Raw genomic sequence first — 57,671 nt, 5'->3', positions numbered from 1 at the left:
CCATCTTTAACAATCTCTTTAAAAGTTTGAATCCAAACTTGTAAATGGTCAGTCCAAGGATCTGCACCTAACCCTTTAAAATGTTTATGTTCATGTTTCAAAACAGCAGTTGCAGAATAATAGTCACTATTCCCAATTCCCATTTTACCATTATACTCCTCATAAAAATCAGGATTAACAACGATAGAGCGGGGGGTTCCATTTCTAAAAAGTTCAATATAACAACCAATACCGTCCGGGTTTAAGGTTTTTTCTATTTTAAGTTTCTGTGCTGGCGAACTCGAATTCAAATCATCGGGAAAAACATTTCTGCGCTATCGTTGTGTCGATATACTAAAAGCTAATTTGGGAAGCAACTTTCTTAAAAACAAAAAAACAGACAAATTGCCTGTTTTTTCATAAACTTGTTTTATTCTCTTTGCGGGCACAGATTGCAAATCTGCGCTATCGTTGCGTTGATATATCCGAGCGATCGGGAGTTTGGTGTCGTAGATGTAATTGTTTGGGTTTGATGTGTTGAGATTTGACATAGTTTGTATAATTATTTATTATCTGCGTAATATTTTCAGCAATATTAGGTAATATTATACAACAAGTCAAGTATTATTTTATTTTTTTATTACAATAAATGATTACTTTTGCAGAACATCATACGATTAAGCCTTGTTTTTATTATATACTATGAAGTTTGGAGAAAAAATAACACAATTAAAAAAAGCTAAAAATCTTTCACAAATAGCCCTTGCAGAAGCAACTGGTATTTCAAGAGATGCGATTTCTAAATACGAACGTGGTGATGCTGTACCATCTGTAGAATATGCTAAACGTATTGCAGATGTTTTAGGTGTTTCTTTAGATTATTTGGCAGGAGAGGAAGACAAGGAAGAAGTTTTAGATAATGAAGCCGTAAAACGAATTAAAGAAATTCAAAAATTACCACTTTCTGAAAAAGAAAAAATATACTCCGTAATAGATGCCTTAATACGTGACCATAAAACTAAAAAAGCTTATTCTTCTTAATTATAAAAAGGATATAAGTAATATTTGTTAAAGTTTAAATAAATAAATTATGATTAAAAATCACATTACATTTCTGTTTATTATAGGTATATTAAATTTTTCTTTTGCCCAAAAAAATAATGAGATTGCATACATTAAAGCACACGACAGCATAAACAGAAAAGCTATTTTAAATATTGAAAATTCTTTACTTGTCAACACTAACACCTTGAATGTTAGTAAAACATTAATAATTGGTCCAAATTTTTGGGAAACAATAATTAAGAATGGACTTAATAGTAAGTTAACTGGTATAAATGTCAATTTTCATATACCAATAAGAAGAAAAATAATAGTAAAACAGGGAAGAGCATTTAAAAACTCCGAGGAGCATAATGATATTTGGAAATTTATTTGCCTAAATAACCAAAGTCACAAATTAAGAAAACCTAATAAAAAAGAATTAAATTATTACTGGTCAATAATATCTTATGATATTGAAGAGCCTATTTATGTAATAGAGTTTGACACATCAACTTATATTATAGATTTAGATGCTAATGGATGTGTGTTTTTTATAGAAAAAATATAATTATTTATCACAACATTCTTTTCGCAATTTTCTAGTAAATTTAGTTGCATATAGTGTGTATTCATTTCCGCTTTTAATAAGTTCTCCTTCTGCAATAAAATCATAACAAATTAGACACTCTTTTATACCAAAAGAAATATCTACCTCTTTATTATCTTTAAAGTATATTATTTTTATAGTTTTCCCTTTTAGATAAATATGATTATCATTTTTAACACTCAAAACAGACTTGACCTTATATTGGGCAGTGCAATCACCACAGGCATTCATTTGATAATTACAAAGAACTTGTACAACACCTTTCGATGATGTACAAGCTTGATTTAACAATACTAATAATATAGTAAAGATTAAAATAGTTTTGTTTTTTAAAAACATTATAGTTTAGTTTTTGAAGTGTATTCAGAAGATTCATAATCACTACCTTCTGCTTTCTTTTTATCTAAATAATGATTTATGACCTTTGCTTTTATTCTGCCTTTTATATTTGTGGTAAACAACACCTCACCATTATGATAAACAACCCTAGAACCGTGTCTATAATCTTGTTGTTTATTGGTTGTCTTTTCTCCATTAATTTTTGGATTAGCTTTTGTATTGTGTCCTATCACTACAGCTCTTTCTTTACCTCCTGCAAACAGCGCTTCAGAAATATTAGTTGCTATATTGTCAACAGCCAAAGTAGAACCCGCAGTATTACAACCGTGTATTTCTATTTTTGCATTGTCTGCAAATTTAGACACATTGATTGAATTTACAGTTCTTGTGTCATCTCCACCTCCCCAGCTTTGAACTGCTTTAACTGTTTTTGAGGCATATAAATTATTAGATTCTGTATCATCTTTAGGAATATCCCCAGCAGTCGAACCAGGTTTATTAGTTTCACCATTTTTCACCATATAAAGAGCATATTGTGAACCGTGAGTAAAAAAATCTATAGATTGTATAGAGCCATCTTTTTGATCATTAATCTTATCAACAACATATTTACCAGATTCAGCAAAATACATACTTGATTTCAGTCCATCTCCACCATAATCACTATTTACATTATGTGCAGCAAAATAAAACGAAGAATTATCCCCCGCCGTTCTAGCTCCACCATAAAATAATAACCTAACAGATGGTTTTGGTCCCTTTCCTTGACTATCCAAAAGATAAATAGGACTATTTGCAGCATAACAATATGGGCTCATAAAAGGATAAAGACTAAAATCAGGATCTTTTGTAAAAAATCTTCCTACTCTAGGGTCTAACATCCTCGCTCCAAAATCATAACTATTTCCTTCGCCTTTCAACTCATCGTCCTTTTCCTTTCCATTAAATCCGTAACGATAATCTTCAGACTTCCCATGTCGCGAAGGTACTAGCATTCCAAAAGGATAATAATCACTATAACTAAGAACTTCAGGATTAAAATACGCTAAAGCACCAGAAGACAACGATGGTATTTTCTTATCTGAAATTACCGAAAGTACATTTCCTAAATGGTTGGAAAGTTCGTATTGTTTATCTCCTGTCAAATTTACATAATTATTTAACACTATTGGTCGTGTTGCCGGATAAACAGTATTCGAATAATCAAGATAGTCCGGTATACCTTCATTATCGGTATCAAGCGTAACCCCGGTATTTGGATTTCCGTCTCCATCAGGGTTAGCTCCTTCTTCCCAGGTAGCATAACCATCGCCATCGTCATCAAAGTCCAAATAATTAGGTATGGCATCTTCCCTCATATTAGGATTCGGATTATTTTCGACCGGAGCATCTGTATTTAATGTAGTACCGGTATTAGGATTTCCGTCGCCATCAGGATTAGCTCCTTCATACATCGTAAGCACACCATCACCATCGTCATCATTGTCTAAATAATCAGGTACTAAATCTACAACCCATTTTCCGTATCTATCTGTGAAATGATCCGTATTAAGGGTGTTACCTGTATTGGGGTTTAAGTCGCCATCGGGATTAACGCCTTCATATTTAGTATAAACTCCGTCACCATCATCGTCTTTATCCAAATAATCATAAATTCCATCCTGATCTGTATCCCGACCGATTCCCTGTGCATTTGTTCCTTCATATTTTGTTGCAACTTCATCGCCATCATCATCAATATCGAGATAGTTAGGAATGCCATCGCCATCTGTATTTAATGATGTATTTACAATAGTAAAAGGTGTGAATTGATTTCTTATCACATTTGGCCCTTCCTTTATAGTAAGTACACCGTCGCCATCATCGTCGCTATCCTGATAATTAGGAATACCATCGCCATCTGTATCATCATTAGCAAGATCATTATCCTGATTTACATCTTCATTCATATCATAAATTCCATCGCCATCAGAATCGGTCTGACAAAGTCCTGAAAGTGACCTAACCACTGCTGGGGATACCGTCATAGCTGTTCCGGAAGCAGATACAGGTGCATTATCAGTAATGGTATTGCTGGTAGCATCATTAAAAGAAAATGATTGTACTGAAACGGGAGCCTCATACGGACTCATTGTATAATCAAAATAACACAGATCAAATGAAAGTGCATTTTTTGAATTGATTACTCCTCCCAATTTGTTTTGATTAATAATAGGATACGTAGTTGAAGAAGCAACCCAATCCGAATTAGTAATCGGCTGAGATTCATTATTAACCAAATAACTAAATACTTTGTCTTTAAAATTAGCATTAAAATTCAAATCAATCCCTTTGGAATATTCTGCCGCTGTTTTATAACCAGAAACAACGCTAAATTCTTTCAACGGATTAGTAGCTGTTCTTTGAGATAAATCTAACCTGGTTTGAAATCCTGAAGCTGTTTTATTTAATGTAATTAAAGCCTGATTTGTAATTTCCTGATTTGAGGTTACAGATCTATTAACTCTAAAACCATATATATAGCTATTATTGTTTACAAAAGTACATTTTAAGGTCGCTAATTGAGAAAGCCCAGATGCTGCCGTATACGTAGTCCAGACCCCCGAAGTATTATAATACCCTAAAGTTACTACTCCATTAACCCTGGCTATTTTCAAATTTATCCGATTAGTATTCGTTACAGACTGACTGTATAAAGTTGTTGCTGTACTACCTATAACACGTTCTAATTTATTTGTATGAGCTGTTGATGAAGTCCTTGTCATTGTAACTTTAAATCCATAAAAAACACCTCCAATAGTCATACCTACTGTATTTGATTTTGTAGCACTTTCATAAGGTACCTGATATTCTACAAAACCATTTTGGTTCTGGTTTAAAACTGTACCAAAATCAATAGTTTGGTTATTACAACCAGATCCTGATTTTGCATATAAATCTACTCCTTCTACTCCTGTCTGAATCACATTTATACAAGTTGTTCCGGCTGAAGTTGGTATTTGATAATTGGTATCAGCTGTAACTGGTGCCAAAGCTTTATATTCTAATTGTCCAATTGCATAAGTTCCATTCGCAATAGAAGTATCATTCAGCTTAAATTTTGTTTGCAAAGCAATGTTCATTTCGTTTGGCTTTGATAATAGAGTAGCACTATTAACCATTGGCCAAGTAGCAGTAGTACCTGAATTAAGATATAACGAATAATCACGAACAACTGATACAGGACCCGTAATTACTGATTGTGCCTGAACTTGCTGCATTTCACTTGATAAATCAGCTGTTGCTGTTTCCGTAACAGCCATTTTACTTGTACTTATTTTCTGAGTAGTCGCATTTGAAGATCGTTCGTATTGGTATATTGGCAAATTGGCTTCCTCCAGTCCTAATCGGCTGCTGCCAAAAAGATGGTGTTCTTTCAGGACATATTCAGACTCGTTGCTGTTGGCCTGTACCGGTGTAATTCGGGCTGTAAAGGTACTTCCCTGAGCTGCCGTGAAATTTTTAAGCGTGATGGAATTCCCCGCTTCCAGAGTTAAATTCCCGTTTTTACCCACACTGGAATTACTGCCATCACTAGTAGCATAAATGTTGTTAATAGCACGTTTTACTGCTACAGCATTAATGTTGTAGTTGTTAAGGTTCAGGTCGTTTTGCAGCGTTCCTTCTTTAGCTTTGTATTTTTCTTCATACACGCCCAGTACATTGCCTTGTGCATCACGGGTGTAATGGGTACGGGTTACATCAAGTCCGCGTTGTACACGTTTGGCTATTCGATTGCCCAGTCCATCGTATTCAAAGTCAATAGTAATTCCTATTTTACTATTCGTCACTTTTTTGACTTTGCCATCTACACGCCAATCAATAATCAGACCTTCATTTTTGTCCTCTATCAATTGCCCTATAGCATCGTAAATATAATTGTGAGTATCAGGATTAGATTCATTATAAGCCGCTTTTTCATTTAGATTCTGCTTGATATCAATACCTGTTTCGGTAAATATATCATTGGCAATATCAAAAACATTGGTTAGTTTGTTGGTCCCTGACTTATATTTATAGGTAAAGTTGTCCATCTCCGGATTTTTCAAAGTTGGGGTTCTTGAGTTTGGATAAACACCGGGTGCCGTATTTCTCATCGTTAGCAAATTCCCGTTTCTATCGTAAGAATAGCTGGACTCATAACTTTTGGAAGCCTCCATTGTCAAAGCATCAAAAGCCTGAGAAGTCATCGATTTGATACGATTAAGCTGATCGTAACTGTAATTGTTCTTTTGAATAGCAAGCAGCTGATCGCCTCCTTTGCGAATAGCTGTTGTCATTTGCTTAATATTCCCGTTGTATAAATCCTGAAGGGTAGCTCCCGTTGCGTTACGGCTTACCATTAAAGGTTTAAATGCATCAGTATCTGTATCGCCGTAAATAGCATTGTAATCGTGGTCATAATAGCTTAATGAATAACCAAAAGCATCTTTGGTTTTGGTCGTTCCATTGAGTGAGCCGTCCTGCCCCAAATCATTAGTACTATTTGCTAAGTTTTCGCCATTTACTGTTTTAAGCCATCCCTGCAAAGTATAGGCGTAATCGATTCCCTGCACTTTTTTGTCTCCTAATTCTACTCTGGCTAATGGTCCGTGTGGATAATACTGATAACTGGCATCTTTTTCCCAAAGTACCCCATTGGCAGAGGTTTCTACATTTACAATGCGGTTATCAGCATCATAGTTGTAGCGGTGTATAAACTGATCCGGTCTGTTTGGCTGGAATTTAACCGTGTTGACATTACCGCTAATTAAATCGTAATCGTAAACAATACGTTTTAAGTGCGCCTCGCAATCGTTTAGTTGTCCTGTAGCAGCGTTAATAACCGTTTCCTGACAATTTTCATCTTTTAAAGCGGTATAATAATTCACAATTTCCTTTACATTTCCATGAACATCATAGTTGTAAAGAATAGCATTGTCAAAAACTAACGGATTGCTGTAATTTTCGTGATAAAAAATACCGGTTACCCTATTGCGGTTGTTGTAAGCAGGATTGAAGCCCGGTGTTGTATTGGTTGTAAATAAATAAGAAGCTAGTACATCTGTTTCTACCTCCGGGTCTTCATCATAAATCGTTCTGGTAACCTGATTTTTAGGTAAATTAGAATCAAAGCTGTCTACTATTCCGTATGGTTCATCATTTTCATCCGGATGAGGACTGCGCACTAATCTTCCTTCAGGAGATATGCTATAACTTACAGACTGGGATGGGTTATTTGTATTCACTACAGAACTTTCTATTTCCCCGGCCTCCTTGATCCTGCCCAAGCTATCATAATTGGTGTAGCTCATTTTAGCAATACCAGAAGTTAGCTGTTTATTATTTTGAGAAGCGATAATCCTGCCCAGTTGATCATAAGCAAAACGGGTTACGCCACCATCAGGAGTACTCTGCCAGACCAATTGGTTTAATGAATTGTAACCATACTGCGTTTTGAGTTTATGCCCAGGTAGTAAATTTCCATTCTCACTCATAGCCGGGTTAAGTGGATCTGCTGCCGCTTTGTGAGCTTCAATGAGGGCATTCTTAGTTGTAATCTCTGCCGGTGAAAAGCGTTTTACTCCTTCCGGGGGAACGGTCTGGGTAAGATTTCCTGCCTGATCGTAATAATAAAGAGTGTATTGGTATTCCTGATCATAGTACGTCATGTCAAGAGTCTCAACGACATCAGACATCGCTTTTTTGATATAAGATGCTATAAATTCTTTACGCTTCTCCTGTAGCCAATTATTAAAGTTGTCTGCTGAGAAAGCTTCTGCAATATTTTTAACCAGTTTTTCACAAGTAGATTCTGTTTCTTCCGGTAAAGCAGGGGAAACAGATGAGCTTAATGCTGCCGGAGGGCAAACTTTGCCTGTATTGTCTGGTCTAAAAACAGTTTCTACCCATTCATTCCAGTTGAGTATATCAGGATTTGCCTCATTGTTTACTACTTTATTTTCGTCATAATATTTTTTGTATTGGTCTATTACGGCATTGATTCCGTTAAAACCATAATGCAAATACGTATCTCCAAATTCTGCAAGCGTTCTGAAACGGATGTCATAAAGCTTTTTTACCTGTAATTTTTCAAGATAATACAAATAACTATCTGAAATGTATTGGTAGTTGTTACTGCAAAAATTATCAAGGGTAGATTGTGCTACTGTATAGTCTTCTATAAGTCCCCCCATTTTACTTAAAAATGCTGCTTTTTTACTATCGCAGGCTACCGGAATTACGGTTTGCGGGATACAGGTGGAGCAGGATTCTGTTGAGGAAGCGGAAGCCATACGAGCGGTAGTACCGTTTGCATTTGTAACTGTAATTACTCCGGAAGCATCTATAGCATACATTGTAGAATCATCTGTTGACGAAGAGGCTGATTTTCTTGATGTTGATGATGAAGATGAAGGGTATGAACTTATAAAATTACAAAAACCACGATCTGCTCCAGCTCCATATTCATTCGTAGCTGCAAAATTATTCAGATGAATAGTTTTAATTATTTCTTGTTCATTTAAGTCGGTAAAACTTATTTTTGCTTCAAAATTTCCAATTACATCTATTTGGTTTATAGTTTTTGTATATGATGGTAACTCTATAACCATAAAACCGTTAAAAGAATTTTGATCGTTATAAAATGTCAATTGTAGTTGATTACCTGCATTATAGCCATATATACTATATTTAGTCAACTGAATAGGAGTGTTCAGAGAATTTGGATCAATACTTATTTCATATTCTCTTCTTCCTTTGAAATGTTCAACTAAACTTGATTCGTTAATAAAACGCATCATTACAGGATTATCCGCACTATTTAAAATTGTATTATTAGTATATCCAGTAGTAATTATTTGATTTAAAACATCTTTCAAATTAGTTTCATATATCACTTCCGACTCAGTATTACCTGTACAAGCACTAACGGCAACATACGGAAGAGGAGCCAGGAAATCACAAAAATCTACTGCTAATGAATAACAAGACATATCATTTACCACAATATAATTACTAACAGCAACATCAACGCATTTTATACTTTTTGAATCATAATTAGTATTAACAATTTTATTTGCTACAATATCAATTTTATTAAAAAAAGTAGATTTTTCATATGTACCATCAGCAGCAGTTAAATAATGTACTCTTAATCTAAAGTGTCCCTGGTCTTCTTGATTTTCATTGTAAAAAGATACAGAAATTGAATCATCAACATCTTTTGTTAATCGAAATTTATACAGTTTTACATTACCCTTAGCCATACAGCTTGCTGACTGATCCCTGTCTTTCAGGACCTGAAAATGTTCTGTTAAATGTGCATTGGCAATCAAATTAGCCATATGAGGATAATCACTACAAATTCTATATGGAGTTAGTAAATTCCCATACTCATCATAAGAAGCCGGATCAGACAAAATCTGATTAATCACATTTTTTACTCCAATTTCAAATGCAATTTCATCAGCAGTGTTAGCACATACACTAACATTTGGAGCTGGCGAACAAGTAGGTAAATTTTGACAGATATCCCCAATACCATCTTTATTAATATCCAATTGGTCTGTATTAGCAGTAGTAGGACAATTGTCCAAATCATCTAATACGCCATCATGATCGCTGTCGTTTGCCCACGGGTTTTGTATAGGACAGCAGTTAAAGTTGAGTACTGGGGTATAAAAATCACCTCCTACTGACACCTTTTTCCCTGCTGCAATTGTACCACCGGAAAGTGTAAAGCTAAAACTGTCTGAATCCTTAAAGTTTACAGCGTCAAAATTAGAAAAATTTAAGCCTTTTAGTCCTGATGCATTGTCCGGATAAGAAGTCCAGATTCTTGAAATCTCTACCGTACTTCCTGCCACTGTTTTCTCTAAAATAAACCCGGTAGCCACTCCTTCTGACTCACTTCTCCAGGTAGTCGAGGCATCTTGTCCAAAATATTCTGCTAAATAGGAGCTTGTATAGCCAGGGTAGCTGCTCAAATTTACTGCGGTAGTGCTAAAAAGTGTTCCTTTCTTTTTAAGTTCATTCAATAAGCCCTGAAATGCTTTTTCAAACTTCGCCCTTTTATTACATCCTATTCCCTGATCGTTACTTGCTGCATTAGGATCCAGAGCTTCTCCAACAGTTGCCCCAATACCACATTCGCCTATTGGTGCACAAGTTTCTCCGTTTAGCACAATCTCATTCAAAACAGCATCATTGCCAACAGCCCCTATTTGAGCAACTATTGAGTATCTGAATTTTTTTGTGGAAGGTTTTGAGCTTGAAACATCATAATATACCTGCTTTAGATTTTTTATATTCCAGGCAGAACCATAATTTGCCCAGGTGTACCCCCCCGTAACAGGAAGTTCGATTGTTATGGGACAAGTGTCAAATCCTCCTCCTGTTGTTGGATAAAAATTCATGTTCAGCGTATTTCCGGAGAATGTTGTCTTTATATTCAGCGGTTTTAATCCGGCAGTAAATAATTCTGCTACGGTCAGGCTTCCGGTAGCAACCATGAGTTTTTCCATCAATGCCTTGGTCAGGTATTGTCTGTTAAACGAAACATTATTCAAAGACGTTGGGGAAGGATAAGTAATTTTATCTTTGAAAAACCCATTTAAAAGCATTTCTAAATCTAATAATAGAGGACAGTTTCCTGTTTGTGCATAATATTCAAAGTGTGCTGATTTGACTAAATTATCTGACGCAACCTGAGGATCAATACTCGAATTGTATCCAAAATCGGCCGGAAGGTAGTTTTTTTGTTTGGTCTGATATAAACTTGCACTGCTGCTTTCGCATAAAGAACCTGTAGTGGTGGTATTGCTCTGAATGTATGTCGCAAGTGTACTTTTTTGAGGAAAATTATCGGTCAAAACATCGGTTATTCTCGCAGATCCTTCTCCAGTACCGATACAGCCATTATATGTTTTTGCTTTCATTGCATATATATTCATAAATATATGCTTGATTTTATTTTTTAATCCAATGTAAAGCGCTTTGTAAGCATTCCATACTTCATTTTTTTGAACAGGGTCACTCAACGTTACATTGGTCAGATTACATTCAGAAAAAGAGTTGCATAACACGCCCTGCAATGCAGCCTGATACATAGTCAAGTTATTGTTGTTCTGTCCGATATAACTGCTGTTTATAGCCTGATACATGATGCTTCCGGAACCTACTCTCATATTGTAAAGGGCAGTGTCCTCAAAAGGTGATGCTAATTGAACCTGCTGAAAATAAGGATCCTTAGAATAAATTTGTAATTTCCCCAAATTTCCTGCACTATCGAAATCAATAAGTCCCTTAGTATTCGCTTCAGCATAGGTCGTAATATTCATCAAATAAGAATCATAGCCATCAGAAGATAAAGGGGTTTCAGGAATTCCTGAGATATTGAAATTATTTGTTCTTTTGCATATCTCACGAGTGTATTCTAAATACTTATATTCCGGATGATAAGGCAATAAGGATTGTGCCCAGCTGTCGTCCCAGTTTGCTATAAAATCCTTTACATTGGATAAATTCTCGGGTTTAACCTGCCAAATATCACTACCATCAGGATTTTGAACAGTACTAAAACTACCGTCAGCATTTTTAACAGTCTTAAGTACCGGATTAACATCAACTCTGGGATTACACAAGAATGGCGTTTTAGTCCTATCAATTACTTCAACGGTAATAAATGACTCAACTCCCTCAATTGTGTATGGCGTTATTGGGTGCTTCCAGTCATTTTGTGTGGTATCACCATTATAAAAAAGACCTCCATTTGAATTAAAGATACTTAACTTATCAAAATTGGGGTTAGGAACCGGATTGCCATTTGCATCTAATGTTTCAACTCCATTTTCATCAGTTATATTGGCATTTGTCGCCCCATATTGTCCATTGGGCCTCAAATCGGATACCAGTAAATTTTCATTCATTTGACAAGCTGTCTCAAATTCTATGGATGTGGGATTACATATTGTCGCGCATTCTTTATTCAGCAAATCCCATTCTCTAACAAAACGTGTCTTTAAACCATTTACATCTGAAGGCTGTATTAAGTTACCTTCTAAATCTGTATAATCATCATTTAATAATGCATTTATCGTACTTCCTGTTTCTGATACGGTAACTTTACTGTTTTGCTCGTCTACTTTACCATATAGATTGTCAAAAGCTTTTTGAACATAAGATACTTTAGTTCCTATACTCGTCATACAAGTCTCACAAGTTGTATTACAATCATAAGCTAACTGAGCATTAGGTGCCAATCCAAATGTTGGATCTGCCGGATCAATATAACATCCGGATCCTGGTGTTTTCAGTTTTTTTATGTAATGATCCGCATAGTCATTTAATGCTTTTTCATTTACTTTTATTTCTTTTCTCAGACTGTAACTACCTGTATCTAAAGTCGCTTTTGGCTTTACAGCCGGCAGAACGGCAGGGATGTTTGTACCCGAGAAACTAGTTGTTCCAACTGTTGCAGCAATAGGCGCAACTAATTTTTCAATACCGCAATTATCTTTCAGGCTTAATTTAACATCATACACAAAAGGATATAAGCCTGTTGAGCAATAAAAAGGAGAAAACGAACTTGTCTGATTTAAACTATATTCAAACTCATATGCTGACCCGTTGTTTGACACTTCTATTGATTTAGAAAGAGCCAGCACATCATTATTCAAAGGATATTTTCCTGTAGCTTGTAAAATGTTATTATCCTTTGTTGTATCTGTGTCGGCAGGTGTAATTTTATTGAGTAAATCTGCTGTAGTACTACCATGACCATTTTCTGTGGTATCTGTATTTTCTTCAAGTAAACCACTCAGGTTGACTGGAGATTTTCCGGATAATGCAGTCGCTATAGTACGGCCTTGTGGATCTAAATAGCTTACTGATACCTGCTTGTTAGGATCGATAACCATATTTTTTTTGTAATGAGAAGCTTCCCCGACACTATAGCCAAACAATCTATGCAATTCTGGTGCTGTAGGTGTTGTATATAAATATTTCATTTCATGGCCTGTGCCTAACTGATGCTCCGGCCCTACTCCTCCCTTTCTGGATACTCTGCCTGTATTATCAGGTGTGTATTCTATTTGTGAAAAGGGATATAATTTCGCATCCGGTACATACGCCTGATTGGTTCTCAATGAAAAATCGGCGAATCCCGATGGAGAATAGTACCTGCTCGATCCTGAATTTTCGGACATTCCGGAAATAGTACTGACACAATTTCCTTCGTCAAGATCAAAATCTTTGAAAGAATACAATTTGTTTTGATTGTTTAAATTGTAATTTTTAAAATAATGAATAGTAGCGTCTTTATTTGGTGCAGGCAATATTTCAACAGCCGGTCTTCCCTGCGCATCATAAATAACCTCTCCTACAATGGTCGTATTATCCGTATTTATTTTGGTTACTGTCTGGCGATTTCTTAGGGAACCGTCAAAATAACTTACGACTTCTTTTTTCTTTCCGTCTTCGGCATAGCTCGCCTGAAATTGCCAGTTTTTACCTGCTTCATGCTCAGAAACGACACTTTGATGCGGCCAGTCGGCTATAGTCGTTTTTAAACTTGTTCCTGAACTCCAGTTACCATAGTATTTTACAGACTCTGTGTTTCTGCTTATGCCCCGCACCCTGTATATCAAATACCCGTTACCGTAGATAAGAGGTATTTCAAAAGTATTTTTAGAGGTTATGATGCGTGTATTATTCAATTCAAAATCACGCTCTGAAAACGGAATTTGATCCCCAGGTAAAGGTGTCGTTATATTTTCATTACTATAATTATCAATCCAAGTCCATTCTAATTCATATTCTAAAGCACCCGGTAAACTTTCCCAATTTAAGCTAATTGAACTTGCTGGAGCATTAATTGCGCCTATCGGATTAAGCAATTGTTCTGAAACTGTATAATATCTCCTTGCTTTGAAACCCATATTAACAAAGGCATTATTGGGAACTATACTAACATTATTTGTATTCAGTGCTGAATAGGAAAGCAACTGTACCTTAATACCAAATCTGTTTTCAATTTTTAAATAGCTTAAATCATGAAAGTTTGTACCTCCGCTGTTAGCCGGATTAGGATTGTAGTTTACTGTCAATTCTTTATCAAAAGAAGTATCATCAGTACCATCCTGCTTTACAGGAGTAATTCTAAATGTAGCTTTCAATGTATAAGTCACATAAGGTGCCAGATTGTTATCAATATTTAATGATAAGTAGCAATAAGTACCTAAGTTATTTTGATTTGGAAAACTAGCCTCTGAATCAAAAACAGAAACGGGAGCAGTACCAAAAGCAGTAATCGCTGTGGGCGTAAAATTAGTATACTCTTTTTCCTGTACTTGCGCACTGAGAATCATTGTAAAAAACAATAACCCAATTAAACTTATTTTTTTACTTAACACATTCAATGATAGCTTCATATTATAATGATAACGTGATTAACTTATATGTTTTAAACCCGCAAAAGGCTTGTTTGTATATCCTGATAATTAAATATTTGATTTTAAAAGAATTATAGATTTAACTATTCTCAATTAATGCTAAAATCAAAACCGATTTATTCACTCTTCACACTATTACTTCGTGTCTCTTGTATGGTATAAACTCCTTTTTCGGTTTCCTTTTTTATTCTTACAAGTCCTCCTTCTAAGTCGTACTCATAAAACGTCGCATAATTATTCTCATCCAATTCCGCCATGAGTTTCTGAGTATCTTCATCATAAACAAAACTTTTTAAATTTCCGTTGTAAGGGAAAAATCGAATATCATCAAAATAACAATCTGCTGTAGTGCTGGTACAATTCAGTTTTATTTCCATCTTTGGATTATTTTGAGGGTTTGTTACCGGAATGGTTACAATGCCTACAATACGCTGCCAGCCATCGATGATTGCTCCTGAAGCTTTGAAAGTTTCGGAATAGAATGGAGCGGCATTATTATTATTAAAAGCAATTGTTATATTGCTTTCGGTATACGTGGTTTGTTGCTTAACGACATTTTCTTTAACCCAGCCCGAAACGATATACTTACCCGGCTCTGGTATAAAAGAACTGTTTGATTGAGCAAACAGTATGTTGCCAATTATCAAAAATAAAAACAGTATATTTTTTTTCATTTTCTTGTTTTTTTAATAACAAACTTTATGGTAGCAAATTTTACTTTTCATCTAAATCACTCTCATATTATTTTCTACTTTTAGATTTTCAAATAAATAAAATTCAGATTTCGTTTACTATAATCCTGTGTGATTAAAATATAATTCATCTGAAAATATTCCATTTGGAGAGCCATAATAATCATCATAATAAGCTATTCTAAATTTATAAGAAGGGCTAAAACTACAATTGTCTGTAATTATTTCTTCAGATACAAAACCGGATTCATTTGTATAAAAAGTTTCATATATATTCCAATTGTTGTTTACATAATATTCTAAATAAAGATATTTACCGGGAACTCCTGTTCCATATGGTCCTTTTGACATCCAAAAAGAAAAGGCCAAACGATATTTTAAACATGGTGATGAAGCAAAACTATAAGATTCTGCCCAATCAAAATATAAAAAATAATCAACAGGAACCTCTACTTTAACAGGACACTTTGCTTCTTCAATTGTTTGTACTGTAGGATGCAAATTTCGAGACATAATACTGGAAGTTCCCTTAGCTACTTTCAAGCTGTTTTTTCCTGTATGCGATTGGTTAGAAACAATGTTTAGTTTATCATTTGCAAAACCAAAATGTTTATTTGTCGTTTCGGTTTTTTTCTCTTCAAAACCTTCAAAACCTATTTGCTGGTATTTCGAGTTGGAGGCTACTGCCATAGGCAATTTGTAGGCATAACCATATTGTGCAGCACTATAGCGATTCAAAGCATCTTTGTTCTCCAATTCAGCACCGTAAGGACTGTATTTGGTCACGCTGCTGGCATAAGTCCAATTGGCATCGTTAACCCTCCAAACCGGAATACCGGAGCTGCGATCAAGTCTGTAAAAAGAATTGAAACTAGTAAAGAAGCCTTCGTTTCTGGAGTTATTGTATTGCCCGTTTGCACTATTTCTTCCTGTTAAATAAGCATAGGATTTTTCAGCCCTCCAGTTTCCTTTAATATTCCAGAGATACGGGTTTACTTTAACATCATTAGGATATTTTACATCACCAGTTGACAAAATCCAATTTTGGGAGCTATTGAAATTATACTCCGGATAATAAGGAAGATTCGATTCTGTCTGTGTATTCCAGTAATCCTTATAAACCACTGCACTGGCATTAACAATCCTTGGATTAAAACTTGATCTGGCGTCGAATTGAAAGGAATCCTGGTCTAGTTTTCCATTCTTTATTGGGTTAATCATAGAAGTAATCGATGCCATACTCGCTGATTGCATATTTTTATATCCCGAACGTACAATTTTGAAATTAAAAGTTGTCAAATCTTCGCACTTGTTGATATAAACACCGTTTCTATCCATTAGCAATACACCTGATTTATCCGTATTGAAACCAACAACCCATAATTTGTATTGTCGGGGTAAATTTTGCCCGAATATTTCTGAAGACTGCACAATTCCGGCATCATCCGTTACCTGAAGCTCGTCTCCCAGATGAAATATTGTTGATACATCTCCAGTGTAATTATTTAATCTAAAGTAAGGATTACCTGTAGGATTAGAAGAGGTACTAGGTGCTGTTACAGGAGCATTAGCGATCAATGTACCTTCAATACCAATATTTTGAGAGGCTAATCCCATACCATCATACATCCAGTAAGCCGGGAAGTTGAAAGAATAGTAATGGTCGCCATACTCATTAACAGTCTCAGTCAGGAGAACTTCTCCCGAGCTTGCATCCCATGCGAGGTTTTTTGTAGAAACTGTGGCTCCTAAATCAGTTGCTATTTTTTCAACTAATAGGGCCGTTTTATGAACATGCTTTGTGGTAACCGCTGTACGAAGTTCATTAATATTTGTAGAGGATTCCGGAAATACAGTGGGTATAAATATTGGTATTGGTGCTGGGAACATAGGAATCAACATTCCTGCAACATTGGCTTTAAAACCGGAAGTTTCTGTTTTAGCAAAACTTCGATTAAAATCATTTATTAAATCGTAATCTACACCGATTATTCTTTTGGAAACATTTCCTTTCTCGTCTACAGTCGTAATATTATTGTCTATATTTTTTTGTTCATCAGTATTATACTTGTATTCTACAGAGGAAACAATTTCGTTGGCTTCATTATAGATTTCCTCAAAATTTACTTTACCATTCATATCATTGGTTTCAATAGAATAGCCTTGTGTCATTGTCAGGAGATTTCTAACATCAATATTTCCCCCCCTTACAACATTCTTCAACAAATCCTTAATAATGCTAGTTGGCGTTATTCCGTTGATCATTTTCAAATCGGTATACAATACTTTTGTTGGGAAATCATAACTGGTATAATGTTTCGTTACCACGCTTCCTGTAGCGTGTTTTTTTACTATAATAGCAGTTCCTGCATCATTTTTTCTATCCAGATTTCTTACCGTAACTCTTGCATAAGTTACTTTTGATGCCGGGAAGAAATTGGCTCCAAAGGGTTTTTCTACATAATTGCTTTCCATAGGAGCAGCAACGGTCTCCGCATAATTTCCTTTGGCATTATAAAAAGGCTCTACAAAAGGATTTTCTGCACACATATTAGGTTCAAAAGTCGCTACACCACTAGATTTACCTTCAGTATCATTATAAGAATAGGTCTGACCGTATTCCATATCATTTAAATTTGTTCCTGAAGTTCCCTCGAGCATTTTAGTCCAGTTGTCGCTTAATTTAATAGATTTTACACGAAGTCCTCCGCCAAGCTTGTGTCCATCCGAATTTTCTAATCGAATCCAGGATTTTTCAGGTTTAAAAATTCTGGCACGTCCTTTATCCTGTAAAAAACCATCAGGTCCGTCAAATAGTTCTTTAATGATACTTAAACTTCCTTTCAGGTTTTTCACTATAGAACTAAAATCTGTAGCTGCAGGGTCGTCATTTATACCGCATGTTAATCTATTTAAAAACATACGACCGAAACCCCATCCGGCTTTGGCAATTGGGTTTGCTTTATTACCATTTCCTTTATCTTTTGATAAAAGTTCTAGAGGAATAGAAGCTATTGTACCATTTAATTTTGAACTGTATTTAACATCAATTTCAGTAACATTACCAATTTTGAAATAGCCCGAGACATAGTCATAGTGTTGAGTATTATCAGACATATTCAGCATGAATTTAAACTGAATGACTTTGTTTAAATTCTCACTTAAGTATTTGTCAAGAAATTCTTGTTTTGTAAGTCCGCTATCTGAATTGTTTAATTTTACATACAAGAATCTTTTATGAGAACTTCCATTATACAATATATTTTTACCATTCATATCTTCATCTACGGAAAGTACTTGATCTCCAGCCCCTATAACCTTATACATTTGCATGGCTTTTTTATCTTGGACATAACGGTAATCATCGCTCTCCGTTTCAATCATGATTTTCCCGCCAGATGGCAGCTGAACTGATTTTAGGTTCCATGAAGCGGTATTAATATCTGCCTGATTTTTAGTCGGATCGGTAACTACTTTTGCTTTATTCTGATCAACAAAAGGAAATTCGGTATTCGATAAAGGAGTATTTATATAACCGCTGTTAGCTGGATTTTTTTTATAATTTCCCCAAATATCAAAACCTTTCATATCATAACCAGGATTATATGAACCGGGAACATCAGGATAAGGCTTTTCACTTGTTTTAGGCAGATTTTCATACTCCGCATCATTTTCCCCATAATCAAAGACATAAGGAGTATATTTTCCCATATTAGAACCTCTGTAAGTGAAATATACTTTTTTCAAAGTAAGCTTACCGTGATAATTACTCAATTCATTATCGCTAAGATTAGAAGTTTTGTCATTATTGGGAATGCCTTTACAAAGACTATAGCTGTATATAAAATGAGCCGTTTTAATTGGTTTTATTACACTACTTGCAGAAGGATCAAAAATTTCACCTGATGCGTTAGTAACTTCCGGTCTTGAATACAGTCTGATTGCTTTTATTTTTTTCATTCTTCCTGTACCTGCCCCCCCATTTTCGCCGGCAACACCAATGGCATCTTTTCTGTTTTCAAGATCAAAGAACGCTACATGAGTTTTGGTTACTATTCTGGTAAGATATTTAAGTTCTTTTTGTCCATACAAATAATTTCCCTTCTGATCATCTTTTTTTGAAATAAGTCCTTCGTTATAGGTTGCCTTATTTTCTTCAAATGGGACTCTCCATTGATAATTTGGCACCGTAGTATATTCAAACTTGGTAAAAGTCCCTAAATCGTTTAGTGTAGGTCCATTATCATCAATATCCTGATAATCTGATGATAAAACGGTAGATAATAAATAACTGTGGGCATAGGGAGGAGTTTTTACTCTGTTTACATACTCATCGCTGGTATTCGTTCCGTTTCCATAAAGAGATCCATTGTATTCTACAAGGCCATTGGTATTATTACCATTTTGTTTCGAAACATCAAAAGTCGCTTCTATTTTATTCATATTGTAAGCTGTTTCGCCATACACGTAAGTATTGCCATCTGCCTGCAGCACTTTAATTCCTGCTGTATGATGCGGTTCAGCATGACCATTTTTTATGATAAACTCATCTCGTAATGCTTCTGATTTCGTGATTTTCTGAACGACCTGACTGCGTAAAAATCTTTTGGTTCTTTTTATTTCCCTGTCACCATATTTTCCACCATCAAATGAATAAGCACTGGTGTAGGTATTTTTTTTATTCCCATCAATATCGACTCTTAACGCTTTTGTCTCATACATTCTATTCTTATAAATAGTTTCGGGATCTACAACAGTAGCTCCAACCATCTTGAATGTCACAGGCTCGTAAGTCAAATCTTTTTTGTCGGTACTTTTTTCGTTGAAATGAGCCAGCACATTATTATTTTGAAACCACCCGCCTGTTGTACTTTCAGAGGGAGCTTTCTTAAAGTCAGCACTCCCATGAACTAAATTACCCAAACCTACTTCTACTCCAAAATTTTGACTTTTCCCCAGATCTACAACCTCATCGTTATAAACACTACTCACTTTAGATCTGTAAGGCCTGAACATTCCGGAAACTCCCTGACCATCTATGCTGTAAATATCATATGTATAATTCGTTACCGGTAATGCTAATGTATGCGGAGTCACGTTCCTTTCATTTTCCCTGTTGAAATCTAAGACTCCGGATTCTGTTATTTTTTTGTATTCAGTATTTTCATAACCATATGCCTTTTCTTTTTTTTTCTTGTATTCGTCAGCAATGTTTTGGTAAGAACCGTAACCGGTAACCTGAACCTGTCCTTCTACACCAAAGACTTCACCTCCAATTGCCCCGTTAAAAGAAAAATTCTCATTTCTGAAACCGATTCTTTTGGAAGGTGTAAAACTCAGGTTGTTGAATGAAATACTACCTCCAATACTTGTTCCTCCTGTTGTTGGTTTTTCCTTACTTGTCTCATCCTCTTTATAAGATTGACTAACACTTGCAGAAACATTTAGATTTTCAATCCCTTTCCTACTATTAAATCCTAATGATATTGAACTTCCAAGTGAAGTATTAACTCCATTGAGACCACTTATTTTTGCTGAAATACCCAACCTTGGAGTTACCGTAGCACCACCGTCCAGAGAACTTGAAAAATTCATTCCTACTGATACATTGTCATTAAAATTAAAACCTAAACCATAAGAAGGCTTAAAAGATATTCCTTCGTAATTATTGGATTCTACTCCCAATCCAACCCCTAATTGCAGAGCATCAAAACCTGAATAGGCAGCATTTACCCCTACATTAATTCCAACTGTCCTATTTTGCTTTAAGTTGTTTTCATAGACCATTTCATCACCTCTGAAATCATCCGGTAAACCCCGAACCTGTCGTTCTATCTGACCTACATTTAGATTCCATCCAAGACCCACCCAGGATGCTTCCTGATCCATGGTGATACCCGAATTGTAAGCAAGATTCAACGGGTATCCGCCCACATCCATTATTGGAATGTTATAATTGAAATCCCCGCTTGCCAGATCAACCATATCCGAAGTTCCTACAGGAGTAAAAGAATTGAACTCAGGCTGTGTTGGACCGCTAGTCAAAGCATACATCTGCATCGGCTGCAGTGTTTCCAGAAGAATCATCATTGCTAAATAAATAGCAACTACTTTTTTTAATTTACTTATTTTTTTTGGCTTAATCATAAGGCTATAGGGGTAAAAGGATCTTTGAATTTAAATTTTAATGTTCCCTTTCTAAAAAGGTAATCATTATAAATTAGTTGTATTTTGTCATTGGGGTCAATACCTGAGAAGAATAGTAGTACTTTTTGAAAAGGAGCAATTTTATAATTACGCTCAAAATTAACCCCTGAGCAAGGGATTGTATCTTTCTTTGAAGTCACCACATAAAAATCATTGTTTAGTCCGAAAGACATGTACTTTACAGCAGCGGTATAATCCATACCTGTAAAATCTTTGCCTAGCAAATCTTTTTCCTCATCTTGCTGAAAAACAAATTCTATTACACGTTCTCTTTTATTTTCTTCATAAAGAGAATCAACATGCTGAAGGTTTTCAATACCCTGATCTTTTAACAAATAATATTGAATAGGAACTTCGGTAGCTGTAAAACCAATGTCATCAACCACCTGTGTATAGGAGCGGGATTTCCAGCCTATTTTTTCCAGATTAAAATAGCGATCCCTGATTTCAGAATCGTCATTTTTTTTTGATTGGGAATCTTCTTTTTTACAGGAAAACAAAACAAGAATAAAAAGAATAAAACCTAAATTAAAGACCTTCATACCTTTTATTTATATACGTAAGAAGTTCATTAGTAACATCTATTTTTTCATCTGCAAATAAAACAGTTTGTTTATTATCAGACCCAATCACTAATTTGTAATTTTTATCTCTTGAAAATTCAGTGGTATAGCTTTTAATTCTTGCCCAGATTTTTAATGACTGCTCAGAACCGAAAACCTGATTAAACTGCTCTAATTCTTCCTTACCCTGGATAAATTGCTGCATTAACTGCTTTCTTTCAGAAGCAGAAATTGAAGAAGACTGTAAATCAGAATACAATTTATCTAAAACTGATTTTCTGGAATTGAATTCTTTTTCACCTGCTCTTTTCATTTCTTTGGTCATCACAAAGCCATCAAACAGTTTTACATTATCGATATAAACAATTTGTTTATTGTATTGAAAAAAGAAAAAGAGCGTCAATACACCAATTAACAAAATATTAACTATAATCAAAAAAAATACTTTATATTTAATCACAAATAACTTATTAAATTAAAAGTGCAAAAATATATTTTTTCTAGGAAACTTCAGTCAAAACAAAAAGAAAGTTAAAAAAATAAAAACTGATATGTGATTAGATGAAAATGAAATCTTTTTATTAACAATAAAAATCAACCAAGGCATTGAATACGAAGTTTTGTTTCCGTCCTTCTTACGGTTCATGATTTTTCTTCTATGGGCTGTTCGTGAATATTAAAAAAAAATAGGGCTTAGAAGACAGCGATTTTAACAATATTGTTTTTATTTTAAATCAATCCGAAAAAATTGTTATTTTATATCATGTTTTAGGGGGAGACTCTCGCAGAATTTACAATAATAGCTGCTCAGCTTATTTTCAACAAAAAAGCTTCTACGTTTTTATTATAGAATAGTCCTATATACTGAGAATAAATGAATCACCTTACTAAACTTTATCATCACGATATTATTGATGATTTCTCTATTTATTCTTCTTCATTCAGGATTTGAAAAAAGAACTGAATTTAAAAACTCTAAATCAAGAAACAATATACATTCGCTAAATTATAATGACTCCACGTAAAGAATCCTAGAAAAAAAACTAAAAAACATGCTACTTATCCTGTTATTGTGTTAATTTTTTTTTTAATTTTATTAAAAAAAAAATTATGAAGTATTTATTCCTCATTTCATGGGTTCCGTTTTATGGACAAGTTTTGCATCATCAGATGCTTTCTTCTCAAGGAACAACTAAAAAAATAGCTGATGGTTATATAATTAGCCAGACTATTGGTCAGCAGAGTGTTATTGGTAATTCAAATAAAGATCCAGTTGTCACTCAAGGTTTTCAACAAAGTTTATGGAGTAGCTATATTGCTACCAATCAGAAAACTGAAATAACAGTTTTGACTTACCCGAATCCTTTTAGCGACCTAATTAATTTTGAATTTTCGGAACCCACTAACGAAGAAATATCCATTTATATTTTTGATGTTTCTGGTCGATTGATTCATAAACAAAAAGAAATGCTTAAGAATTCGGTTTTGACAATTCAGTTGTCCAAGTTACCACAATCTGAGTACCTGGTCAAAATCCACTCAATTTCAACGACTTACTACACTAAAATTATTAAAAAATGATAAAAAACTACTCTTTACTTATCTTATTACTGGTATCTATAAATCTTTTTTCTCAGGAAATTTATTTTAATACAGGTAAAAACTATACAAATTATAGGTATAAAAATGCCGACGGCCAGCAGAGCAACGACCTACAGATCGGAACAGGAAACTTTTATGAAGTAGGTTTTACAAAACCTTTAGGTATAAAAAAAGTTTCGTATGAATTTGGACTTTCATTTAATGAATATAATGCAATTGGCAGTAGTTCTGATAATTCATATCGTTGGGACACCCAGTATTTAGGCATTCATGGAGGCTTATCCTATTCTCTGTTAACGAACAAAAACAAGCCTAAAAAAGATTTCGATATTTTACTTGGAGCGGGTTTGAATGCTTCTACCATAGTTTATGGCAAACAGGAACTCAACGGAATTTATTATGACCTGATGAATCAAAAAGAATTTTCAGGAATACTATTACAACCCTCTGTAGGATTAGTTGCCAAGTATGCCTTCTCTTCTGTTGGATCACTGAGTCTTGGCTATAATTTTTGCCAAAGTATAAATATTACGAATAATAGCGACGAGAAATTAACATTCCGCACCAATCAGATAAAGTTAGGATTCAATTTTAACATTGATTAAGTTCATTTTGAATTGATTTATTGATATGGTTTAAAATAAAATTTCACAAAATTAAAGACTAAAAATAGTTAGTTGCCTTAGGGTGTAATAACTAACGAATAAATTTCTAAAGTATATGAAAAAAATAATTTTACTATTTATATTTTTTATAGCAGCTACAACTTTTGCTCAGACAAATGGGATAAGCTATCAGGCTATAATCTTAAATCCTAAAGGAGAACAGTTGCCGGGTGTGAACAATCCAAATAGCCCTGTTGTCAATAAAGATATATGTATGGTATTCAAATTTATTGATGAATTTTCAAATGTAGAATATCAGGAAACAGTACAAACCAAAACAGATGGCTTTGGTATGGTTAATTTAGTGATCGGTAAAGGAACGCAAACAGCAGGATATGCTTCTTCTTTTGAGTCAATTGTTTGGAATTCTTCGAAGAAAAGTTTGATTGTTGGAATTAACACCAGTGGAAATTGTACAACTTATACCGAGATTAGTAATCAAGAGTTTAGTTATACTCCATTTGCTTTTTCCGCAATCAATGCTGAAAACGTTACAGGTGTTGTTGCCATAGAAAACGGAGGTACTAATGCTACTACTCTTTTAGGAGCTAAGACAAATTTAGGTATACAGAATGTAGATAATACAACAGATTTAAATAAACCAATTAGTGTTGCAACACAAACGGCATTAAATTTAAAAGAAGATGTAGCTAATAAATCTACTGACCTAAACCTAGATGGCACTTCTGATACTAAATATCCAAGTGTAAAAGCGGTTAAAACTTATGTTGATGCTGCTACTTCATTACCTTCAAACGCTTTGAACAATGAAATAACAAGAGCAACTAATGCTGAAAACACAATTGCCACCAATTTAGCTACTGAAGTAACCAACAGAACGGCTGCCGACCTACTAAAAGAAAATGTGGCTAATAAAAGCACAAATGTTGCCACTGATGGAACTTCGGACACTAAATACCCAAGCGTAAAAGCGGTTAAAACCTATGTAGATGCAAGTGCTACATCTGCATCTACCGCTTTGGCAAATGAAGTAACAAGAGCAACCAATGCTGAAAATACAATTGCTGGCAATTTAACAACTGAAACTACTACCAGAACAGCTGCTGATGCAACTTTGACAACCAATTTAGCTACTGAAGTAACTAACAGAACAGCCGCCGACTTACTCAAAGAAGATGTGGCTAATAAAAGTACTGATGTGACTACTGATGGAAGTTCAAATATTAAATACCCTACAGTAAAAGCCGTTAAGGATTATGTAGATGCTAGTAGTGCTTCACCATCAGGTGCTGCAGGGGGTAGCTTGTTTGGAACTTATCCTAATCCAACCATTGCTTCTGGAGCAATAGGCACTACCGAAATAGCAGATGCAGCAGTTACTACAGCCAAAATTTCGGCTACCGGTACTGCCAATAATACTACTTTTTTAAGAGGAGATGGTCAGTGGGTAGCTCCATCAGGAGGTATTACTGGTTCAGGTAATGCAAATTACCATGTAAAATGGACAGCTGCTGGGTCATTAGTAAATTCAATGATACAAGACAATGGGACTTCAGTAAGTGTTAATTACCCTGTTCAAGCAAATTCTCAATTATTTGTGTACCGTCAACAACAAACAGCAAATGGAGATGGTCAGTCAACTATATATGGATATCGTGATCGTAATAGTCAAAACGTAGGAGCTAGCTATGGGCAAAATGGTAGTAATACAGGGCTTACAGGTATGTCTTTTTGGGGTGACGATTACTCTTTTGGTGTAGGGGGATGGAATTATAATGACTTTTCTCGTACAGGAGGAGTAGTTGGTGGAGAGATTTATGGTAATTATTGGGGGTCTTTAGGATATAAGGCAGCGAGTACTATTACTTATGGAGTATATGGTTCAAATGCTTATGGTTCTGGAACTGGTTTTTTTGCAAATAGTGAAATTTCAGGCTTTGGAGGAGGTTTCTTTGGTGTTATTGGTTCTGCATCTAAAGGAAGTGTGATAGGTCAATTAAATTCAGGAGAATTATTTTCGTCTTACAATTCCGGAAATGTTTATACTTTAGGTAAAAATGTAGAGCTAGTAGAAACTTCTAATAATGTTAAAACTCCTGTTTATTCCGTTACTAGTACAGAGTCCACTATTTATGCTAAAGGAAGTGCCGAATTAGTAAATGGATCAGCATATATTGCATTTAAAGATTCGTACAAAGCATTATTAGGAGAAAATCCAGAAGTTACCGTTACACCGAAAGGAAACTGCAATGGAGTATATATTTCTGCAATAGATAAAAACGGATTTACTATTAAAGAAATGAACAATGGAACGAGTACAGTTGCTGTATCCTGGATTTCTGTTGGAAATAGAGTTGATAATCGTTTGGACAAAGCAACTGAAATGGTTTCTGATCCTAATTTTGATAGAAATATACAACAAGTTTTATTCAATGATTCTAACTTAGATGGTAAAGGTATGGGCATCTGGTGGGATGGTAATAAAATTCAATTTGGTAATATGCCAGAAAGTTTAACAAAAGTAAACAGACCAAAAGAAGATTATAATTCTAACCAAAAGCCAACAGAAACCTACAAAACAGAGAAGAAAGAAGCAATCAAAAGAATTTCTGAATTTTCTAAAGCTATTTTGTTCGATACAGGAAAATCTACTATTACTTCAGAATCCTATACAATCCTGAATAATATCATAAATGTTTTAAATCAATACAGTTCTGATAATTTCATAATTGAAGGAAACACGGATAATACCGGAGAATCTAATGACAATATGAAACTTTCAAAAGATCGATCAGAAGCCGTAATGAATTATTTTATCGAAAAAGGTATCGGCAAAGACCGATTGAAATCAGTAGGTTATGGAGATACAAAACCTGTTGCAACAAATGATAACGAAGAAGGTAGAAAGATTAACAGACGAGTTGAGATTAATCTGGTAAAATAATTACATAACATTTTATATCTTTAAAGGGTTCTTTTAAAAAGAACCCTTTTTTATTTTTCAAATGAATTTATTTCGAATATTTCTAGTTTTATCTACAACCTTCTCTTTTGGACAAAAAAAGGTTGAATCTTCTATTAAGACTTTATTTAAAGAAGTCGTATACACTTTGGCAGACGATAGTTTAAAAGGTCGTTACACAGGCACATTAGAGGAAAAAAAATCATTAAACTACATAGAATTAAAAATGAAAAGTTTATCGAATAAAATTAAATTCGAACGACAAACTTTTGATATTAAACTAAAAGACACGACAATAATTTCAAACAATGGTTTTGTTTTTGTAAATAATCATTCAAGTAAAACTATCGTAATAAGCTCTCATTATGACCATATTGGTTTAGGAGGAGTACTATCTACTAAATTCATATCCAATCAAATTCATAATGGAGCCGATGATAATGCCTCTGGAGTTGCGATGACTATTGGTTTAGCTAGTGAATTAATTAAACTTAAGAAACCAAACGTAAATTATTTATTTGTATTTTATTCAGGTCATGAAATAGGATTATATGGATCAGATGCTTTTGGTTACTTCGTAAAAAAGAACACTGAGCATTTCAAAAATATAGCATGTGTCATTAATTTTGATATGATAGGACGATTAGATCCTGATCTAAAAATTTTAAAATGTATGCATTCAAAATCAGCAGATATAATTTTGAATACTGTACAAATTGAAGATTTTGGTTTGAAATTAAATTTTGGAAAGGAAGAGCAATTAAAAAAATTGGACACATTTTTTTTTTACAACCAAGGAGTTCCTTGTCTTAATTTTACAACAGGCATTCATTTGGACTATCATACTCCGACTGATGATGCAATTTATATTAATTTTGACGGTATGGTTCAAATTAAAAAATATCTCTTACAAATTATTGATTATTATAATTATGATTTACTGAAAACACCAAAGAGGTAATATTTCTTTTCTCAGATTGTATAAATTTGATAGTTATCAAATAATCCTCAATAAAATGGTCAGATACTTTTTATCTAATTTAAATATTCTGATTCATTCATTTAATGATTATGAATGTTGAGTATCATTTTCATGCTTAGATATATTGCCAGTCTTTTTATTGTAGAAAATTCCTAATTGAAATTATTTTAGATCTAGGTGGCTCTTTTTAGAAAGAAAATCATTTATTATAAAACATTTGAATTACTACCTATACAGTTTTTTATCTAACCGATGATAATTCAAACCAAAAGAATCTTTGATCAATCTAAAAAAGCTACTTTTCAATATTATACTTGAAAAGTAGCTTTTGATTCTTCAAATCATGACAGTTTTAAAAAAGCAGATCCATTATTTTGGTATAAATTTCTGTATTTTGATATACCCCTGAAAAAACATGAGCTCCTGAACCATAAGCAAAAACCGGAACAGATATGGCTGTATGATCATTTGTACTAAAACTTCCCTGAACATATCCTTTAGTTATACTGCCGTCGATTAATGATAATCCGCCCGTTTCATGATCAGCTGTTACAATTAAAAGAGTTTCAGGATTTTTATCTACAAATTCCATTGCCTGCCCCACCAATTTATCAAAATCTAGCATTTCGCGAACCACATATTCTAAATCATTTTTATGTCCGCCGTAATCAATCTGTGCCCCCTCGGCCATAATAAAAAATGGATTTTTTGTTTTAGAAAAAACTGTCGTTGCTTTCTCTAACGATTTGGTTAAAAAATCTCCTCTTCCATCTTTTATCGAAACTACTGCCGCATCGTCCAAAAGGATTATTTTATTGTTTTTAATGGTATCCAGACTACTGAATTTCTCCGAAAAAGAATATCCTTTTTCAATCAGTAATTTAGACAAATCTTTTCCGTCTTTTCGGGCTTTAAATTCTTTTATCCCACCTCCGATTAAGATATCAGAGGGATTGCTCAAAAAGTCATAAGCGATTGGCTCGCTGTAAGTTCTTTCAGGCTGATGTGCATAAAAAGCTGCCGGAGTGGCATCTGTAATATTTCCTGCAGAGATAATAGCTGTTTTAAAATTTTTCTTTGCCAGTTGTTGTGTAATTAATTCTAAGGGGGTTCCGTTTTCATCAACACTGATAAATCGGTTATTGGTTTTATTTCCCGTTGCCATTGCTGTTGCTCCTGCTGCCGAATCAGTGATATAACTATCCGATGATTTAGTGATAGAAAGTCCTTGCGTTGGGATATTGAAGACACTCAATTCTCCTTTGTTGGCTGTGTAACCGGCGTATATTTGAGCTAATCCCATTCCGTCACCAATAAGGAGAATTACATTTTTTGGTTTCTTCTTAGCGAAAGCTTGTTTGTTTTTAGGGACATATGCGGTATGGAATTCTGTGTTTTGATAAAATGTTGTTTTGAGATTATGAATAAATTGTGCTAATGCTGCAACATTATCCGTACCAATAAAATCAACTTTTAAATTCATCAAAGTCATCCATGTATTGACATTGTCCTGCGTAGACCAGAATCTGATTTTTTTATGCAGATCGCGCACCTTTTTAATTGCAGTTTGTATTTTTTGTAAGTCGGCTTGTGTCAAAACACCTTTACCATTCCATGCCGTAAGTTTTTTTAAATCCTCACTGATCATTTCAACGCGGGTCAATTCTTCAGACGAATAATTTTCGTTCAGTCTTCCGTCAAAATAAATAAACTCCGGATATGCTATCCACTGCAACGGCAATGGTCTATTTCCTGAAATAACAATTTTTATACTTTTATTGGAGATAATTTCCGGGAATGTTCTTAGCTCCTGTACGATTGCTTTTAGAGTAGCATCGGCATCAGATTTAATATCTATCATCAAAATCAAAGACTTATCATCAGGATAAACTTTACCAGACTGGTTTTTCAGTTTTAAAGAAAGTGGCTCAAGATATAAACTTTTTAGTGTGTTGTGCTGCTTAACTTCTTTTGCGGTATGAGCGACAAACAGTTCATTATTAATTAGAAAAACATCTGCTTCGATAACACCAGCCTCATTAGAATAGGCTCCGAAAAAAGGCAGTGAGCCTACATAATCATTGTGTGAATGAATATTAGAAGAATTGTATTCCTGTGCTTGAGTAAACAGGAAAAATTGGAGACAAAAAAGGGTTATTATTTTTTTCATTGAAAAATAGAAATTTGTTCATTTGCAAAGCCGTAGGTAACTTTCCTTCGGATTTTATTTTATTACTTGTCTATATAATGTTTCATTCATCTTTTTATAACAGCAGGTCTGAGAAACCTGCAGTGTAAAAAAACTAAACAAAACAACATGAAACTCACTATTAATTGATTTGACTTCGACCTGCTTTTTATATGTTACCAAATAAAAAATGAGTTTGAGTCAATAAAGTGAAACCGATTTTATTGGATGCAGTTTATTTTTTTATTTCGGTATTGTAGATCACTTCACCTTTTTCATTAATAGCCTGTACATACAAAGTGTCGGCCAGAACTGAAAATACCATAAAACCATATTCTGAAATAGCCAGTTTACTGAAAGGTAAACGATCTATTGGCGTGATTTCAGAAGCTGATCCTGAAACAAAATAACTAGTCTTACCTTCTGGCAGTAAATGCTGTAAGTCATGATCATGTCCGGCGATGTAGGCATCTACTTCGTATTTATCAAAAAGTGATTTTAATGATTTCCGTACTGCTTTAGTATCATAACTTTCCCTTCTTTTCAAAGTTGCCGTAAACAATGGGTGGTGTCCCACAACTAGTTTCCACTTCACACTTTTAGGTGCGTTTGTCAAGGTTTTAACAAGCCATTTTTTTTGTGCTGTGGTATCCTGTGAAATAACATTTTTACCGTAAACATCATTTTTATAAAATTCCGGAATTAAGGGATTGGTATCTATAAAAGCGATTAGTACCTGCTGGTTAGGATCTCCATTTATATTAAAGGTCTTGCTGTAATATCGGGCAGGCATATTCCAGCGGCGGCTTATTTTTGAATACGCAACCTGAGCATCGGGATTTCCAGCATAATCATGGTTACCTAATACCGGATACCAGTTCCAGTGCAGAGAAAAATCAGTATAAATATCCTCAAAAGAATATTTCCATTGTGGGTCAGATTCGCTTGCTACCCCTATCGGATAAAAGTTATCACCAGTAGAAATGATGAAATCACGATTAATTTCTTTAGCAGTAATACCCATTTGCCTGGCGACAGGAATTTGGTGGTCTTCACCAAATCTGCCCCAATCCCCCATCACGATAAAATTTAGCGCATCCGGGTATTTTTTGATACTGGTATCTTTTGTTTGAGCCGAAGCAAAATTTAAAGAGAGCATGCAAATAAAGCCTATTAATCTATTTTTTTGTAATACTGGTGTTTTCATTTTTTAATAATTAAAATTTGAAGGCTGCTTTAGAAAACTAGCAGCCTTCAAAATATAGAATCTAATTGGAATTAATATCCCTTATTTTGTACTAAATACCCAGGAACATTAGATGCACCATCAATTGCAACCTGAGGTATCGGGAAAAGTCTATGATTTACATTGCCATCCGTTTTTTCTGTCCAGCTATCTTCATAATGTCCAAAACGAATCTGAGTTGTTCTTCTTAAACCTTCCCAGTAAAACTCAAAACCGTATTCTCTGTATAAAATATCCAGGTTGATTGCCGGAAGCGCTGCAGGAATTGGTGCACGGGCAGTTCTTGAAGTTCTTACTGTATTCATATCAGCCAAAGCACCTGCATTATCTCCTTTTCTTAATTTAGCCTCAGCGCGCATCATAAAAATTTCAGCATATCTAAGCAGCACCATATCTACACTGCTGAAAGTATTTCCATCAGGAGAAGTATGACTGAATTGGTATTTAGACACTCTATATCCAGCAGCATGTGCACTACCTTCTTTAGTAAAATCAACTTTCAGGGTAAGATTCACATAGCCTACATTTTTGTCAGGTCCATTTCCTTTTATCTGTTTAACAGGATAAATTCTGTAACCAGCGTCGCATTTAAAAAAAGCTCCATTAGCATCTTTTCTTGGAGACCAAGGAATACCTCTCAGGATTCCTCTGTCAATTTCAAAGTCTTCTGCTTTTACACAATAGTAATGATCCTGATCGTTTAATGGTGTAAACCCGGTAAGATCTTTTAAATTTGCAGGAACCTTAGCGTTATCTTTATAAAATCTTGAATCAGCATCGGCAGGATCGACATTACCATAAGCATTTACCCATGTTTGATAAAAATCTGATGTTATAGCCGGTCCATCTGTTCCGTCTACATCTATTGATTCAGGTCTTGGAAACATAGATCCTGGTATTGACCAATATGCCCAACGATTGTGCTCATCTTTTAAAACACCACGCTGATCTATTGCAAAAATTAATTCTTTATTTGAATTATTAGCATCATCAAACAAATCAAAATATTCAGGAGACAAGCTGAATTTACCTGAGTTTATAATGTTATCTGTATATTTAATAACCTTATCCATATCAGCTGCAGCAAATGTAGGGGTACCGTAAGGATCACGGTAAACAGGAGCATTTAAATATAATCTGGAAAGAAGTCCCCAAACTGCAGCCTGAGTCATTCTGCCTGGTCCTTTATCATTATTAATAACATCAGCAACAGACAATAACTCACTTTCTATATAAGAAACTGCATCTTGCCCTCTAAGTATTTCTGAAGTACTGGCTGATGACTCTTTTTTAAATACAAGTCCCCAACTGTCTAATGTCTGCATATTTAAATAAGCTCTTAAAGCTTTCATCTCGTAAAGCGCTCCTTGCGCTTCTGTATTTCCTCCTTCTGCAAGAGGAGTCAATACTTCAATAGCAGATAAAGTTCTAGAGATATTTTTAGTAAGAGCATTCCAGGTACTTGCAACCAAGTCATTAGTTGCTGTCGTTGTATGCGCATGTACTGCTAAATATTTGCCTCCATCATACCAGTCTGTTCCTCCTCTATAAGGTAAAATACCTTCGTCACTGGCAATTAACTGCAAACCAAAATTGTTTGTGTGATACCATGTTGATTTTAATTGTCCATAAGCGGGAGCGATTGCACCGCTAATTGCTTCTGCCTGCCCGGCACCATTTAAGGATTCATCAAGCACTTTTTCTTCTAAGTCCGTACAGCTCCAGGTAAATAATAAACCAAATACAAGAGTTGCTACTATTATTTTATTTTTCATGTTTTGTTATTTTTGATTAAAATGCCGCGTTTAAGCCAAATGAAATGGTTCTGCTTTTTGGGTAACTGAAGTAATCGATTCCAAAAGACTGAATTTCGCCTACCGAAGTTCCTGTATTAATTTCAGGATCATAACCACTGTATTTTGTGATTAGAAATAAGTTTTGTCCTGTTACAGAAAAACGTATGTTATCCAATACATTATCAAGTCCAATTAATTTGGGACTCAAATTATAGCCTAGTGTTGCATTATTTAATCTTAAGAAACTGCCGTCTTCTAAATATCTGGTAGAAACGGTATTAGAATTAGTAGTTGCTTCATTTAAATATTGTGAAGCTCTGTCTGTAGTGTTAAAAGAATTGGCAAGCTGGCCTCTGTTGAATGAAGTCATGGCAACGTGATTGTAAATTTTATTGCCGCCAGTACCATTAAAATTCAATCCTAAATCAAAACTCTTATATTTAAAATTCAAATAAAAGGCATATATATAATCTGGTAATGCACTTCCTGCCACAATACGGTCATCGTCCTTAATCGTACCATCAGGGTTTGTATCTGCAAATTGGTTCAAACCATCGGTACCAATTCCTGTAAAGTCAAGCATATAAAAAGAACCTAGAGGATGTCCGTTTAACACCCCGTTTATGGTTGCCCCTGTTTGTCCACTTCCTTGCGCTGCTCCTGTTGTCAATATTTTATAAGGAGAATTTTCTACTTTATTTTCGGTAAATGATATATTTCCGCCAATGCTATAAGAGAAATCTTTGCTTTTGTCACTGCTGTAATCTAACGCAACTTCAATACCATTGTTTTTGATCTTCATATTCGGAATGTTTGTCCAATACTTTGGTGCAGGCTGAATAGGGTCTACAGGTGCTACTTCTAATATAATATTATCCGAAATTTTGTTAAAATAATCAACAGTACCTGATAACCTATTATTGAATAAACTAAAGTCTAATCCTATATTGGTTTGTGTTGAAACCTCCCACTGAAGATTTGGATTCGCTAAACGAGTATAGATTGAACCATAAGGATAATCACTTACACTTGTTGTAGATGCATCTAATGGATAAGTATCATATCCACTGTTACTTTCTGTATAACTTGTTTTGGTTTGTTTAGAAGGAACCTCCTGAACACCAGTCTGTCCCCAGCTCGCTCTTAGTTTAAGATTGTTAACTATTTCAGAGTCTTTTAAAAAATCTTCTTTCGTTATATTCCAACCCAATGCTACAGATGGAAAGTATCCATATTTGTTGTTTGATCCAAATTTAGTAGACCCATCGGCACGCATGGTTGCGGTAAGCAGATATTTGTTTTCATAGCCATAATTTACTCTTCCGAAGAAAGACTGAAGCTCATTTTCTGTAGCGGATGAAGACTTGGTTGTAAGCTCAGTTGCAGCTTCGATTTGATTTTTGGGTTCAACACCATTATTCGGAAATCCCTTAAAGTTATAATTTTTTTCATTTACCTGGACTTTCTGGTAAGAATGGCCTGCTAAAACTGTAAAAACATGAGCTTTAACATTAAAATTATAGGTTAATGTATTTTCGTATAAAATATTATTATTAGTGGTCATAATAGTATTCAAAGTACTAATAGTTGTATTAGTAGCTGAAGTATATGGCAAAACCTGAATGTCTCTTTCAGTCATAGAATAATCAACTCCAAGATTAAATTTATACGTTAATCCTTTTATGAATTCGTAAGAGGGTGCAATGTTAGCCAAAATACGATTGTTGTTCGTTTCATCAGAGTAAATTCTCTCACTGATTAAAGGATTCAAAACATCATTACTTAAATTAACATTTGGTTGTCCATCAATAGAAATCGCATCCGTAGGATTCATGGTCAGCATATTGCCTACTATAGTTCTGGTATCTGGTCGCAAATTTTCAAGTTTCGTGGCTGTCATATTAAAAGCAACATTAAACTTATCGTTTAGTGCCTTTTGATTTAAGTTCAAACGTCCCGAGTAGCGTTTTAAATCACTTTTTCTATAAATACCCTCTTGATTATCTATACCAACTGATGCTGCATACGTTGACTTATCTGTTCCTCCGCTCATCGATAAATTTACGTTTTGAGAAACCCCGGTTCTTGTTAGTTCATCCTGCCAGTCTGTATTTGCTCCGCCGTCTTTCAGGCTTCCGTTTACAGCAGCAACCTGTTTTCTAAATTCATCAGCACTAAATACATCCACTTTATTGGCCAATGTTGAAAACCCGGTAGTCATAGAAAGGTTTATTTTTGTCTGCCCTTTAGATCCTTTTTTGGTTGTAATAACAATAACTCCATTACCACCTCGCGCGCCGTAAATAGCAGCAGCAGACGCATCTTTAAGCACATCAATACTTTCAATATCCTGTGGATTGATAAAATTTAACGGATTTGAAGCAACACCATTATTGCTATTGTCTAAAGCAAATCCATCAACTACATAAAGTGGTGTTGTTCCTGAACGCAAACTTCCCACTCCACGAATAATAATATCTTGCGAAGCACCTGGTTCTCCACTTGCAGCTGTTACGTTAACCCCCGCAACTTTACCTTGAATGAGCTGTCCGGCATTGGCCACCACTCCTTTGTTAAATTCTTCGCTTTTTACAGAAGAGATCGCTCCGGTTACATCAGATCTTTTTTGAGAACCATACCCAACAACTACTACTTCGTTTAAGGTACTAACCTCCTCTGTTAAAGAAACGGTCAATTTTTGAGTACCCGAATAAGAAACTTCTTTTGTCTTAAATCCTACATAAGAAAAAACCAAAATACCTTCGTTTTGTTGTACTTTAATTTTAAAATTTCCGTCAAAATCGGTTGTAACAGCTCCTTTTGGTTCTCCCTTAATATAAACAGAGACTCCTGGTACGGGTGTTTTTTCAAGATCAGAAAATACATCTCCTGATACCGTTCCCTGCGCATAGGAATAAGACATACATCCTAAGGCAAGTATTAACAATGCATAAATTTTTTTCATTTAAATACTATTTTATGTTTTGCCAAAAGTATTTTAAGCGACGTGCTAAATGGGGTAATTTTGCTTCAGAAAGGAGGACTTTAGATTCGAATTAGGATAAAATTAACGACAAAAAAGGGGTGTTTTGTTCACTAACATTGAACTAACTTTGCGTAAACACAGAGCTAACAGAATTTTTAAGCAAATGCTTTATATTCTTTAGGGCTTTTTCCGAAATATTTTTTGAAAGAACGCCCAAAATACTTTGGATCATTATAACCACACTCAAAACTGATCTCAGAAATATTTAATTTTTTGGTTTTTAATAGTATTTCTGCCTTTTGTAATCGAAAAGAGGTAATCACATCAGAGGGAGATTGATTTAATGCGTCTTTAAATATGCGGTAGCATTTGACTCTCGAAATTCCCAAATGTTCAACTAGTGTTTCTACATTAAAAGAAGGATCCTGCAATTCTCTTTTTATTATTTCTAAAGCTTTTTTTACCAGCTTATCATTGTTCGTTGTTAGCGGATCATCTTCTGTTAAAATTTCAAATATTCTTTGCTGCATTTTATTTTCCTGCTGTGCCTCTTTGTTTTTATCAATTAAAGAAGTGATCTTTTTGATTATAAATGAGGAGCTGGCAGGTAACTGAATGAGCGTATCGATGCCCAGCTCTAATAATTGTTCATGCAATTCATAATTAATATCTTCCGATATATAAATCATTGGCATTTTAAGACCTGAAATCTTTTTATTGGATTCTAAAAAATGAACCAGTTCTTTTGAAAATGTTGCCTGATAAAATACCAAAGCAGAAAAACTTATCTGTTTTACGGCGGAGTTTAAATTTGCTACTGAATTCTCAAAAAGCAAGTGATAATGACTATTCTCCAAAACCTGATTTGCTGCCGTGTAATCGGATTGGTCACTAAAAATTAAAAACAATTCTTTATCTGCAGAAAGCTCATCTTGTTCGTTAAAATGTTTCCAGGAAATTGTTTCTTTCATTTTTAAATCTTCGTCTGCTAGTTCTAAAGGAATCTGTAAAGTGCTTGAAAATTTCTCCTCTGAGTTATCGAAAAATTCCCCATTCAAATCTTCCAGTAACACCTGTAATGCTTTAAAGTAAGGGCTGTAATGCCGAATATTGTACCAATTATTTCTTAAGATTATACTATCAGAAACTAAAATGACTTTTAAAAAGTTATTCTCATACCCAATTTCAATATTTAAGCTACTCTCTGTTTCAGAATATTTACTGATATCATTGAAAAAATACTGCAATAATAACTTTATCCGTATTACGTCAATGGAAATAAGAATAGGCGAATTGTCTATTTCACAATTTAAATTAACCCGATTGCGCCGTAACTCTTTTTTTAATTTTTCAATACTGCTTTTTAAAATAGGAAACAAATTAACTGCTGATTTCTTAATGGGATCAATATCTTTAACATAACTTAAATAATTCCATTCCGAAATAAGATTGGCAAGTTTACCCGATTGCAAAACTAAATCCCGTTGTACTTCGTTGTCGTTTTTATATGCACTTGCCATTTTGATTATTCTGGCTATTGGTTCCTGAAACTCTGCCAGCATAAAGGTTTTAAATTTTTCAATTTCAAAATTTTCGTTTTTAAGAGTACTGTGGAGTTTTAAAAGTTTTTCTTTCTGTTCTGAAATTTTTTTGTTCTTCTCATCCAGTTTTTCATTAATGAGCTGTAAATCTTTTTTCTGATTTTCAATAATCCCAGTCCGTGCTTGTATTTTTGACACCAGATACTTTTGTTGTGCTACAGCAGCTTTATTTTTAAAATAAATCAGCAACATCGAGCTAATTAGTATACAACACGATAATAAAATATAAAACAGGATTGTCTCATAAAATGCTTTACTGATCTGAAGGGTAAAAAACACCGGTTTAGTAATTCCATTTTTACCTTGCTTAATCAAAAATTCATAATTCCCAGAGGATAAATTAGCGTATTGTATCTTTTGGGTATTTTGCAATAAAATCCAGTTTTTATCCCTTCCTTCTAATTTATAGTAAATTGCAGCTTTGTTTTCTTTTGGAAAAACAATAGGAATTATTTCAATTTCTAATTCATTATTACTAAAATCCTTTTCTATTACAGACAAATAGTTTTCATTACCATCAACAGTCAATTTGATTTTTTCTTTAGAATCAGAGCATTGGATGCTCTTAGGATTGAAATAATTAAGTCCATTTACACCCCCAAAATACAAAAGTCCTTTAGTATCCTGATAATACGCTCCTTCTGAAAATTCGGGTGCCTGCCAGCCATAATTGGGATTATAAAAAGTGACTTTAAAATCATTTTTAGTAATCGATGCTATTCCTTTAGTGGTACTAATCCAGATTTTATCACCTTTATCGATAAGACCATAGACCATGTGGCTCGGAAGGCCATTAGCCTCTGTTATATTTTTAATCAGCCCTTTTTTTTTATTAAAAATACTCACTCCTCCTAAAGTAGCAATCCAATAATTATCGGTGGCTTTGTCAATCAGTACAGAATAAACACTATTCCCTAAGATACCCTGTTCTTTTGAAATTTTGTCAATTTTGTTAGCATCTAAATTAAACACGATAACACCCTTATCTTCAGTCGCTAATATTAAATTCTGCTTGTTTTTTTTGACACATCTCACATGATATTCATTTAACGTTTTTTGCCCTTTAAAAAACTCGAATTTTTCAGTTAACAAATTAAATTTGGCTACACCTCCCCAACACCCTATCCAAAGGTTTTTATCATCATCTTCATAAATAGAATAAGACCGGTTATTGGGCAACTCTTTGATTTTACCAGCCTCATAACAAGTGTATTTTGTTCCGGAAATACGCACAATTCCTTTATACGTTCCTACCCAGATTGTTCCATCACTGGCCGTAAATAAACTCCTGATTCTTTCCCAATCCGGATTTAAAGCCGCTTCCTTAATTTTATATTTTTCGTAAGAATGCGTTTTTTCATTATAATGATAGAGGCCATTTGTGTAATAACCCAACCAGTTTTTTTCATTTGCATCTTTCGTAATTGCCCTAATAGTTTCTGTTGGTAAATTAGGATATTTGACAGGATGGGGTACTATTGAGTGTATAGCTTCTGAACCAGGATAAGCCATACTCAAACCGCCATCTTTTTGGCCCAGCCAAATGTTACCAAAAGCATCTTCGTGTAACGTTTCTATTTCATCACTTTTAAAGGAATAAGGTAAATATAAATCAGAGGTATAATGTTGAATACTTTTATTTGCATCATTAGCAATGACATAGAGCCCGTTTTTTCGGGTAGCAAACCAAATATTTCCTTTTTTATCTTTTAAAACATCATTGATAATAAGTTCAGGATACTTTTTTAACAAGATGCTTTTTAGATTGCTATCTGTTTTTTTAATGGAATTATTGTCTATGGCAACAAAAGCTCCTTCTTTAAATTCATAATAAGCGGAATTTGTTTGTACTACGATATTTCCTTTTTGAGAAAGTTGAAAGTTTTTTGGGATACCTTTGAAACTAAATTTTACAAATTCACCATTTCCAATATATTTGTTTACATCACCCTCTTTGGTAATAAGCCAGATAGAGCCGGCATTATCTTTAGTTAATTTCATGATGTAGTCACTTGCAATTGTTGTAGGATCTTTAAAATTGTGCTTAAAAATTTTAAAATTATAGCCATCGTAGTAATTCAAACCATCCCAAGTAGCAATCCAAAGCCCTCCGTCTTTGTCATTTTCAATATCAATTACCGAATTATTTGATAATCCCTGATTGGTGGTGAAATTTTCGAATTTTATTTGTTGTCCAAACGACTGCAATGTAATAAACCATACTACAAATAACCTTGTAACCATTTTTTTTGTTTTAACCCACAAGGGTACAATGACAAGTTTACTTGAACATAAATTTTATGTTAAGTTTAAAGAATAGGTGGAATGTTTATTGCAAAATGATTTTTAAAATTAATAAGATCAAAGAGTTTGGTAAAATTGATTGCTATTAGTAATGCTCCGTTTAAAAGGTTTTGTGCATCGCAAGACAGTTTGGTTTAATTATCCTGAAATTAATATCAAAATTGAAGCATCGTAGTAACTACTGATGCTAGAGATGAGACACTTTATAACATGCAATATAAGAGCATTCATATAACGGTTCTTAATACTATAAACATCCAAGTAACTATTCTAATATATTTCTGATACTATTTTATTTTATATCTGCAAATCATACTTATCAAATTTAAAAACCTAAATCCATTATAATATTCTCATATTTCCTATTTCTAACTTTACGACAGCATATTATAGTAGTTTTTTCTGACTTATATACAGTGGGATTTTTAACTTTCGTCTGCTCTTTCTATACTAAAACTCAAAAAACACTAACGAAACATTTTTATTATCAAAAAAGAAATTAGATTTAAAATTCACTTCTTCTATTTAATTGATGTTCTTGTTCTGTAAATGCTTCATTATCAGAAATCACGTATTAAGTAAATCAAATACCTTAAAGAAAAGAATTTTTATAAGTATGGTGTTCCCTAACAATTTATACTATCAGGAAGATATCTATCGAAGACCAATAATGACGAAATTTTTCAGTCATAACTCATTGATGATAAAAGAAAAAGGGATGATTCATGAATCATCCCTTCCAGTGGAGTGGATGGGGCTACAATCGAACACTTTATTCCCATTTTAACGTTTCTTGATAGCTTGTAATTATGATTAACATGTTAAATTTATCACTTAAAAAAGTAAAACTGTTTAAGAAATAGTAATTTTTATATATTCATTTTACCAAGAAGAAATCATAATACTCTTCTCAAAAACAAACTGTTTGAAAGCTTAAAACATTTATCTAAAATCTTTTGAACTGGCAGAGATTTAAAAAGAAAAGCATTGGATTTCTTAAGCTTATGAAATAAAATTTTACCTCAATAAAAACTATAGAACCCTTATATTTATATTTCTCTCAGCACTGTTGAGAGTTTTAGAGAACTTAATTACCATCTTCCTTGTTCTAAATTAAATTTAGATTTTTTTATACCGGTACACCAATAATTTTACTTTTTCTTACCTAAAACCGTAAAAGGATTAAATGATATACCTACATTAAAATAGAATGAGGCTTCGGGTTTGGTTTCATATACAGCATCATTGAACGAATCTTCTTTTCTGAATAATTTTCCGGATGGTGTGAATTTCATTCCAGTTTTACCTGTGAATACAAAATCACCGATAGCATGCTCGTATATTAGACCAGAATTTATATCTAACTGTCTGTACTCATATCTTTGAGATGTACCGTCTATATTATAAAGATAAAATGAAGTTCTGTCCAGTTCTGTTCCTAAAGATACTCTTCCAGCATTGAAAACGTATTTTCGAAGATAAATACTTTTTGGAAGAGTAATATCTGCAATCAATCCATTGTTAAATTTGTGCTCGTATGTAAAGATAGGAATTATCGGAGTCTGGGCACTTGGATCTATATTAACCAATAAACCAAGAGTCATTTTTGTTTTTTGATTGGCTTTCAAAACCATTACTCCAGTAAATAAACCTTTGACTCTTTCAAAATGCTGATCACTACCATCAACAATTATACTTGAAGAATAAATTGTTCTCTTTTTAAATAATGTTGAGAAGTATGAAAAGTTTACTGATGAGGACAGGTAGTGAAATTGATTATCGATTGTCTTGCGCTCTTCTGTAAAAGGATCCGTCATATCTGCTTCAGCACTGGTGTATCTATAGCTTAAAGTTGTTCCTAACAACCATGTTTTTCTTTTTATAAAATTAAAATTAGCACTAATTTTAACCTGTGAAAAATCGTTAACCCTTCCTTCAGGCAATGATGTGTTTGCTCTTTCAGAAGTAAAATTATATGGAGATGAATGTGTGAACTCAATGTTTAATGGTCGAACAATCGCAAATTTATCAGCCGCGTAAGCTAATGCTCGTTTAGGAACATTAATACTATCCTTTTTATTTTTTACGATGGTATCAGTTGTTTGAGAAAAACCTTTAACTGAGGAGAATACGATGCAAAGAATTAATGCTGCTTTTTTTATCATTTCCATATAAATTATATTTTAAATTTTAATCGCTGATGTATGAATCAATTACTGGACAAAGGAAATAATAATATAAAGCTCAATTTTCATTTTTATACAAACCCTGTTACATTTTATACTAAAGCTTATGTGAGTAAGATTTGGTATATGAGAAACAGCATTTTGTATAAATTTCTAATTTCAAGGGATATATCACTTTATCTTTGTTTAAAGTTCAAATTTTAACTACGCTATGAAATACGATAAAGTTGAGACTCAGAACACAAAAATTATAAGGTTTATAGTTGATAAAGAATATAGACTGCTACGCCATGCCATACTGTTTTTAAGTCTGCTGATTATTATTTTCTTTTCTGACTGGCTGTCACAGTACTCAGGTGCATACATGTACTACAGAATGTTATGTGTATTTAGCGCTCTAATAACTATGTTCTATGTAAACATGTATGTCCTGGTTCCGCGCTTTTTTTTTAAGGGTCAATATATTTTTTACATAGTATTGCTCTTTCTTCTTGTAATGATTGGTACTATAGTAATGTCAACTCTATTAAATTTATATTTAGATCCCGCTAATCAGCATAATAAAGAAAACTACAAGGCATCGTTTGAAGGTCTAGTGATATTACCTCCTTTTATATTAGTAACCACAATGATAAAGTTATTTCAAAGATGGATCAGAGATAATGAAAGCATAGCTGAATTAAAAAATATTACATTAACAATGGAACTTAATGAACTGCGAAATCAGATTAATCCCCATTTTTTGTTTAATATGCTTAATGGCATCAAGGCACTTGTACGGACTGATCAGGAGAAAGCTGCTACAGTCATAATGCGATTGTCGGAGTTTTTGCGTTACCAACTCTATGAAAACAATGAAGAAACGACATTGCTCAAATCAGAAATTGATTTTTTAACGAACTTTCTTGAATTAGAAAAAATAAGAAGAGACAATCTATTAATAGCCATTACAAGCAATATAAAATCTCAAATAACAAATAATGTATTTCTGCCTCCAAACCTATTTACAATTTTTGTAGAAAATGCTGTAAAGCATAGTGTAAATATTAGTGGATATGAATCTTACATTCGCATTAATATAGAGGTAAAAGATGATGCTCTTTATTTTGAATGTGTAAACTCAAAAGACCAGGATTATGAGCCTCTTTTATCAGATAAAAAAAGTGGCGGATTAGGGCTTGTAAATATAAAACGCCGGCTTGAACTTTTGTATGGAGAAAACCATACTCTTGATATAGAATCAACAAAATTTGAATATAGTGTTAAACTAACGATACCTTTATGAACTGTATAATAGTAGATGATGAGCCATTGGCTCGAATAGAAATGGAGGCACTGATTAAGGAAGTGTCAGACATTACAATACTGGATAAGTTTGCGAACGCTCCGAGTGCTCTCAAGTTCCTGGAAGACAACGAGGTAGATTTAATTTTTTTGGATATTGAAATGCCAATGGTATCAGGATTGGAATTTGCCGCGCAATTGCCAAAAAACACCTTAATAATTTTTACCACGGCTTATCCTCAATATGCATTAAAAAGCTATGAGCTGGACGCTATTGACTACCTGTTGAAGCCTATTGAAAAATCTCGTCTGGAAAAGGCAATTGACAAAGCAAAGTTGTATGGAAAACTGCTTTCAGAAGAAACAGAGAAGAATATAATAGAAAGCAATACGGCGGATTTTTTAATTATCAAGTCAGATCGCAGATTTCATAAGATCAACTTTGTTGACATCAAGTATATTGAGGGACTGAAAGACTACGTGATAATATTTACCGGCAACCAGAAACTGATTACCGCAATGAACCTAAAGACTATTCACCAGAAAATCCCGGAGCACATTTTTCTGAGAGTGAGTAAATCTTACGTAGTCAATATTAATTGTATAAATTCATTTGACCACCATACTATTTATGTTGGTGAAAATGAAATTCCTTTGGGTGATGTATATAAAAAAGACTTTTTTAAATTGTATTTAGGAGAGCATCTCAACTCAGAGGAATAAATAAGAGTATAGAAAATAGGATACATTTAAGAAAAAAGTGTTTTTTTCTAAATCAGTACACTTTTTGCTGACGATTTACAACTTTTTTTATTGCTTTTAACTAAACATTTATAGAATAAATTCAAGAGAATTGAACTTCAAAACTAACCAACAATTATCTGATTTTATTACCAGATACACTTTTGCAACGACTGTAATTCTTACAAATGGTATTCCAATTGAAAGCGTTAGTAAAATGCCAGGCCATAAAAATGGCGTACCACAGAACATTATGCAAAAGTTTGAGATAGAAAAGTAAATGAAGCTGTGTGTATTAAAAATTGAACTTTCAAAAGGATTACTATAAAAACACATAATCAATTTCTTGTCCTAGTTCAAGATTTCATCGAATATTTCATTCCTATCTTTGTATCATAAAATTAGTAAAGCATATGAAAAAATTAAATTTTATAGTATTCGGAAAAAACAAACCCATATTAGATATAGTAATTCGTTTGTTAAATGAGAATGATGACTGGTCTGCTATAGGATTCATCGATGAGGATGAAGCCTTTACTAATGTTGATTTATTGGATTTTGATATTCTACTTTTGAGTTGTGGAATTGAAGATGTCGCAGAACAAATAATTAGAGAAAGAGTAAAAAAAATAAATTCTAAAATAATAATTATTCAGCATTATGGTGGGGGCAGTGGATTATTGAAAAATGAAATTCTATTAGCATTAAGTGAATTTGATAATTCAGAGTGTTTTTAATAGTAACTAATAAAATTATTTTATGTTTGAAAATATAGATGCATTTGTAAATAGATGTGCCAATTTCACTAAAAATGAACTTGACATATTTCATACTTTAATTGATTTTAAAACTGTCAATAAAAAAGAATATTTATTACAAGAAGGAGAAATTTGCAACTTTGAGGCTTATGTTTTAAAAGGGTGCATAAGAAACTATTTTATAGACGAAAATGGATTTGAAGTTATTCTACAATTTGCAATAGAAGATTGGTGGGTTAGCGATATAGCAAGTTTCCATGAAAAGAAACCAAGCAAATTATATATCGAAACTTTAGAAGATTGTGAGTTGTTTTTTCTGACGTATGAAAATAAAGAAGAATTATTAAAAAGGGTACCTAAGTTTGAACGGTTCTTTAGGTTAATGGTTCAAAAAAAACTTTCTTCTACACAAAACAGGTTAATTAATACAATTGCAAAATCTGCTCCAGAAAAGTATTTAGACTTCATAAAATTATACCCTACAATTTCTCAAAGAGTTACTCAACATCATATTGCTTCTTATCTTGGTATATCAGCCGAATTTCTAAGTAAGATAAGAACAAAACTTTCAAAGCAATAAATTTAATTTTTGATTTTTCATTGTGATCAACTTCCTGTTAACTTATTTGTTTTCAGGAAGTTTTTTTTATGATCAAATTACTTTCTTGAACTGGTTCAATGCACAAGTTTAATTTTCAAAGGAAATTTGTACTGTAATTAGTAAGTCAATAAAGTTTAATACGTTCTTGAACCAGTTCAATGCACAGGTCTAATTTTCAAAAGAAATTTGTACTGTAATTTGTAAGTAAGCAAAGCTTAAATACGTTCTTGAACTAGTTCAATGCACAGGATTAATTTTCAAAAGAAATTTGTATCACCAAAAATAGAATAAAATTATGGACAGAAAAGAATTTTTAAAAAAAGGATTATTTGGAACAGGAATGTTTGCTGCAACTGCTGCATTCGGGAGTGTTATTAAAAACGAAATAGATGAAATACAACCATTAGAAATTATAGGATATAATCATCTGCCAAATGAAAAATCAAACATAATGGAAAATACAATTTTGCACAAAGCAGAAACAAGAGGAGTAGCAAATCATGGATGGTTGGAAAGTCATCACACCTTTAGTTTCGCAAACTATATGAATCCTGAAAGAATGCATTTTGGGGTATTGAGAGTGTTGAATGATGATAGAGTAGATCCGGGAATGGGTTTCGGTACACACCCACATGACAATATGGAAATTATAAGTATTCCATTAGAAGGTGACTTGGAACATAAGGATAGTATGGGAAACACTACTGTAATCAAAAATGGGGATATCCAAGTTTTGAGTGCTGGTACTGGAATTTTTCACAGTGAATATAATAAAAACAAAGATAAATTAGTAAAGTTTCTTCAAATATGGGTCTACCCTAACAAAAAGAACGTAACTCCTAGGTATGACCAGATTACCTTAAATCTAAAAGAAAGAAAAAATAAATGGCAACAAATTCTTTCACCAGACCCAAATGATGCTGGTGTTTGGATACACCAAGATGCTTGGTTTCATTTAGGAAATTTCAAAAAAGATTTCAAGACTGATTATAAAATCAAAAAAACTGGAAATGGTGTTTATGTTTTTATAATTAATGGTTCTGCAACTATTGGAGCCTATGAATTAACAAAACGAGATGGACTAGGAATTTGGGATATAAATAATTTCAATATAACAGCAAATTCAGATGATACGGAAATCCTTCTGATGGAAGTACCAATGACTTTATAATAATTAAATAATAATAACTTAAAAATCACAAAAATGGTAAAAACAACTTGGGCAATTGACCCAACACACTCGGAAATTGGCTTTAAAGTAAAGCACATGATGTTTACAAATGTATCTGGAAAATTCAACAGATTTCAAGCACACGTTGAAAATGAAGACAACAACTTTGAAACTTCAAAAATCAGCTTTTCAGCTGAAGTAGATTCTGTTGATACAAATAATTCAGATAGAGATAATCACTTAAGAAGTGCTGATTTCTTTGATGCTGATATTTTTCCAAAAATTTCATTTACATCTACAGAGATAAAAAAAATTAATGATGCTTTGTTTGAAATTACTGGCGATCTAACCGTTAAGAATGTAACAAAAAGCGTTGTTCTAGAAACAGAATACAGTGGATTAATGACCGATCCATGGGGAAATACAAAATCAGGACTTTCGATAACTGGAAAAATAAACAGAAAAGAATTTGGTTTGACTTGGAATGCAGCTCTCGAAACAGGAGGAGTTCTAGTTGGAGAAGAAATCAAATTAATTTCTGAAATTCAATTAATTAAACAATAATTTTTAATCTTAAAATAAAAAAAATGAAAAAAGTAGTTTTATCTTTAGTAGTAGGTTTTACAACCTTGACTGGTTTTGCACAAAAACCAAGTCCTAGTTTATTAACGCCAACAAACCATACTTTGGTTTTAATTGACAATGAAGGACAAATGGCATTCGCAACAAAAAGTATCGATATCGATCAGTTGCGCAACAATACAGCAGTTGTAGCAGGAGCTTCAAAAATTTTCAAGGTACCAACTGTTGTTACAACTGTAGCTGAACATATATTTAGTGGACCGGTATTTCCAGAAATTAACGAATTTTATCCTCAAGCAACTTCAAATTACATTGACAGAACAACAATGAACACTTGGGAAGATGCAAAAGCCTATAAAGCAATTACCGAAAAAGGGAAAAAGAAAATAGTTCTTGCGGGTTTATGGACAAGTGTTTGTATTGCAGGGCCAGCCTTGTCAGCCATTGCTGAAGGATATGATGTCTACATAATTACTGATGCATCTGGTGATGTTTCTAAAGAAGCTCATGAAATGGCAGTGACCCGAATGGTTCAGGCAGGAGCACATACGATGACTTCAATGCAGTATTTATTAGAATTGCAACGTGACTGGGCTCGAGGTGAAACTTATGTAGCCGTTACTGATTTAGTAAAAAAATATGGCGGTGCTTATGGTATCGGCGTGCAATATGCCCACGGGATGTTGAAACACTAAGATTACAAATCAAAAAGGCAGGTGTTGTTATACCTGCCTTTTTTAAACTCATTACACTATGAAAACAATCTATACAGTTGTTCTTTCGTTTTTGTTAACAGGTGTTGTCTTTGCTCAAAAAGCTGATATTATTGTCATTAATGGAAAAATCACAACTCTTGATGATAAAAATCCTGAAGTGCAAGCTTTGGCTATTTCAGGAAATAAAATCGTACAGACTGGGACAAATACCCAAATACTCAAACTTAAAACAAAACAAACAAAAATAATCGATGCCAAAGAAAGTCGCGTTATTCCAGGACTTTTTGATAGCCATTTGCATGTTATTCGTGGTGGTCGATTTTATAATACTGAATTGCGTTGGGACGGAGTTACTTCGCTAAAACGTGCCTTGCAAATGTTGAAAGATCAGGCTTCACACACGCCCGAAGGTCAATGGATTAGAGTAGTTGGTGGTTGGAATGAATATCAGTTTGAAGAAAAACGACTTCCTACTTTAGCCGAAATTAACGAAGCAACAGGAAATGTGCCTACGTTTATTTTGTATCTCTACGGGAAAGCATGGCTCAACAAATCAGGTATTCAAAAATTGAATATCAATGCCGATACACCAAATCCAGTTGGAGGTTTAATAGAAAAAGACAATGACGGAAATCCAACCGGTTTATTGGTAGCCGAACCGAATGCTTTTATTTTATATTCAACTTTGGCAAAATTGCCCGAATTGACTAAGGAAGAAAAAATGAATTCGACCTTGCAATACATGACCGAATTAAATCGCTTAGGCGTAACTGCCGTAATGGATGCTGGTGGCGGTTTTCAAAATTTCCCTGACGATTATGGCATTACCGAAGAGTTGAACAAACAAGGAAAAATAACCATGCGTTTGCCTTTCTTTTTGTTTGCACAGAAAAAAGGAACCGAATTAGCCGATTATACCAAATGGACTGGAATGGTCGAAATTGACGACCATGGACATAATGGGATTAACGAAGTCGATTATCACGTTGAAGGTGGAGGTGAAAATTTAGTTGCAGATGCTGCCGATTTTGAAAATTTCCTTTTTCCGCGTCCCGAATTGCCAGCAACTATGGAAAAAAATCTTAAAGACGTTTTGAGCTTATTGGTTAAAAACCATTGGCCTTTCCGTATACACGCAACCTATAACGAAAGTATTTCGAGAGATTTAGACGTTATCGAAGCCATAAATAAAGAAACACCGCTCAACGGATTGGTTTGGTTTTTTGACCACGCCGAAACCATAAGTGAGCAAAATATGCAACGCATCAAAGCATTGGGTGGTGGTATAGCCATTCAGCATCGTATGGCTTATCAGGGCGAAAATTTTATTCATCGCTATGGCAAAAAAGCCGCACTAGCTGCACCACCGGTTAAACGAATGTTAGAATTGGGCTTGCCTGTCGGTTTAGGAACCGACGGAACTCGTGTAGCCAGCTATAATCCTTGGGTTTCATTATACTGGATTACCACTGGAAAAACCATTGGAGGAACTCAGGTTATGGCAAAAGAAAATACGTTGGATAGAAAAACAGCTTTAAAACTGATTACACAAGGTGGATTTGATTTGATTAAAGAACAATTGAAAGGAAAAATTCAAAAAGGCTATTTTGCTGATTTGATTATCCTTGACAAAGATTATCTTTCAGTTGAAGACGAAGCTATTAAAGGAATTACGTCAAAATTAACCATTGTTGATGGAAAAGTAGTATATGGTTCCGACGAATATAAAACGGTTGCACCAGCAGCCTTACCGATAATTCCCGAGTGGAGTCCGGTGAAATATTTTGGTGGGTATCAAACCAAATAATTGGTTCTTCGCCTAGAATTAGTGGAAAACTAAATTAGGCTGTTTATAGACGGAAATTAAAATTTAAATAATCACTTGTTTTAAAGAATATTTTGCGATAATCACGAAATTTATTCATTGATTAATAGATATCTTTTTTTGAATTCCACTAATTCTAGGCGAAGATCCAAATAATTTAAAAACGATTTAGTTATGAAAAATTTACTTCAAAAAATAACACATATTTATCCTTCTGCCCGTGTAGTCGATTTGTCGTTATTGATGTTCAGAATCTCACTTTCGTTAGAATTAATGGTGGCGCACGGACTCAAAAAATTGGGTGTAGGAGTGGCTGCTGCCGAGCAAGTGCCCAATCCGTTGCATTTGCCCGAAGCTTTCAATAGCTTGTTTGCCGATGCCGCCAATCTTGTTTTTCCGGTATTTGTCATCTTTGGACTCTTTACCCGATTGGCTGTTTTGCCTATATTGGCCGTAACATTGACAGGCTATTTTGTTTTGCATTGGAACGATGCCTTACTGATAAAAGATACTCCTTATATGTATAGCTTGTGTTATTTGTTCATTTTGGCAGTAGGTGCAGGAAAATATTCGTTGGACAGTTTTTTTCATAAAAAATGAAATTTATAGCATTATTTTTTGTGCTTTTACTAAACCAATTCGCTTTTTCACAACAACTGCTTGATTTTAAAATGTTACGGTATGACGAAGATTATACTGTGGTAAAAACGGATTCTACTTCGACATTTTTTGATAAAATAAAGCACATACAACTAACGAAAAGTGATGATTTATACCTTTCATTTGGGGGAGAATTGCGGTCACAATACCAATATTTTAAAGATGAAAATTGGGGTGATACGGAAAATGATAAAGACGGTTTTTTGTTAAACAGAGCTTTATTTCATACTGATTTTCATTATAAAAAAGTTTTTCGCATTTTTTCACAATTGCAAAGCAGTACAGCGATAAGTCGGGTTGATCCAAGTCCGGTGGAACGAAATGATTTAGATATTCATCAATTGTTTTTTGATTTTACTTTTGATTTGGAAAAAAGTAGCCTGCTTTTTCGATTTGGGCGACAGGAAATGCTCTATGGTTCACAACGATTGGTGTCGGTTCGCGAAGGACCAAATAGCCGGCAAGCGTTTGATGCTGTGAAAGTGGTGTTTAAAAATAGAAAATTCAAATCTGATATTTTTTACAGTCAATCTGTTAAAAACATTCCTGAAGTTTTTGATGACAGACTGAATCCGAATACCAGATTTTTCGGTATTTACAATGCGTTCAACAAATTACCAATTATTGAAAACATCGATTTTTATTATTTGGGACTAAAAAAATCGTCTGCTGAATTTGATGATGCACAAGGAAAAGAATTGCGACATTCTGTAGGAACAAGAATCTGGCGTAAAAATCACAATTGGAATTACGATGTAGAAGCTGTTTATCAATTTGGGTCTGTTGGAGCAAAAAATATCGAAGCGTGGACATTGTCGCTCAATACTTCGTACCAGTTTGCTACGATAAAATTTAAACCTATTTTGGGCTTAAAAACCGAATTTATTTCGGGTGATAAAAAGTATGATGATGACAAAATACAAACGTTTAATCCATTGTTTCCAAAAGGTGCTTATTTCGGTTTGGCGGCACTAGTAGGACCTTCTAACTTGTTTGATATTCATCCGTCGATTGATTTGGAGTTGAAAAAAGACATTGTTTTTTCGGTAGATTATGATATTTTTTGGCGAATGAGTCGCAACGACGGAGTTTATCAACCTAATACAATATTAATGCATTCGGGAAAAAACACATCGAAAAAATACATTGGAAATCAATTGGGGGCAAACTTGAATTATGATGTAAACAACTGGTTAGCTTTCAGAATAGAAGGAACTTGGTTCAATACAAAAAATTATTTAAAAGAAGTAACCTCGGGGAGAGACATTATATTTGGTGCTGCCACGGTATATTTAAGATTTTGATGGATTTAAAACAAAAATATGCTTCATTCTTGCTCAGCTTTATTGCCGGTTATGTTGATACAGCCGGCTTTATTGCTTTGGCTGGAATTTTCACGGCTCATATTACCGGAAATATCGTAATGGTTGGTACTGCGGTCGTTGAAATTCAAAAAAATAGCGAAATTGTATCACGCTTGTTGCTAATTCCTGTTTTTATGTTAGGTGTAATACTGACTTCAAGAATTTTGAAAATACTAAAAGGCAACGATGTTCAAAAGCTGAACATGATGTTCATTTTACAAGCGTTGTTATTGTTTTTATTTGCTTTTTCAGATGTGTTTTTCTCCAAAACAAACAGCAATTTAACCATCGAAACCAGATGGATAATTGAAGGAAGTATTGGTGTTTTGGCTTTGGCAATACAAAATGTGTACATGAAAATCGTTTTGCCTAAAATGATTCCAACAACGGTTATGACGGGTAATTTGACAAGTTTCTCCATCGAATTAGAAAATCTTCTAAGTGCCATTTTTTTCAAAACCGATAAAAACACAATAAACTTATTGAAAATTGGAAATGCGATTTTAGGGTTTTTAGCTGGCGCTGTTTTTGGGGCATTATGTGTCTGCCAATTCGGATTATTGTGTTTGCTTTTTCCTGTATTTCTTTTGGTTTTGCTTGTTTTGTACTGTAATCCAATAAAAATATAGAATTTCTATTTTTTTGTTCACCAATAACTAAAGGGCAAAATGTTCAAGCAAGCCTGGGGATAATAGATAGTCAAAGTGTACGCTGGGGGAATAATCGTTCTTTAAATGGTTTTGATGGCAACAAAAAAGTAAAAGGGATAAAACGTCATATAGCGGTTGATAAAAACGGATTTTTATTAGCTATTATGGTAACAATAGCCAATGTTCACAATAGTAAAGCAGTACTGTTATTAATGAGAACATTGAAATGTTTTTTATGTCCCATCAAAGTTATCCCAGCCGATGGCGGCTACAGAGGGGAGATTATTGAGCAGATTAAAACCAGATTTGGATATATTATTCAAGTCGTGATGAGATCTGATGATAAAACAATACTGTTGTTTGTTTTATGATAGACAAAGATGTAGTTTAAACAAGGCGGAATAGATAGCCGACAAACAATTAAAATAATGAATAAAAATATTGTACTTTTCATAGCACTTTTCTTCTCAAGTGCTTCTTTTGCCCAACACCAAATCGACAGTTTGGGAAAAATTTCACCAACAAAGCCAAATCCACCAATAGCAGTGGAATTTTTTGCGGGTAACAATGGTTTGGCTTTTCAAATGATGGTAAGTAAACATTTTTCGCCAAAAAGCAGGTTTGGCTTTTTCAATGTTACTCACTTTGTTGGTGATTACGAAACAACTAACCAAAAAAATTCATATCTGTCTCAGTCATTTCTGACAGCCGATATTTGGAAAGGATTATCTTTAAATGCAGGAGTAATAATGAACTCTATGACAGGGTTTAGACCTTCTGCTGGTATGCAATATGTTTTTGCAAAGCGAAAATTTTTGGCGGTTTTATTACCACGTTTTGACCTTACTCAAACTTACAATTTTGAAACACTCGGACTTGTTGAATATAAACCAAAATTTGAAACCAATTGGGGACTTTATACAAGATTTCAAGGTCTTTATAATCATAATACAAAATTTGATTATCACGACCGCAGTTATGTTTGGTTAAGAGTTGGTGCATCATATAGAAATTATCAATTTGGTGTAGGTAGCAACTTTGACTTTTACGGACCTTTAAAAACAAATGAAAATAATTTTGGCGTTTTTGTAAGATCTGACTTATAGTATTAATTTCGACTTTGAAACTATAATAACAGAATTGGATATTACTAATGAAGACAAGGTACTACCGCTAAACGCCTTGGCACTATGGCGGGTTTAGGTTTAATTTGGAGTTGGTATTGTACTTGTCAAATTGTGTTTAACCGAAAGTTTAGGCTTCCTTAATCTGCTATATCGTCAAGCTACAAGACGATTTATTCATGCAAATCAAGGGTTGAAATAAAATACTAACAGTCCTCGGATTAGACCTAACAGGTTTCATAAACCTATATGGTATGCCTTAAAAATCAAAACGTTATAAATCCAACCCTTGATTCGCATTATTCATTAAAAGTTATTATTTCTCCGGGTTTTGTATCGATATCATAAGCGTATACTTTTCTGGTATTTGTGGTTTGCTTAGAAATAACAGCTTTTTTTATCTGTGGTGTAATATAAAATGAATTCGGGTTCTCGGAACTATTTTCAACAAGTCTAATTGGTTTGTTTGATTTTAAAGGCCAATATGATCTTATTCTGCAATTTCCTCCAATGGTTGATTTGATAGTTAATTTGTCGATTTTGTTTTCTTTCCAGTTTAACTCAATAATCTCAAAACCACCTCTGGCTTTTATCCCGCTTATGTCTCCTTTTTTCCAACTATCCGGTAAAGCAGGCAGAATATGAATCGCACCATCATGACTTTGTAAAAGCATCTCAGTTATCCCTGCAGTAAAGCCAAAATTCCCATCTATTTGAAAAGGTGGATGGGCATCGAACATATTAGGATAAGTTCCTCCGCCACTCTCGTAGTTTATATTTTCATAATCGCATTTTTCTACCAGGCTTATTTGATTGGTAATTAGTTTGAGTGCATGATTGCCATCCTGTAATCGTGCCCAAAGATTTATTTTCCAGTTCATCGACCAGCCCGTTGAAGGATCTCCTCTTTGGATAAGTGAAGTGTGGGCTGCATTAAATAAATCCGGTGTATTATAAGGCGAAATTTGGTTAGAAGGATATAATCCGTATAAATGAGAAACATGACGATGATGATCCTCTGGATTATCCCAGTCGTGCAGCCATTCCTGCAATTGTCCATGTTTACCAATTTGCATTGGAGCTAATTTTTCTAAAGCAACTTTTAGTGAATCTGCTAAATCCTTGTCTGAATTTAAAATCTTGGCAGCAAGTATTGTCTTTGAAAACAAATCGTAAACAAGCTGATTATCAAGTGTCGTTCCTGCCGTAATTACTTTCCATTGCTGGCGAATCATATACGGTGCGTTTTCAGGTGACATGGATGGACTAACAACTAACCATTTATGTTCAGGATCTTCTACTAAAAAATCGAGAAAAAATTGAGATGCTCCTTTCATTGCAGGGAAAACCGATTTCAAATAATTAGTATCACAATTGAATAGAAATTTTTCCCATAAATGTTGAGAAAGCCATGCTCCTCCACATGGCCATAAACCCGGAGGTCCATCAATTGCCCCGTTGAATCGCCATATATCAGTATTGTGATGAGCAACCCAGCCTTTGGCATTATACATATCCTGAGCCGTTTTTCCCCCTGTTTCTGAAAGCTCTTTAACCATTGTTATTAAAGGCTCGTGCATTTCAGAAAGGTTTGTAATTTCTGCTGGCCAGTAATTCATTTCTGTATTGATATTAATAGTGTATTTACTGTCCCAGGGAGGAAAGAGCTGATTATTCCACAGACCTTGAAGGTTAGCCGGTTGCCCGCCCGGTTGCGATGAGGATATGAGTAAGTATCTTCCAAATTGAAAATACAAGGCTATTAATTGTGGATCATTTGCTTTCGAAAATTCTTTTATTCTTGTATATGTTGGTTTCTTTACAGAATCGGTTACTCCAAGATTTAATTTTACCCGGTCAAAATATTTTTTATAGAATTTTATATGATCTTCACGTAAACTAGTATATTTTTTCAGCGAAGCCTTTGTTAAATAGTCCATTGCCTGTTCGTATGCATCACCAGATACATCATTGTATTTTTTGAAATTAGTAGCAATGGATATATACAAGATTACTGAATTGGCATCAACTACTTCAATGGCGCTATCTTTTGTTATAACTGTACCACCTTCAGGAACAATTTTTACCAAAGATTCAAAATTAACCTGCCCTTTTATTCCCTCAAAATCAGAGGTAATACCAGCCATTTTTAATATATTATTTTTTTCAACCGTTACGATAGTCTTTGCTGGTCTTGTAATTCGGGTTGTAAAGTGTAAGGAATTAGGTTTACTTGCAGTCAATCGAATCACTATAACCTGATCCGGAAAGGAAGTGAATATTTCCCGCTTATAAGTTACACCATTAGCATTATATGTAGTTGTTGTAATAGCATTGTCAAGGTTTAACTCCCGATGATAGTTTGAGTATTTTTCCATACCAACAAAATCAATGTAAAAGTCACCTACTGTTTGGTACGGCATTCCCTGAGCACCTTCGCTTGTTATGGTTTTGCAGGCTAAGTCTTCAGCTTCTGCAAATTTATCGTCAAAAATCAATTGACGTATATCTTTAAGCGATTTCGCAGCCTTTGCATTATCATTTCTGTATGGTCCACCTGCCCAAACTGTAGTCTCATTGAGTTGAATCTGTTCATTATTCGGATTACCATAAACCATAGCCCCCAAGCGACCATTTCCTAATGGATATGCTTCTATCCAGCTGGATGCCGGTTTATTGTCTGTTAAAACATTCAGATATTTTTTTTCAGTATTTTGAAGTTGAGCCAGACAAAACCCATGACAAAGAATTAAAAGTGTTGTTGTTATTAAATTTTTCATGCTTTTTTATTTTCTTAAATAATTAAAATCAGATATTTAAGTCCTGGTTAAATTATGTTTATTGTAAAGAGTTCTGTTTACTTTTCTTTATACAAAGTTGATAATAGTTATAACCGGCGTCTATCAATATAATTTGGCGAATATAATCTTTAGTTTTTTACAATACAAAGGCAATTTTGTGAGATTTTAAGCTTCGACATTCTTTTGGCATCTTATAGTTTAATGTACCAATCAAAATTTTAATTGATTTATTCCAATTTATTATTAGATTGATTACCTACCTTCCTGGTTCTATATTAAATTTTGATTTTTTTTTATTGCCGGTACATTCTAATATATAACCATCAAATATAATTAGCTCTATCTGAATATTACTGCCTGATCAGTATATTCCAATGCAAAAGGTCAATCTTAATTTTAAGATTGACCTTAAATCAAAATAGCTTAAATAAACCGAAATTATACGATCGTTATTTTGTATTTAAATATTAACTTTTACATTCCTTGATTTTAAACGACTCAATGTTTCTTTTGTTTTACCCTAAATAATTTACTAATACCAAAAGCAGGCTGAATATTTAACCGATTTAATTGAGATATATTTTCAACTATTTACTGATTTCAAATGTATTTAAGGAATGACCATCAAGCATCAAGTCTAAAAAAACCGCACCTGATTTCACTACTAACTTTTGCTCTTTATCTTGAAAATTTCCTGCGATAATAATCGTTTTGCCTTCTGGTGTACTAAAAACCAGGATAGGCTTTTTATCCACACCCGATTCTTTGTATGAAAGCAGTCTGGAACCCGGAGATACGTAACGTGCGTAATGCTTTACCGCATAATATTCTGGCGTATAAGTGGCTATCTTAGTTTTTGAATCTACACGGATAAGTGCATTTTGTTTCCATCCCCATCCGCTGACACCATCATCCGCTAAAATTGCATTCCAAAAAGTGTATTCGGTACAGCCATTTGCTAAATAATGATTTATAAGCCCAAAAGTATGTTCAGACGATTTCCAGTCAAAAGAA

Annotated in this window: 35 protein-coding genes (2 of these 35 running past the window's edge); 20 read left to right on the top strand and 15 right to left on the bottom strand. The window is 33.9% G+C overall.

Annotation, left to right across the window (positions count from 1 at the left end; all coding sequences use genetic code 11):
- A protein-coding gene (locus DMB65_RS02125) for a hypothetical protein (protein WP_110305011.1) crosses the window boundary here: on the bottom strand, positions 1-290 show its 5' portion. The gene continues 211 nt to the left of window position 1, outside the view; only the first 290 of its 501 coding nucleotides appear in the window; it begins with the start codon at positions 288-290; its stop codon lies off the left edge, out of view.
- A gap of 391 nt (positions 291-681) precedes the next feature.
- On the opposite strand from DMB65_RS02125, the gene DMB65_RS02120 reads away from it, so the two are divergent.
- Both DMB65_RS02120 and DMB65_RS02115 read left to right on the top strand, forming a co-directional pair.
- Positions 682-1,020 (top strand): helix-turn-helix domain-containing protein, encoded by a 339-nt coding sequence (locus DMB65_RS02120; RefSeq protein ID WP_110305010.1) that lies wholly within the window; start codon positions 682-684, stop codon positions 1,018-1,020.
- Between the two features lie 49 nt (positions 1,021-1,069).
- Positions 1,070-1,591: a hypothetical protein gene (locus DMB65_RS02115; protein WP_110305009.1), complete on the top strand. Its 522-nt coding sequence runs from the start codon at positions 1,070-1,072 to the stop codon at positions 1,589-1,591.
- Here DMB65_RS02115 and DMB65_RS02110 read toward each other — a convergent pair whose 3' ends face one another.
- The 6 genes from DMB65_RS02110 to DMB65_RS02085 all read right to left on the bottom strand — a co-directional run bounded on the left by DMB65_RS02110 (position 1,592) and on the right by DMB65_RS02085 (position 22,337).
- Complete coding sequence (locus DMB65_RS02110; RefSeq protein ID WP_110305008.1) at positions 1,592-1,969, bottom strand: hypothetical protein; 378 nt, start codon at positions 1,967-1,969, stop codon at positions 1,592-1,594.
- Complete coding sequence (locus DMB65_RS02105; protein ID WP_123955241.1) at positions 1,969-14,418, bottom strand: RHS repeat-associated core domain-containing protein; 12,450 nt, start codon at positions 14,416-14,418, stop codon at positions 1,969-1,971. The genes DMB65_RS02110 and DMB65_RS02105 overlap by 1 nt, the downstream gene beginning before the upstream one ends.
- A 137-nt stretch (positions 14,419-14,555) precedes the next feature.
- Entirely contained in the window at positions 14,556-15,113 is a 558-nt protein-coding gene (locus DMB65_RS02100) for a hypothetical protein (protein ID WP_110305006.1), read from the bottom strand.
- A 117-nt stretch (positions 15,114-15,230) separates the two neighbouring features.
- Positions 15,231-21,278 carry a hypothetical protein gene (locus DMB65_RS02095; RefSeq protein ID WP_110305005.1) on the bottom strand — a complete coding sequence of 2,016 codons (6,048 nt, stop codon included), beginning with the start codon at positions 21,276-21,278 and terminating at the stop codon, positions 15,231-15,233.
- Positions 21,275-21,880 carry a hypothetical protein gene (locus tag DMB65_RS02090; RefSeq protein ID WP_110305004.1) on the bottom strand — a complete coding sequence of 202 codons (606 nt, stop codon included), beginning with the start codon at positions 21,878-21,880 and terminating at the stop codon, positions 21,275-21,277. The genes DMB65_RS02095 and DMB65_RS02090 overlap by 4 nt, the downstream gene beginning before the upstream one ends.
- On the bottom strand, positions 21,867-22,337 hold the full coding sequence (locus DMB65_RS02085; RefSeq protein ID WP_165834823.1) for an OmpH family outer membrane protein: 471 nt from the start codon (positions 22,335-22,337) through the stop codon (positions 21,867-21,869). The genes DMB65_RS02090 and DMB65_RS02085 overlap by 14 nt, the downstream gene beginning before the upstream one ends.
- 674 nt (positions 22,338-23,011) lie before the next feature.
- On the opposite strand from DMB65_RS02085, the gene DMB65_RS02080 reads away from it, so the two are divergent.
- The 4 genes from DMB65_RS02080 to DMB65_RS02065 all read left to right on the top strand — a co-directional run bounded on the left by DMB65_RS02080 (position 23,012) and on the right by DMB65_RS02065 (position 28,052).
- Positions 23,012-23,482, top strand: coding sequence for a T9SS type A sorting domain-containing protein (locus DMB65_RS02080; protein ID WP_110305002.1), 471 nt, complete (start codon positions 23,012-23,014; stop codon positions 23,480-23,482).
- A complete protein-coding gene (locus DMB65_RS02075) occupies positions 23,479-24,108 on the top strand; it encodes a hypothetical protein (protein ID WP_110305001.1) in 630 nt (209 codons plus the stop codon). Before DMB65_RS02080 ends, DMB65_RS02075 begins: the two co-directional genes overlap by 4 nt.
- A 115-nt stretch (positions 24,109-24,223) precedes the next feature.
- Positions 24,224-27,073 (top strand): OmpA family protein, encoded by a 2,850-nt coding sequence (locus DMB65_RS02070; RefSeq protein WP_110305000.1) that lies wholly within the window; start codon positions 24,224-24,226, stop codon positions 27,071-27,073.
- A gap of 61 nt (positions 27,074-27,134) precedes the next feature.
- Positions 27,135-28,052: a M28 family peptidase gene (locus DMB65_RS02065; protein ID WP_110304999.1), complete on the top strand. Its 918-nt coding sequence runs from the start codon at positions 27,135-27,137 to the stop codon at positions 28,050-28,052.
- Positions 28,053-28,425: 373 nt separating this feature from the next.
- Here DMB65_RS02065 and DMB65_RS02060 read toward each other — a convergent pair whose 3' ends face one another.
- The 6 genes from DMB65_RS02060 to DMB65_RS02035 all read right to left on the bottom strand — a co-directional run bounded on the left by DMB65_RS02060 (position 28,426) and on the right by DMB65_RS02035 (position 42,365).
- Positions 28,426-30,243: an alkaline phosphatase gene (locus DMB65_RS02060; protein WP_110304998.1), complete on the bottom strand. Its 1,818-nt coding sequence runs from the start codon at positions 30,241-30,243 to the stop codon at positions 28,426-28,428.
- Positions 30,244-30,496: 253 nt separating this feature from the next.
- Positions 30,497-31,468: a purple acid phosphatase family protein gene (locus DMB65_RS02055; protein WP_110304997.1), complete on the bottom strand. Its 972-nt coding sequence runs from the start codon at positions 31,466-31,468 to the stop codon at positions 30,497-30,499.
- Between the two features lie 71 nt (positions 31,469-31,539).
- Positions 31,540-33,282, bottom strand: coding sequence for a RagB/SusD family nutrient uptake outer membrane protein (locus DMB65_RS02050; RefSeq protein ID WP_110304996.1), 1,743 nt, complete (start codon positions 33,280-33,282; stop codon positions 31,540-31,542).
- A gap of 16 nt (positions 33,283-33,298) precedes the next feature.
- Entirely contained in the window at positions 33,299-36,268 is a 2,970-nt protein-coding gene (locus tag DMB65_RS02045; protein ID WP_110304995.1) for a SusC/RagA family TonB-linked outer membrane protein, read from the bottom strand.
- 176 nt (positions 36,269-36,444) lie between these two features.
- On the bottom strand, positions 36,445-40,134 hold the full coding sequence (locus tag DMB65_RS02040) for a two-component regulator propeller domain-containing protein (protein WP_110304994.1): 3,690 nt from the start codon (positions 40,132-40,134) through the stop codon (positions 36,445-36,447).
- Positions 40,135-41,345: 1,211 nt separating this feature from the next.
- Entirely contained in the window at positions 41,346-42,365 is a 1,020-nt protein-coding gene (locus DMB65_RS02035; RefSeq protein ID WP_110304993.1) for a hypothetical protein, read from the bottom strand.
- A gap of 226 nt (positions 42,366-42,591) precedes the next feature.
- Here DMB65_RS02035 and DMB65_RS02030 point away from each other — a divergent pair, with 226 nt between their 5' ends.
- From DMB65_RS02030 to DMB65_RS01970, 14 genes are all read left to right on the top strand, one after another.
- Complete coding sequence (locus DMB65_RS02030) at positions 42,592-43,665, top strand: sensor histidine kinase (RefSeq protein ID WP_110304992.1); 1,074 nt, start codon at positions 42,592-42,594, stop codon at positions 43,663-43,665.
- On the top strand, positions 43,662-44,387 hold the full coding sequence (locus tag DMB65_RS02025) for a LytR/AlgR family response regulator transcription factor (protein WP_110304991.1): 726 nt from the start codon (positions 43,662-43,664) through the stop codon (positions 44,385-44,387). The genes DMB65_RS02030 and DMB65_RS02025 overlap by 4 nt, the downstream gene beginning before the upstream one ends.
- Positions 44,388-44,517: 130 nt before the next feature.
- A complete protein-coding gene (locus DMB65_RS22060; RefSeq protein ID WP_165834807.1) occupies positions 44,518-44,685 on the top strand; it encodes a hypothetical protein in 168 nt (55 codons plus the stop codon).
- A gap of 133 nt (positions 44,686-44,818) precedes the next feature.
- Positions 44,819-45,142, top strand: a complete 324-nt coding sequence (locus DMB65_RS02020; RefSeq protein ID WP_110304990.1) for a hypothetical protein — start codon at positions 44,819-44,821, stop codon at positions 45,140-45,142.
- Positions 45,143-45,164: 22 nt separating this feature from the next.
- Positions 45,165-45,743 carry a Crp/Fnr family transcriptional regulator gene (locus tag DMB65_RS02015; protein ID WP_110304989.1) on the top strand — a complete coding sequence of 193 codons (579 nt, stop codon included), beginning with the start codon at positions 45,165-45,167 and terminating at the stop codon, positions 45,741-45,743.
- A gap of 472 nt (positions 45,744-46,215) precedes the next feature.
- On the top strand, positions 46,216-46,935 hold the full coding sequence (locus DMB65_RS02010; protein ID WP_230470578.1) for a pirin family protein: 720 nt from the start codon (positions 46,216-46,218) through the stop codon (positions 46,933-46,935).
- Positions 46,936-46,968: 33 nt separating this feature from the next.
- Positions 46,969-47,499 (top strand): YceI family protein, encoded by a 531-nt coding sequence (locus tag DMB65_RS02005; RefSeq protein ID WP_110304987.1) that lies wholly within the window; start codon positions 46,969-46,971, stop codon positions 47,497-47,499.
- A gap of 23 nt (positions 47,500-47,522) precedes the next feature.
- Entirely contained in the window at positions 47,523-48,212 is a 690-nt protein-coding gene (locus DMB65_RS02000; RefSeq protein ID WP_110304986.1) for a hydrolase, read from the top strand.
- Between the two features lie 58 nt (positions 48,213-48,270).
- Positions 48,271-50,040, top strand: a complete 1,770-nt coding sequence (locus tag DMB65_RS01995; protein WP_110304985.1) for an amidohydrolase — start codon at positions 48,271-48,273, stop codon at positions 50,038-50,040.
- A 192-nt stretch (positions 50,041-50,232) separates the two neighbouring features.
- Positions 50,233-50,658, top strand: a complete 426-nt coding sequence (locus DMB65_RS01990; RefSeq protein WP_110304984.1) for a DoxX family protein — start codon at positions 50,233-50,235, stop codon at positions 50,656-50,658.
- The gene (locus DMB65_RS01985; RefSeq protein WP_110304983.1) at positions 50,655-52,022 is read left to right on the top strand and encodes an alginate export family protein; all 1,368 of its coding nucleotides are present in this window, start codon (positions 50,655-50,657) and stop codon (positions 52,020-52,022) included. Before DMB65_RS01990 ends, DMB65_RS01985 begins: the two co-directional genes overlap by 4 nt.
- The gene (locus DMB65_RS01980; RefSeq protein ID WP_110304982.1) at positions 52,022-52,711 is read left to right on the top strand and encodes a YoaK family protein; all 690 of its coding nucleotides are present in this window, start codon (positions 52,022-52,024) and stop codon (positions 52,709-52,711) included. Before DMB65_RS01985 ends, DMB65_RS01980 begins: the two co-directional genes overlap by 1 nt.
- Positions 52,708-53,103 (top strand): transposase, encoded by a 396-nt coding sequence (locus DMB65_RS01975; RefSeq protein WP_317048103.1) that lies wholly within the window; start codon positions 52,708-52,710, stop codon positions 53,101-53,103. Before DMB65_RS01980 ends, DMB65_RS01975 begins: the two co-directional genes overlap by 4 nt.
- A gap of 57 nt (positions 53,104-53,160) precedes the next feature.
- Complete coding sequence (locus DMB65_RS01970) at positions 53,161-53,838, top strand: hypothetical protein (protein ID WP_110304981.1); 678 nt, start codon at positions 53,161-53,163, stop codon at positions 53,836-53,838.
- Between the two features lie 317 nt (positions 53,839-54,155).
- Here DMB65_RS01970 and DMB65_RS01965 read toward each other — a convergent pair whose 3' ends face one another.
- Entirely contained in the window at positions 54,156-56,636 is a 2,481-nt protein-coding gene (locus DMB65_RS01965; protein WP_110304980.1) for a glycoside hydrolase family 95 protein, read from the bottom strand.
- 608 nt (positions 56,637-57,244) lie between these two features.
- Positions 57,245-57,671: the end of a glycoside hydrolase family 30 protein gene (locus DMB65_RS01960; protein WP_110305054.1), read on the bottom strand. It continues 1,052 nt past the right edge of the window; 427 of the gene's 1,479 nt are visible here — the last part of the coding sequence; its start codon lies beyond the right edge, outside the window; it ends in the stop codon at positions 57,245-57,247.

Source organism: Flavobacterium cheongpyeongense, from assembly GCF_003202435.1.
GTDB lineage: Bacteria > Bacteroidota > Bacteroidia > Flavobacteriales > Flavobacteriaceae > Flavobacterium > Flavobacterium cheongpyeongense.
The sequence above is the reverse complement of the archived record's forward strand: the minus strand, read 5'-3'. Positions and strand labels throughout refer to the sequence as shown.

Bases quoted from the DNA above. Each gene is read 5' to 3' on its own strand.
- DMB65_RS02120 (WP_110305010.1), top strand. From the start codon at position 682: ATGAAGTTTGGAGAAAAAATAACACAATTAAAAAAAGCTAAAAATCTT.
- DMB65_RS02115 (WP_110305009.1), top strand. From the start codon at position 1,070: ATGATTAAAAATCACATTACATTTCTGTTTATTATAGGTATATTAAAT.
- DMB65_RS02110 (WP_110305008.1), bottom strand. From the start codon at position 1,969: ATGTTTTTAAAAAACAAAACTATTTTAATCTTTACTATATTATTAGTA.
- DMB65_RS02105 (WP_123955241.1), bottom strand. From the start codon at position 14,418: ATGAAGCTATCATTGAATGTGTTAAGTAAAAAAATAAGTTTAATTGGG.
- DMB65_RS02100 (WP_110305006.1), bottom strand. From the start codon at position 15,113: ATGAAAAAAAATATACTGTTTTTATTTTTGATAATTGGCAACATACTG.
- DMB65_RS02095 (WP_110305005.1), bottom strand. From the start codon at position 21,278: ATGATTAAGCCAAAAAAAATAAGTAAATTAAAAAAAGTAGTTGCTATT.
- DMB65_RS02090 (WP_110305004.1), bottom strand. From the start codon at position 21,880: ATGAAGGTCTTTAATTTAGGTTTTATTCTTTTTATTCTTGTTTTGTTT.
- DMB65_RS02080 (WP_110305002.1), top strand. From the start codon at position 23,012: ATGAAGTATTTATTCCTCATTTCATGGGTTCCGTTTTATGGACAAGTT.
- DMB65_RS02075 (WP_110305001.1), top strand. From the start codon at position 23,479: ATGATAAAAAACTACTCTTTACTTATCTTATTACTGGTATCTATAAAT.
- DMB65_RS02070 (WP_110305000.1), top strand. From the start codon at position 24,224: ATGAAAAAAATAATTTTACTATTTATATTTTTTATAGCAGCTACAACT.
- DMB65_RS02065 (WP_110304999.1), top strand. From the start codon at position 27,135: ATGAATTTATTTCGAATATTTCTAGTTTTATCTACAACCTTCTCTTTT.
- DMB65_RS02060 (WP_110304998.1), bottom strand. From the start codon at position 30,243: ATGAAAAAAATAATAACCCTTTTTTGTCTCCAATTTTTCCTGTTTACT.
- DMB65_RS02055 (WP_110304997.1), bottom strand. From the start codon at position 31,468: ATGAAAACACCAGTATTACAAAAAAATAGATTAATAGGCTTTATTTGC.
- DMB65_RS02050 (WP_110304996.1), bottom strand. From the start codon at position 33,282: ATGAAAAATAAAATAATAGTAGCAACTCTTGTATTTGGTTTATTATTT.
- DMB65_RS02045 (WP_110304995.1), bottom strand. From the start codon at position 36,268: ATGAAAAAAATTTATGCATTGTTAATACTTGCCTTAGGATGTATGTCT.
- DMB65_RS02040 (WP_110304994.1), bottom strand. From the start codon at position 40,134: ATGGTTACAAGGTTATTTGTAGTATGGTTTATTACATTGCAGTCGTTT.
- DMB65_RS02035 (WP_110304993.1), bottom strand. From the start codon at position 42,365: ATGGAAATGATAAAAAAAGCAGCATTAATTCTTTGCATCGTATTCTCC.
- DMB65_RS02030 (WP_110304992.1), top strand. From the start codon at position 42,592: ATGAAATACGATAAAGTTGAGACTCAGAACACAAAAATTATAAGGTTT.
- DMB65_RS02025 (WP_110304991.1), top strand. From the start codon at position 43,662: ATGAACTGTATAATAGTAGATGATGAGCCATTGGCTCGAATAGAAATG.
- DMB65_RS02020 (WP_110304990.1), top strand. From the start codon at position 44,819: ATGAAAAAATTAAATTTTATAGTATTCGGAAAAAACAAACCCATATTA.
- DMB65_RS02015 (WP_110304989.1), top strand. From the start codon at position 45,165: ATGTTTGAAAATATAGATGCATTTGTAAATAGATGTGCCAATTTCACT.
- DMB65_RS02010 (WP_230470578.1), top strand. From the start codon at position 46,216: ATGGAAAATACAATTTTGCACAAAGCAGAAACAAGAGGAGTAGCAAAT.
- DMB65_RS02005 (WP_110304987.1), top strand. From the start codon at position 46,969: ATGGTAAAAACAACTTGGGCAATTGACCCAACACACTCGGAAATTGGC.
- DMB65_RS02000 (WP_110304986.1), top strand. From the start codon at position 47,523: ATGAAAAAAGTAGTTTTATCTTTAGTAGTAGGTTTTACAACCTTGACT.
- DMB65_RS01995 (WP_110304985.1), top strand. From the start codon at position 48,271: ATGAAAACAATCTATACAGTTGTTCTTTCGTTTTTGTTAACAGGTGTT.
- DMB65_RS01990 (WP_110304984.1), top strand. From the start codon at position 50,233: ATGAAAAATTTACTTCAAAAAATAACACATATTTATCCTTCTGCCCGT.
- DMB65_RS01985 (WP_110304983.1), top strand. From the start codon at position 50,655: ATGAAATTTATAGCATTATTTTTTGTGCTTTTACTAAACCAATTCGCT.
- DMB65_RS01980 (WP_110304982.1), top strand. From the start codon at position 52,022: ATGGATTTAAAACAAAAATATGCTTCATTCTTGCTCAGCTTTATTGCC.
- DMB65_RS01970 (WP_110304981.1), top strand. From the start codon at position 53,161: ATGAATAAAAATATTGTACTTTTCATAGCACTTTTCTTCTCAAGTGCT.
- DMB65_RS01965 (WP_110304980.1), bottom strand. From the start codon at position 56,636: ATGAAAAATTTAATAACAACAACACTTTTAATTCTTTGTCATGGGTTT.